Below are 56186 nucleotides of genomic sequence, written 5' to 3' on the forward strand. Positions count from 1 at the left end.
GCTGGATGCGCTGAGTGCTCTCGATGGACGGATCCGCAGCGCGCACTCGAGCGTGGACCGCGCCGATGCCGCCCGGGTGCGCGAGCTGCTGGCCAACGAACCCCAGGCAAGCCCCGAGAGCCCGCCAGACGAGGCCGTCGAGGCCGGCACACCCGAAGAGCCGGAATCGCGGCTGATGCTGGAGACAGCGGCGGAGCGGCCGCATTACATGCCGCTGTTCGTCGCGCCGCAACCGGTAGCGGCCAATGACTTCCGCGGCGCCGACACCAGCGAGGACGATGACGAAGCCGTCGACGTTGCCGACGACTCCGACGACGACGAGGACGAACAGGCCGATCGACCGGCCAACCGGCGACGTCGTCGTGGCCGTCGCGGTCGCGGTCGCGGGCGGGGCGAACAGGGCGGGGCCGACGGATCGTCCGACGCGGGCGAGGGCGGCGACGAGATCGACGCGAAGGGCGGTGACTCCGACGCCGAGGACGCCGAAGGGTCAGACTCCGACGATGCCGAAGACGCGGAAAACGGCGACGACGAGAACGGTTCGGCGGAGGCGGGCAGCCGACGCCGGCGCCGGCGCCGGCGTCGCAAGTCGGGGTCCGGTGACGACGGCGACGACGGCCCGGCACCCGACGACCCGCCGAACACGGTGGTGCACGAGCGGACGCCGCGGTCCGGCGGCAAGGCCGACGACAGCAACGGCTCGGCGGGCTCGGCGAGCAGCGAGATCAAGGGCATCGACGGCTCCACTCGGCTGGAGGCGAAGCGACAGCGCCGCCGCGACGGTCGTGACGCCGGACGGCGCCGCCCGCCGGTACTGACCGAGGCCGAGTTTCTGGCGCGGCGCGAAGCGGTCGAGCGGGTCATGGTGGTGCGCGATCGGGTTCGCACCGAGCCGCCGCATCCCGGCGCCCGGTACACCCAGATCGCGGTGCTCGAGGACGGCATCATGGTCGAGCATTTCGTGACGTCGGCGGCATCCGCTTCCTTGGTGGGCAACATCTACCTCGGCATCGTGCAGAATGTGCTGCCGTCGATGGAGGCGGCGTTCGTCGACATCGGCCGCGGGCGCAACGGCGTGCTGTACGCCGGTGAAGTCAATTGGGAGGCCGCTGGCCTGGGCGGTGCTGATCGAAAGATCGAACAGGCCCTCAAACCCGGCGACTACGTCGTGGTGCAGGTCAGCAAGGACCCGGTGGGGCACAAGGGCGCACGCCTGACCACGCAGGTGTCCCTGGCCGGCCGCTACCTGGTCTACGTCCCTGGCGCGTCATCGACCGGGATCAGCCGCAAGCTGCCCGACACCGAGCGCCAACGGCTCAAGGAGATCCTGCGTGAGGTAGTGCCGGCCGACGCCGGGGTGATCATCCGGACCGCGTCCGAGGGCGTCAAAGAGGAGGACATCCGGTCCGACGTCACGCGGCTGCAGGAGCGCTGGCAGCAGATCGAGGCCAAGGCGGCCGAGACCAAGGAAAAAGCCGCCGGTGCCGCGATCGCGTTGTACGAAGAACCCGACGTGCTGGTCAAGGTCATCCGTGACTTGTTCAACGAGGACTTCGCGGGCTTGATCGTTTCCGGTGACGAGGCGTGGAACACCATCAACCAGTATGTGAATTCTGTTGCGCCCGAACTTGTTTCGAAACTGACCAAATACGAGCCGGCCGAGTCTTCCGAGGGGCATCCCGGCCCTGACGTGTTCGCGGTGCACCGCATCGACGAGCAGCTGGCCAAGGCGATGGAGCGCAAGGTATGGCTGCCGTCGGGCGGCACCTTGGTGATCGACCGGACCGAGGCGATGACCGTCATCGACGTCAACACCGGCAAGTTCACCGGTTCCGGCGGGAACCTCGAGCAGACGGTGACCAAGAACAATCTCGAGGCGGCCGAGGAGATCGTGCGCCAACTGCGGCTGCGCGACATCGGCGGCATCGTGGTCATCGACTTCATCGACATGGTCCTCGAGTCCAACCGCGACCTGGTACTGCGTCGGCTGACCGAGGCGTTGGCCCGCGACCGTACCCGCCACCAGGTGTCGGAGGTGACTTCGCTGGGTTTGGTCCAACTGACCCGTAAGCGACTGGGAACCGGGCTCATCGAGGCGTTCTCGACCTCGTGCCCGAACTGCGGCGGCCGGGGGATTCTGCTGCATGGCGACCCGGTCGATTCGGCCGCGGCCGGCGGCCGCAAGTCCGACTCCGGCGGTCGGCGCGGCAGGCGGTCGAAGAAAGGCCGCGCTGACGAGACCTCCGACCAACCGGTTGTGGCCAAGGTGCCCGCTCACGCTCCCGGCGAGCATCCGATGTTCAAGGCGATGGCCGCCGGCTCATCCGGTGCTTTGGGGGCGAATCGTGGCGATGGGGAGTCCGGCGAGTCCGCACAGGCCGCGACAGCTGCGGCCGACGAGTCGACGCAAGTGCCGGTCCTGCAAGACACCGACCGGGAGGACTTCGACGACACCGACGAGCTGGACGTCGACGAAGACACCGACGACGAAGACACCGACGACGAAGACGACTCAGAGGACGAGGACGCCGAAGACGTCGACGAGCTCGACGACGAGGACGACGAGGAGGACCTCGGCGACGAGCTCGACGACGACGAAGACCTGGACCTCGACGACGATCTCGACTTGGAGGAATCGGATTCCGATTCGGACGAGGACTCCGACGCCGATCCGCCCGCTGTTGCCGCGGATTCCGCGTCCGTAGCCGAGCGTCCGCGCCGGCGGCGCGTGGCGGGCAGGCCGGCCGGACCGCCGATCCACGCGGATTAGCAAATCCCGGTAGCTCCCCATCCGCAACGGCAACCTCGCTGTTTCGCCCCATAAGCAGCCCACGCGTGAGACCATAGGCTGCGTTGCATCGGTACCGGCAAACGCCCACGCGGCTCGTTGGGCGCACACGTGAGGAGTGATGAATGAGGGGGGCGATGGCTTCGGCAGTCCGCGGCTTGGTAACGAAAAGCGCTCTGGCCGTAGCATTCATCGGGTTTGGAATAGCCGTGGCGGCTGCGAGCGGCCCGGCAAACGCGACGACCGGCTACGGAACGCGCGCTTTTCTCGACGACCCCGATCCCGGCCTCCCCACCGGGCCGGATGATCCCCGATGCGTGACGATGTCGTGGGCAGCCGAGTGTCAGGGCGGCCCCTACGCCGCTCCCGGTGGTCTCGGCAGTCCTGGTGGCCCCACCGGTCCGGCCGATCTCAAATGCATCTCTATGCCTGCCGACCCGGTGTGCGCCGGCGGCCCGTATGCTCCGCCACCGGCTGCTGCCCCTCCGATCGAGGCAGCCTCGCCCGCGGCGCCGCCGATCGAGGCGCCGCCGGCCGAACCGCCGCGAGACCCATTCGGCGGGATGCCTGACGAGCACATCGGAATACCTGACGAGCACATCGGTGGTCGCATCCCCGACGAGCACATCGGTGGTGGCATTCACGCTGGTGGCGGTATGCCGGGGCGCATATAACGGTCGCCTCGGCGGTTTGACCCTGTAGCCGCTGGTCACGTACCCTTGGACAGTTGTCGTCAGGCTGGGCGAATAGCGTTCAGGCCGGCGAGCGGGAGATACGGACCCGCCAAAAAGATCCACCCACGCGCACGGCCCGCTGGCCCGCGCGCGAGAGCTGAGCAGAGTTAAGGCAGGAGCAACGATGGCGACCTACGCAATCGTCAAGACTGGCGGCAAGCAGTACAAGGTCGCCGTCGGAGACGTGGTCAAGGTCGAAAAGCTGGAATCCGAACCGGGAGCCAAGGTGTCGCTGCCGGTCGCGCTCGTCGTCGACGGCGCCACCGTGACCACCGACGCCAAGGCGCTGGCCAAGGTCGCGGTCACTGGCGAGGTACTCGAGCACACCAAGGGCCCGAAGATCCGGATTCACAAGTTCAAGAACAAGACCGGCTACCACAAGCGGCAGGGACACCGTCAGCAGCTGACGGTCCTGAAGGTCACCGGCATCAAGTAGCGGAGGCGACAGATATGGCACACAAAAAGGGCGCATCCAGCTCCCGCAACGGTCGTGATTCCGCAGCTCAGCGGCTCGGTGTCAAGCGGTTCGGCGGTCAGGTCGTCAAGGCCGGCGAGATCCTGGTCCGGCAGCGCGGCACCAAGTTCCACCCGGGCGTCAACGTCGGTCGCGGCGGCGACGACACCTTGTTCGCCAAGGAGTCCGGAGCCGTCGAGTTCGCCGTCAAGCGCGGACGCAAGACCGTCAGCATCGTCGCGCCGGCCGACTGAAGCATCGCCGAGCGTGCAGCCACTGCGATAATTCGCGGCAAATCTCGCAGTAGCTGCACGTTCGGCGAGCGAGACGGGTTGTAAAAGAGGATCCCGATGCCCCGGTTTGTCGATCGCGTGGTCGTTCACGCGCGTGCGGGTTCGGGCGGCAACGGCTGCGCCTCCGTTCATCGCGAGAAGTTCAAACCGCTGGGTGGTCCGGACGGCGGCAACGGAGGCCGCGGCGGCAGCGTCGTGTTCGTGGTCGACCCGCAGGTGCACACCCTGCTCGACTTCCACTTTCGTCCGCACATCGTCGCGCCGTCGGGCAAACAGGGCATGGGCACCAACCGCGACGGCGCCGCGGGCGCGGACCTGGAAGTCAAAGTGCCCGACGGCACCGTCGTGCTGGACGAAAACGGCCGCATGCTGGCCGACCTGGTGGGCGCCGGCACCCGCTTCGTAGCCGCCGCCGGGGGGCGCGGCGGCCTGGGCAACGCCGCGCTGGCATCGCGCGCCCGCAAAGCCCCGGGCTTCGCGCTGCTCGGCGAGCCGGGCCAGTCCCGCGACCTCACCCTGGAACTCAAGACCGTCGCCGATGTCGGGCTGGTCGGGTTCCCGTCGGCCGGAAAGTCCTCGCTGGTGTCGGTGATCTCGGCGGCCAAGCCCAAGATCGCCGACTACCCGTTCACCACGTTGGTTCCCAACCTCGGGGTGGTATCCGCGGGTGAGCACGCATTCACCGTCGCCGACGTGCCCGGTTTGATCCCGGGCGCCGCGCAGGGCCGCGGCCTGGGCCTGGACTTCTTACGGCACATCGAGCGCTGCGCGGTGCTGGTGCATGTCGTGGATTGCGCCAGCGCGGAACCCGGTCGCGACCCGATCTCGGACATCGATGCGCTAGAAGCCGAGCTGGCTTCTTACACACCCACCTTGCAAGGGGACGCCACGCTGGGTGATCTGGCCGAGCGACCCCGGGCGGTCGTACTCAACAAGGTCGACGTACCGGAGGCCCGCGAGCTCGCCGAGTTCGTCCGCGACGACATCTCCGCACGCGGTTGGCCGGTGTTTCTGGTGTCGACGGCCACCCGAGAAGGCTTGCAGCCGTTGATTTTTGCGCTGTGGAAGATGATCTCGGACTACAACGCGCAACGTCCGCCCGTGGTGGCCCGACGACCGGTGCTGCGGCCGGTCCCGGTGGACGACAGCGGCTTCACCGTCGAGCCCGACGGCCACGGCGGTTTCGTGGTCAGCGGCACTCGGCCCGAGCGCTGGATCGGCCAGACCGATTTCGACAACGACGAAGCCGTCGGCTATCTCGCCGACCGCCTGGCCCGGCTGGGCGTTGAGGACGAGCTGCTGCGACTGGGCGCGCAACCGGGCTGCGCGGTGACCATCGGCGAGATGACCTTCGACTGGGAACCGCAGACGCCCGCAGGTGTCGATGTCGCGTTGTCCGGACGCGGCACGGACACCCGCCTGGAGAGCAGCGATCGTGTCGGCGCCGCCGAACGCAAGGAGGCCCGTCGCCGGCGCCGTGAGCGGCGCTCATGAACAGTCCTCACCGCGAAGCCATCCGGACCGCGCGCAGCGTCGTCGTCAAGGTCGGCACCACCGCGCTGACAACGCCGAACGGCATGTTCGACGCCCGCCGACTGGCCGGTCTGGTCGACGCGATCGAGCGACGCATGAAGGCGGGCTCCGACGTCGTCATCGTGTCCTCGGGCGCGATCGCGGCGGGCATCGAGCCGCTCGGATTATCAAAGCGCCCAACCGATTTGGCGACCAAGCAGGCAGCGGCCAGCGTCGGGCAGGTGGCGCTGGTGAATGCGTGGAGCGCGGCGTTCGCGCGCTATGGCCGCACGGTGGGACAGGTATTGCTGACGGCGCACGACATTTCGATGCGGGTGCAGCACAACAACGCTCAGCGCACCCTGGACCGGTTGCGGGCACTGCATGCGGTCGCGATCGTGAACGAGAACGACACGGTGGCCACCAACGAAATCCGGTTCGGCGACAATGACCGGCTTTCGGCGCTGGTGGCCCACCTGGTCGGCGCGGATGCGTTGGTGCTGCTGTCCGATATCGACGGCCTCTACGACGCCGATCCCCGAAAGTACAAGGAGGCCAGGTTCATTGACGAGGTGAGCGGACCGGCTGACCTGGCTGATGTGGTGGCCGGGCAGAGCAGCCATCTGGGCACGGGCGGGATGGCGTCGAAGGTGTCGTCGGCATTGCTGGCTGCCGATGCGGGCGTGCCGGTGCTGCTGGCCGCCGCGGCTGACGCCGGAACCGCGCTGGCCGACGCCTCGGTGGGCACGGTGTTCGCGGCGCGGTCCGACCGGATGTCGGCACGACGGTTCTGGGTGCGCTACGCGGCGGACGCCGCCGGCTGGCTGACGCTTGATGAAGGGGCGGTGCGCGCAGTGGTGCGGCAGCGCCGCTCGTTGCTGCCCGCGGGGATCACCGGGGTGTCGGGTGGGTTCTCGGCCGGCGATGTCGTCGAATTGCGCGGACCCGACGAGGCCATGGTCGCTCGGGGCGTGGTCGCCTACGACGCAACGGAGCTCGCATCGATGATGGGCCGGTCGAGCTTTGAACTGCCCGGCGAGCTGCGCCGCCCAGCGGTGCACGCCGACGACCTGGTGGCCGTCTAGCTCCAAGAATTCGTAGAGAATCCTTGCAGCGTCGTCCCCGACCCTTTTCTCAACAGCAAGCGAGAAAAGGAAGTCACCATGTGGGCACTCACGACATCCCACGGCCTGCGGGTCGACGGCATCCGCGTCGAGCAAGACGGCCGCGCCGCCGTGCAGATGCTGGGCTACTCCCAGCACATCGGGCCCTACTCCTGGCAGGTGACCGACAACCAGGGCCGGCGCTTCGTCGCCGAGCTGCGCAGGGCACGTTGACCTTTCGGCGTCATGACGCCGAAGCCGACTTCAGATACAGTCCGCCCCAAGCGATTTCGGTCAACGTACGCACTAGCTCGTCATCATAGTCGGGTGGCCGGTTAGGCAGGTTCTGCTGGCACGTCCGCTCGACCATCCAGACCAGGGCATCGGCCGTGGTGGCCGCGGGCAGTTCGGGACGGATCGATCCGTCGGCCTGGCCGGCTTTGATCACCTCGGCCATGCGTGCGGAAATCTCGGTCAGCAGATCGCGATAGGTCTGCGAGGTCAACGGGTCATACGCGGCCATTTCGTTGAGCGCGACGAGCACCGGTTGGTGACGGCGAAAGCTGGCGACGATCCCGGCCATCGCGGCACGCAGGTCGGCCGGATCGTGTCGTCCCGCAACGGTCCACCAGCGTTCTGCGCCGCTGGCCAACTCCGCGAACACTTCGCCGGCCAGCCGACGCAGCAGGTGGCCCTTGTCCTCGAAGTAGATGTAAAAGCTGGCGCGCGAAATGCCGGCTTCCGTCGACAGCCGATCCACGCTGAGTTCGGTAAAGCTGGTGCCGTCGCCCATCAGTCGTTCGGTCGCCTCCAGTAGGCGGCGTTCCATGTTTTCCCGGCGCTGCTGGCGGTTCGCCTGGGGCTTGCGGGTGACCGACGGCATTTGCTCAGCATAACCCGTGGATTTACATCTTGACTAGACACTATGTCTAGACATAAAGTCGCCTGCATGACCGAGGCGACAGGGCTGTCCGGCGACAGCCGCAGCTACGACCCGATAGGCCTTTCCGCGCGTGCGTTCTGGTCGACGACGGCCGCCGACCGCGAATGCGCGTTTGCCGTCTTGCGCGCCGAGCGCCCGGTGAGCTGGCATCCTCCGTTCGAAGACGCGATGCTGCCCGATCCGACCGACCGGGGTTATTGGGCCGTCACCCGTCGCTCCGACATCGTCACGGTGAGCCGCAACAATGAGGTGTTCATCTCCGGCAAGGGAGTGATGTTCGAGAACTATCCCGAGGAGTTGCTCGAGGCGTCGCAGTCATTTCTGGCGATGGACCCACCGCGGCACACCAAGCTGCGCAAGCTCGCCCACGCCGCGTTCACACCCAGGCAGGTGCGCCGCATCGGGGAATCGATCGCCCAGAACGCCAAGACCATCGTCGAGGAGCTGAGGGCAGCGGGCAGCGGCGCCGATTTCGTGGAACATTGCGCGAAACAGCTGCCGATGCGGACGCTGTCGGACATGGTGGGGATTCCGGCATCCGAGCGTGAACAGGTGGCACATGCGGCCGATGCGCTGGTGTCCTTCGAGGACCCTGACTTCCTGAACGGCCGCAATCCGCTCGAAGTCGCGTTCGAGAATCAGATTTACTTGCACCAAGTCGCCGGGTCGCTGGCCGCACAGCGTCGCGATCATCCCGGCGACGACCTGTTCAGCAGTTTGGTCAATGCGGAAGTCGACGGTGACCGGCTGACCGATGCGGAGGTGGCCGCGTTCTTCGTGTTACTTGCCGTGGCCGGAAACGACACCACGCGTCAGACCACCAGCCACGCGTTGAAAGCGCTGACCGACTTCGGTGACCAAAGGGCTTGGCTACGAGACGATTTTGACAACCGGATCGGAACCGCGGTCGAGGAATTCATTCGATGGGCCACCCCGGTGATGACCTTCCGCCGCACGGCCACAACGGATTTCGAGCTCGGCGGCCAAACCATCCGTCCCGGTGAGAAGGTAGTGATGTTCTACGCGTCCGGCAATCGCGACGACGAGGCGTTCGACCACCCGGAGCGCTTCGACCTGAGCCGCAGCCCCAACCCGCACGTGGGTTTCGGCGGTGGCGGAGTGCACTTCTGCCTGGGGGCTCATGTTGCCCGGGCGCAACTGCGTGCCATCTTCGGCGAGCTGTTGCGGCAGGTGCCCGATATCGAGGCGGGCGAGCCGACGTACGTCACCGGCAATTTCATCCACGCCATTCGTAGTATGCCCTGCATCTTCTAACCGTCCTGACAAAGCCGAGGCCGTCAACGTCGCGGGGGACATAACGCCAGCGATTCCGTGATACCACCGGCGCTATCGAATCGGAGACGGCAACATGGCCCACTTTTTGGTGGCCGGGATTAATACAGGACAGCGCCTGACAACTCGGAGGCGAGCAATGCCAACAACTCCGAGCAGCCACCGTCCACCTTGACCGTGGCCAAGTCATCGCCGCGAGTGCGGCCCCGGTTGACGATGGCGATCAACATGCCAAGGGCCGCCGCATGACGGACGAACCGGTAGCCGGAGAACACCGTCAACGACGAGCCCGCGACCAGCAGCGCCGAGGCTTGATCGATCAGCGAATAGGCCTGGGCCACACGGTCTTTGGGAACACTTTCGCCGAAGTACACGATATCGGGTTTGAGCGTGCCGCCGCAGGCGGGGCAGTCGAGATACCGAAACGAGCCGGTGTCGGCGACAACGGCATCGGCGTCGGGGGCCACCGCCAGCCCGCCGATGGATTCTGCACGCTCGGTGAAGCCCGGGTTGATTGCCTCGAGCTCTTCGGCGAGCGCGGCCCGGCTCATGGTGTGCCCGCAATCCAGGCAGATCACCCGTGCATAGCTGCCATGCAGATTGACGACGTTTCGGCTGCCCGCCTTGGTGTGCAGCAGGTCGACGTTCTGGGTGATCAAACCCGTCACCAGTCCGGCGCGCTCCAGCGTGGCCAGTGCCCGGTGACCGGCGTTGGGCTCGGTGTCGTCCATCCGTCGCCAGCCGACGTGGTTGCGCGCCCAGTACCGCTGCCGAAACAGCGGGTCGGAGGTGAACTGCTGGATCGTCATGGGATTGCTGGGCGGCGAATCGGGACCCCGATAGTCGGGAATGCCGGAGTCGGTCGATATCCCCGCGCCCGTCAGCACCGCGATCCGGCGACCGGCGAGCAGCGCCACCAACTCCGGCGATTCCGCGCAGCCAACCGTCACCTGATCGAGGCTATCCCAGGCAGTCTGCGGCCGTCGTGAGCTCGGCAGACATGTTCTGCTCCATCATCTTCAGCGCGGCTTTGCCCAGCTCAGGATCCAAGCGGGCGACCGCATCCGTCGGAACGACGACCTGGAAGTGGCGCACGTAAGCGTCCAGTGCGGAGTACAGGATGCACTGCTCGGTGACTTGTCCGGTCAGGATCACTCGCTTGGTGTCGAGACGGCCCAGCAGATACGCCAGCGACGTGGCATAGAACGCGCTGTGGCGAACCTTGGTGAGCAATCGGCTCCCTCCCGCCGGAACGATCGGCTTCACCAGGTCAGGGCGTGCGCCGTCGACCGCGGCACGGACGATGTCGGAGAACTCGGCGGTGAAATCGCCGTAGTTGTCGTTGACGTACACCAGGTCGACACGGTCGGACTTGCGCGCGCGTCCGACCAGATCGGCCAGCGGATCGATGATCTTGGCGACATTGGGTATCAGATCTTCGGCGTCGTCATGCTCATAGGTGTTGAGCATGTCGATGACCAGGACCGCGGTGTCGCTCATGGGAGTGTTCATACCCGACGACCCGGCGTTGACACCAGCCGGTGAGAATGGAGGGCCGATGGACTTCTACAACGCCTACAGCCAGGGTTTCGTCCGGGTCGCCGCCTGCACACACCACACCACGATCGGCGACCCGGCAGCGAACGCCGCCTCGGTGCTGCGGATGGCCGGCGAATGCCATGACGACCGCGTCGGGCTGGCCGTCTTCCCGGAGTTGACCTTGTCGGGCTACTCCATCGAGGACATCCTGCTGCAGGACTCGTTGCTCGATGCCGTCGAGCTGGCACTGCTGGACCTCGTCGCGGCCTCCACGGATTTGCTGCCGGTGCTGGTGGTGGGCGCGCCGCTGCGTCATCGCCATCGCATCTACAACACCGCGGTCGTCATTCACCGCGGCAGCGTGCTAGGCGTCGCGCCCAAGTCGTACTTGCCGACCTACCGGGAGTTCTACGAGCGTCGTCAAATCGCACCCGGGGACGACGAGCGCGGCACCATCCGAATCGGCGAGCTGCAGGCCCCGTTCGGTTCCGATCTGTTGTTCGCAGCATCCGACGTGCCCGGCTTCGTGCTGCATGTCGAGATCTGCGAGGACATGTTCGTGCCGGTGCCGCCCAGCGCCGAGGCCGCGCTGGCGGGTGCGACGGTGCTGGCCAACCTGTCCGGCAGCCCCATCACGATCGGCCGTGCCGAGGACCGCTGCCTGCTCGCCCGCTCGGCGTCGTCGCGCTGCCTGGCGGCCTACATTTATGCCGCGGCCGGAGCGGGCGAGTCGACGACCGACCTGGCCTGGGACGGCCAGACCATGGTGTGGGAAAACGGGGTGCTGCTCGCCGATTCCGAGCGTTTCCCCAAGGGCGAGCGCCGTTCGGTCGCCGACATCGATATCGAGCTGCTCCGATCCGAACGGCTGCGGATGGGGACCTTCGACGACAACCGGCGTCACCACCGCCTGTCGTCAGACTCGTTCCGGCCCGTCGAATTCCGGTTGGACCCGCCGGCCGGCGACATCGGACTGCTCCGGAAGGTCGAGCGGTTCCCGTTCGTCCCGGCCGATCCGCAACGGCTGGAACAGGATTGCTACGAGGCCTACAACATCCAGGTTGCCGGGCTCGAACAACGGTTGCGCGCGTTGGACTTTCCCAAGGTGGTCATCGGGATCTCCGGCGGGCTGGACTCGACGCACGCGCTGATCGTCGCGGCTCGCGCGATGGACCGAGAAGACCGGCCGCGCAGCGACATTCTCGCGTTCACGCTGCCGGGGTTCGCCACCGGCGATCGCACCAAACGCAATGCGATCGAACTGTGCCGCGCGCTGGGCGTCACGTTCAACGAGATCAACATCACCGAGACCGCGAAGCTGATGCTCAAGGAGATCGATCACCCCTTTGCGCACGGGGAGAAGGTCTACGACGTGACCTTCGAGAACGTCCAGGCCGGGTTGCGCACCGACTACCTGTTCCGGTTGGCCAACCAGCGCGGCGGAATAGTGCTGGGCACCGGTGATCTCTCCGAGTTGGCGCTGGGCTGGTCGACATACGGAGTCGGTGACCAGATGTCGCACTACAACGTCAACGGCGGCGTGCCCAAGACGCTGATCCAGCACCTGATTCGCTGGGTTATCTCCTCGGGCCAGTTCGAGTCGGAAGTGACCGACGTGCTGCAGTCGGTGCTGGACACCGAGATCACCCCGGAATTGGTGCCCAGCGGCGAAGAGGAGGAGTTGCAGAGCAGCGAGGCCAAGGTGGGACCGTTTGCGCTGCAAGATTTTTCGCTGTTCCAGGTGTTGCGCTTCGGGTTTCGCCCGTCGAAGATTGCGTTCTTGGCGTGGCATGCCTGGAGCGATCCGGATCGCGGTATCTGGCCGCCGGGATTCCCCGAGGACAAGCGGCCGTCATACTCGCTCAAAGAGATTCGGCACTGGCTACAAGTGTTCGTGCAACGGTTCTACTCGTTCAGCCAGTTCAAGCGCTCGGCACTGCCCAACGGTCCCAAGGTCTCGCACGGCGGGGCGCTGTCCCCGCGCGGCGATTGGCGCGCTCCGTCGGACATGTCCGCACGGATCTGGCTCGACGAGATCGAGCGCGAAGTGCCTGAGGAATAGGGCAGTCCGGTACCCCAGCTACCTCGATCGTCAATTCGGCACCCAAGAGCAATTCCAGGTGTTGACGAACGGGGCGACCACGTGGACGCAATGTGTGTGGCCGGCTGCGGTGAAGTTGAAGTCGCATTGCGCGCCACCACCCCACGGGGTGTACGCACCACCGCACGGGTCTGCCTGGGCCGGCGCGGCGAAGGCTGTCCCACCAGCCACGAGCGCGCCCATTGCCAGTGCGCCGAGTAATTTCTTCATGGTTTCTCCAAATTTCTTGGTTATTACGAATTTGATGGAAGTTACGCACGCGGAGTACGTTTCCGCGCACAATCGATCAACGGCCGATCCATTAACAGGCAGCACAAATTTGGGCAGAAGGGTCGAGCCGAATTTCACGCGCAATCTATGACGCGTTGCGAATCACTGCGGACAACGGGCATCACGCAATGTTGTTCAATTGCATACGATGTCGATCATCCGCATCATCTCCGGGTCGCGGGCCGGTCACGAGATGCTCACAGAATGGCATCGCGGGCCAACTATCGATATCAGCCGAACGTACGATCTGCAGCCGACTTATCCCGGGCGGTGGAAATCGGCTGGTGAAGAGATGCCATCGCGATTGATATATCGACGACATAATTAAACAAATGTTCAATGAGCGTGATTTTCACGCCGCTAAATACTAAATTGCCACATTAGTAACATTTGTCACATCCATCGTTGTTGAGCTTCTTCGCGGTAATGGGCAGGCGCGCGGGCCTGGTGTTTTCGGCTGCCGAGACCAGGCCAGGATGTCCGCAACGGTGTGCGGGGACGTCGTAGCAGCGCATAGAAGGGTCGACGAATCCGTTGCTGTCACCGTGATTAGGGTGCCGCCCTCTCGATCGCTTCGGCATCCGGCGCGCAATCACCGGCGCCGGGCACCAGTGTCGCCAGCGCGCCGGCGGCGCACGCGCGCTGCAGAGCCCGCCGCCGCTGCGCCGCGTCCGCGCTGCGCGGCCAGTGCGCGGCCAGGACTCCGGCGAACACGTCGCCTGCCCCGGTGGTGTCTACCGCCGCGACCGTGGGAGCCGATACCTCGAATTCGCCGTCGGCACCGACGTACTGGGCCCCGCGCGGACCGAGCGTAACTACGAAATGACGTGGCCGCCAAGGCCATTCGTCGGCCTCGGATTGGTTGACGACGACGACGTCGGCAACGGCCGCGAGTTCGGCCAGCGCGCTGGGATCTTGGCCCGCCGGGGAGGCATTGACCATGACGATCGCCCCGGCCGACCGGGCTTGCCGCGCCGCGGCGAGTGCGGCGGGGACCGGAATCTCGAGTTGGGTCAGCAACACATTGCACTTGGAGATCACCGCGCGCACATGGGCATTTTCCGGGCTGAGCCGGCCATTGGCGCCCGGCGCCACCACGATCGAGTTCTCACCGCTGGCATCCACCACGATGATCGCCGTCCCGCTGGGCCCGGACACGGCCACTGTCGCGTCCAACCCCACGCCGTTGGCCAACAGGTGAGCCCGCAAACGCTCAGCGGCGGCGTCGTCGCCAACCGCGCCGACGAACTGTACTGCTGCCCGGGCGCGCGCCGCCGCCACGGCCTGGTTGGCGCCCTTGCCCCCGGGAGAGTGGGTCAGCGACGACGCCAGCACCGTCTCACCCGGACGCGGCAGCGTTTCGACGTGCATCGTCACATCCATATTCACGCTGCCGACCACGCACACCCGCGGTGTCATTCCGTCGACGTTAGTGGTCGACGGGCGGGGCGATGAGTTTTGTCGTGCTTTGCGGTCTGTATGCCCGACCCCGCCATCATCCGCACTCGAGGAGACCATCATGACCGCCACCTACACCTTCGACGTCTTTTCCAGCCTCGACGGCTTCGGCGGTGTCAGCGGCGGCGACTGGGGCGGCTACTGGGGCAAGCAAGGCCCCGAACTGCTCGACCACCGCCTCGCCCTGTACGGCGAGAAGCAGCGAATGGTCTTCGGCGCCAACACCTATCGGCTGTTCGCCCAACTGCTGGCCGAGAGCACCGAGGAGTCCGAGGTGAACGACCCGTGGGTCACCCGGATGAGGCACCTGCCGGCGACGGTGGTGTCGACCACCTTGAACGGACCTCTCGACTGGCCTGACGCGACCGTCGTGAAGGGCGATGCCGTCGATGTCGTCGCCCGGCTCAAGGAGGAGTCAAAGGTGCCGCTGCGCTCGCACGGCAGCCTGTCGATGAACCGAGCGCTGATGGCCGCGGGCCTGGTCGACCGCGTCCAGGTGACGATTTTCCCCGTGATCACCGGTCAGACCGGTGCTGATCCGATCTTTCGGGGCGCGGCCGACTTCGACCTCGAGCTGATCGACACCCGAACGCTCGACGGCAATATCCAGGAGCTCACCTACCGGCCCAGCCTGCATGCCTGAGTCCATCCACATACCCGCTCCGGTAATCAATTGCGGTGTTCGATTCGAGAATGAACCGGTCAGTTTTGCGTAGGTAAGCGACGTAATCATGTTTGAGACTGCCGGAGATGGTTATGCCGATTCGAGCGCGGTTTCGCCTTTGGGTAACCGCTCGACCCACAGAATGAAGGAGCCCATAGTGAAACTCTCAACGACTACGGCCAAAACGGCCATCGCTGCCGCCGGAATAGCAGTGGTAAGCGCTTTCACGGCGCCAAGTGCCTCCGCCGCGCCCAACATCCAGGGATTCGGTACCCCTGAATCGCTGGTCGACGGGCCGATGACCACCACCTACACGGTGAGCAACCTGGTGCGCAGCAACGTTGCGATCCCCGGCTATACGCCCAAGGGAACGATTTACCAGGCAGACATCACCGCCAGGTCGGACAGCGGAACCGTCACTCCAATGGTCAGAGACTTCATGGCGCGTGGACCCAACGGGCAGAACTACAAATTGATCGACAAAGTCGAGGTCCCCAACGGCCTCAACCCGGCGCCCATCCCGCAAGGCAGCGAATCGACGGGCACCCTGTATTTCGACGTGACGGGTGCGCCGCCGAATGGTGTCGTCTACAACGACGGGCTGCAAGACATCCTGATTTGGACGTCGAATGTGCCGGCCGGGGCCTCGCCCAGTGCGTCGCCGACCGCGGGTCCGGCACCGGGTGCGCCGCCAGCCCCTGCTCCGGGCACCTAACCCGCTGATACCCGCCTCCCCGCACCACACCTACTGGTGCGGGGAGGTTTCGTTTGCGGGCGCCTGCCCATTAGGGCAGTTTGCCGCAATCGTGATTATCTTGCGGTCGGCTCGTTAGTCTGCGCGTTATCCGCCTGACGTAGAACAAGCAAAGGCCCGTGACGGAAAGGAAACGATTGACATCGGACGAGCCTGCAGTTCCTGAGGGCGAAACCACCGTCGCGGGCAAAATGCGCGCGCGTCGTCCTTTGCTGCGGAGGCGTTTCCGGTTCGGCATCCAGTCCAAGATCATGGTCGCGCTGTTGTTATCCAGCATCCTGTCGGTAGCGGCTATTGGCCTTATCGGAGGTTCATCGGGCCGCAACGCATTACGCGGAGTCGAGTACGACCGGCTGATCGAATTGCGCGAGTCGCAGAAGCGAGGAGTGGAGTCGCTTTTTCGCGAGGTGACGAATTCGCTGATCGTCTACAGCGGCGGATTCGGCATCAACGAGGCAACGACGGCGCTCACCGCAGCCTTCTCGCAATTGGCCAACGCGACGATCAGTCCCGCTCAGCAGCAGGCGCTGGTCACCTACTACGAAAACGAGATGATCAAACCGATCAGGCGGATAACCGGTGACGCGCTCGATCTCAACGCCATCCTGCCCGGTTCCAATGCACAGAAATACCTTCAGGCGCATTACACGGCCGCACCCAGGAGCGACTCGATGCCGGTCCAAGACGCCGGTGACGGTAGCGCCTGGTCGGCCGCCAATGCCCGGTTCGACTTCTACATACGCGGGATCACCAGCCGCTTCGACTATCGCGACGCCTTGCTGTTGGACATGCAGGGCAACGTCGTCTATTCCGTGCAGAAAGGCCCCGATCTCGGCACCAACATTCTCACCGGCCCGTATCGCGAATCCAAACTGCGGGAGGCGTATCAAAAAGCGTTGGCCTCCAACGACGTAGATTACGTCTGGATCACCGACTTCCAGCCTTACCAGCCGTTGCTCGATGCCCCCACGGCATGGGTGGTATCGCCGGTAGGCATGAACGGGAAGATCGACGGCGTCATGGCGCTGCCGGTGCCGATCGCGAAGATCAACAAGCTCATGACCGCCAACAAAAACTGGCAGGCCGCCGGCGTCGGGGCCGCTACCGAAACCTATCTGGCGGGTCCGGACAACCTGATGCGTTCCGACTCACGGCTTTTCCTTGAGGACCCGAAAGCATATCGGCGCGATGCGATTGCCGCCGGGACGCCGCCCGACGTGGTGGACCGAGCGCTCCGGTTGGGCGGGACGACGCTGGTACAGCCGGTGGCCGGCGCGGGTCTTCGTGCCGCCCAGCGCGGCGAGTCCGGAGTCGTCATCGCGACCGACTACACCGGCAACCGAGAGCTGGAAGCATATGCCCCCTTGGACGTGCCCAACTCGGACTTGCACTGGTCGATCCTGGCGACGCGGGACGATTCGGCTGCCTATGCGCGGCTGGGCAGCTTCAGCAAGAGGCTGGCAATCGCGGTCAGCGGAATGATTTTCGTCATCTGCGTGGCCTCGATGTTCGCCGCTCAACGAGCGGTACGGCCCATCCGGCGGCTCGAAGAGGGCACTCGAAAGATCAGCTCTGGCGACTACGACATCAACATTCCGGTAACACGACGAGACGAAATCAGTGATCTCACAGCGGCTTTCAACGAAATGAGCCGTAATTTGGCCATCAAGGAAGAGCTGCTCGAGGAGCAGCGCAGAGAAAACGACCGCCTATTGCTGTCGCTGATGCCGGAGTCGGTGGTCCAGCGATACCGCGAGGGTGAAACCACAATCGCGCAGCGGCACCAGGACGTCGCCATCATCTACGCCGACATCGTCGGTCTGGACGAGATGTCCAGTACTCTGCCGGAGAACGAATTGGTCGGCACCGTCGACGAACTCTTCCGGCAGTTCGACGCAGCAGCTGAAGCCCTTGGCGTGGAACGCATTCGGACCTTCCACAACGGATACCTGGCCAGCTGCGGGGTGGTCACCCCGCGACTCGACAGCATCCACCGAAGCGTCGATTTCGCCCTGCAGATCGACCACATCGTCGATCGGTTCAACAATCAAACCGGCCACCAGTTGGGTCTGCGGGTCGGCATCAACACCGGCGACGTGGTCAGCGGGCTGGTGGGCCGGTCAAACCTGGTCTACGACATGTGGGGTGGCGCGGTCAGTCTCGCATATCAAATGCACAGTGGCACACCACAACTCGGCATTTTCGTGACCTCGCAAGTGTACGAGACGCTGCGAGAGGCGCGGCAGTTCACGCCGGCCGGCCGGATTTCGGTCGGTGGCATTGAACAGTCGATCTACCGGTTGTCGGAGCGGTAATGAACATACTCAGCTCGTCGTGGTTCTACTGGGCGATCGGCATCGCGATCGGCTTGCCGATAGTCCTGATCGCACTGACCGAGTTGCATGATCTGCTGGCCCGCCGCAACCATCGCATGGCACGGCAGGTCAGCCTGTTGCGGAACTATGTCGTGCCACTGGGCGCGCTGCTCCTGCTGCTTGTCAAGGCCTCGGAGATCCCGGCACGCGAAGGCGTAGTGCGAACCCTGACCACAGTCTTCGGGTTTCTGGTGCTGGTTCTGTTGCTGTCCGGGCTCAACGCCACCGTGTTCGAGGGCGCGCCGGAAGACAGCTGGCGCAAGAAATTGCCCGCCATCTTCGTCGACGTTGCCCGCTTCGCCCTGATCGGCGTCGGCCTGGCGGTGATCCTGTCCTACGTCTGGGGTGTTCGGGTCGGCGGCGTGTTCACCGCGCTGGGCGTCACCTCGGTCGTCATCGGCCTGATGCTGCAGAACTCCGTCGGCCAGATCGTGTCCGGCCTGTTCATGCTGTTGGAGCAGCCATTCCGGATGAATGAGTGGCTGGACACCGGGACTGCGCGGGGCCGCGTCGTCGAGGTGAACTGGCGGGCCGTGCACATTGACACCGGCAGCGGAATCCGGGTCACCCCCAACTCAATGCTGGCCAGCACCGCGTTCACCAACCTCAGTCGCCCACTGGGCACGCACAAGTTGGCCATCACCACCACCTTTTCGGCCGTCGACCCGCCCGATCGAGTGTGTGCCACCTTGTCGCGTGTGGCCCGCACGCTTCCGCAGCTCAAGGCGGGCAGCGTGGCGGAGTCGGTGTCGCTCGGTGGCGCCGAGTATCGCACGACGATCGGGCTGGATTCGCCCGCGGACGAAGGCGCGGCGCGGGCCACCTTCCTGCGCTGGATCTGGTACGCCGCGCGGCGGGAGGGCTTGCGCCTCGACGACGCCGACGACGAGTATTCGACGACCCAGCGGGTGGAGAGTGCGGTGCGGACGGTGGTAGCGCCGGCGTTGCGGCTCAGCCTGGACGAACAGCGGTCGCTTCTTTCGTGCGCGCGGCTGGTCCGCTATGGCGCCGGCGAAGTCGTAGAGGCGGTTGATCAGGTGCCCGACGGCATGACGTTCCTGGTCGAGGGCCGCGTCCAGCTGACGGCACGCGCCGACGACGGGTCGATCGCGCCGATCAGCACGCTGGAAGCCGGCTCGTTTCTGGGACTGACCGCACTGACCAGGCAACCGAACCTGGCGACCGCGTACGCGCTGGAGGAAGTCGCCGCGCTGGTGATCGATCGTGAACGCCTCGAGCACCTGGTGACACGTGAACCGATGCTCATGCAGAGCTTCGGTCACATTCTCGACGAACGGCGAAGCAAAGTGCGGCAGGTGGCCAAGCGCGAACCGGTGGGGTGAGACGCCACCCTCCGGTTAACGCCGATACCCTGAATAAATGAGTCTGCAAGCCCCATCCCAGCGCGGGACGGCCCAGCAGCGTGACCTGCGCCAGGAAGTCCACGACGCCGCACGCCGGGCCCGGGTCGCTTCGCGTGCCCTCGCGCTGTTGCCGACGGTCGCCAAGGATCACGCGCTGAAGGCCGCGGCTGAGGCGATCGTGGCGCACGCGGAGCAAATCCTCTCGGCCAACGCCGAAGATCTGGATGCCGCCCGCGCCGCCGGCACGCCGGCCGCGATGCTGGACCGGTTGGCCCTGAACCGGCAACGTATCGACGGGATCGCCGACGGGCTGCGCCAGGTCGCGGGGCTACCGGATCCGGTCGGTGAGGTGCTACGCGGCTATACCCTGCCCAACGGATTGCAGCTCCGCCAGCAGCGCGTTCCGCTCGGAGTGGTCGGCATGATCTACGAGGGACGGCCCAACGTCACGGTCGACGCGTTCGGATTGGCGCTCAAGTCGGGAAATGCGGTGCTGCTGCGCGGCAGCTCGTCGGCGGCGAAGTCCAACCACGCGCTAGTCGAGGTGCTGCGCGCCGCGCTGGCCGGCGAGGATCTGCCCGCCGATGCCGTCCAGCTGCTCTCGGCGCAGGACCGGACCACCGTCACCCATTTGATCCAGGCTCGCGGCCTGGTCGACGTGGTGATCCCACGGGGCGGAGCCAGCTTGATCGACGCGGTGGTCCGCGAGGCCCAGGTGCCCACCATCGAGACCGGTGTGGGCAACTGTCACGTCTATGTCCACGAATGCGCCGATCTCGACGTGGCCGAGCGAATCCTGTTGAACTCCAAGACCCGACGACCCAGTGTCTGCAACGCCGCCGAGACGCTGCTGGTCGACGCCGCGATCGCCGATCAGGCCATGCCCCGACTGCTGGGGGCCCTGCAGGAGGCCGGGGTGACGGTGCATCTGGATCCCGACGAGGACGCGCTGCGCCGCGAATACCTGTCAATGGACATCGCCGTGCAGGTGGTCGAGGACGTCGACGCCGCGATCGCGCACATCAACGAGTACGGCACCGGACACACCGAGGCCATTGTCACCACGAATATGGCTGCGGCACAACGGTTTACCGACGGCGTCGATGCGGCCGCGGTGATGGTGAACGCGTCGACGGCCTTTACCGACGGCGAGCAGTTCGGCTTCGGCGCCGAAATCGGCATCTCCACACAGAAATTGCATGCGCGCGGTCCGATGGGATTGCCGGAATTGACCTCGACCAAGTGGATCGCGTGGGGAGACGGCCAGATTCGTCCGGCCTGACGCCCGTACCTAGGAGAATTCGATTGTGAGTGTGCCCGCACGGCCGGCGCCGCTGTTCGCCGACATCGACGACGTCTCGCGACGGCTGGCCCAAACCGGCTATCTGCCGGACACCGCCACCGCGACGGCGGTGTTCTTGGCCGATCGGCTCGGTAAGCCGCTGCTGGTGGAAGGACCCGCCGGCGTCGGCAAGACGGAGTTGGCGCGCGCCGTCGCGCAGGCCACCGGGTCGGGTCTGGTCCGGCTGCAGTGCTACGAGGGTGTCGACGAGGCCCGTGCGCTGTACGAGTGGAACCACGCCAAGCAAATTTTGCGCATCCAGGCCGGGTCCGGAGACTGGGAGGCGACCAAAACCGACGTGTTCAGCGAGGAGTTTCTGCTGTCCCGTCCGCTGTTGACCGCGATCCGTCGCACCGAGCCGACGGTGCTGCTCATCGACGAGACCGACAAGGCCGACATCGAGATCGAAGGCCTGCTGCTGGAGGTGCTGTCCGACTTCGCGGTGACCGTCCCAGAACTGGGCACGCTCACCGCCGAGCGCGCGCCGTTTGTTCTGTTGACCTCCAACGCCACCCGGGAATTGTCCGAGGCGCTCAAGCGGCGCTGCCTGTTCCTGCACATCGACTTTCCCAGCCCCGAGCTGGAACGCCGCATTCTGTTGTCCCGGGTTCCCGAGCTGCCCGAGCACCTCGCCGAGGAGCTGGTGCGCATCATCGGGGTGCTGCGCGGGATGCAGCTCAAAAAGTTGCCGTCCATCGCCGAGACGATCGACTGGGGTCGCACGGTGCTCGCGCTCGGGCTGGACACGATTGACGACGCGGTGGTGGCCGCGACGCTCGGTGTGGTCCTCAAGCACCAGTCCGACCAGCAGCGCGCGGCCGGGGAATTGAGACTGAACTAATGGCCACCCGCCGTATCCGTCCGACCCGGCCGTTGGCCCCGCACGGGCTGACCGGTCATCTGGTCGGGTTCGTGGAAGCGCTTCGGGCGGCAGGGATTTCGGTGGGCCCGTCCGAGACGGTCGATGCCGGACGCGTGATGGCCGCCCTCGGGCTGGGCGATCGTGAGGTGCTGCGTGAGGGCATCGCCTGTGCGGTGCTGCGCCGGCGCGATCATCGCGAGACCTACGACGCCATGTTCGACCTGTGGTTCCCCGCGGCCCTTGGTGCGCGGGCGGTGGTGTTGGACGAGGAGACGGGCTCGGGCGAATCGGACGGCTTGCCGCCCGACGACGTCGAGGCCATGCGCCAGATGCTGCTCGATCTGCTCACCGAGAACCCTGAACTTGCCGACATGGATGAGCGACTGGTCGCGATGATCGCCCGGATCGTGGAGGCGTACGGCAAATACAACTCCAGCCGAGGGCCGTCGTTCTCGTCGTATCAGGCGCTCAAGGCCATGGCGCTGGACGAACTGGAGGGCAAGCTGCTGGCGGGGCTGCTGGCCCCGTACGGTGACGAACCCACGCCGACGCAGGAGCAGATCGCCAAAGCCCTTGCCGCGCAGCGAATCACGCAGCTGCGCAAGATGGTCGACGCGGAAACCAAACGGCGCACCGCCGAGCAACTCGGCCGCGACCACGTCCAGATGTACGGCATCCCACAGCTTTCCGAGAATGTCGAGTTCCTGCGCGCCTCGGGTGAGCAACTGCGGCAGATGCAACGGGTGGTGGCACCCCTGGCGCGCACCCTTGCCACCCGCCTGGCGGCCCGGCGGCGGCGCAGCCGTGCGGGAGTGATCGACTTGCGCAAGACGTTGCGCAAGTCGATGTCCACCGGCGGAGTGCCGATCGACGTGGTGCTGGCCAAACCGCGCCCGGCGCGGCCGGAGTTGGTGGTGCTGTGCGACGTGTCCGGCTCGGTAGCGGGGTTCAGCCACTTCACCCTGCTGCTGGTACATGCTCTGCGCCAACAGTTTTCGCGGGTACGCGTATTCGCCTTCATCGACACCACCGACGAGGTGACCCACATGTTCGGCCCGGAGGCCGACCTGGCGGTGGCGATTCAGCGGATCACCCGGGAAGCCGGTGTCTACAGCCGCGACGGACATTCCGACTACGGCAATGCCTTCGCGTCGTTCGTGCAGGCGTTTCCGAACGTGCTGTCACCGCGCAGCTCGCTGCTGGTGCTCGGGGACGGTCGCACCAACTACCGCAACCCCGAAACCGAGCTGCTGGCCCACATGGTGACCGCCAGCCGGCACGCGCACTGGCTCAACCCCGAGCCCAAACACCTTTGGGGCAGCGGGGATTCGGCGGTGCCGCGCTACCAAGAAGTGATCACCATGCACGAATGCCGGTCCGCCAGCCAGTTGGCCACGGTCATCGACCAGCTGCTTCCGGTCTGACGGCGGGGAGCCGGGTCACACGAGTCACATCAGCCACGCCAGCCCCTGTCAGACTTGGCACAACCGACCTTGGAATCCGATATCACCGGCGCTATCGAAGTGCATACTGCAACATGCCCCGCGTTCTGGTACTGAAGTGGCAGGTGTGACGAGCGAGCCCGGTTGGACATTGCCGTCGTCGCTGCTCCAGTAAGCTGGCACACCATGCAAAAGCAGCTGCGCAGGCTGGGCGTCATGGGCGGGACGTTCGATCCCATCCATTACGGCCACCTGGTTGCTGCCAGCGAGGTGGCGCACCTGTTCAAGCTCGACGAAGTGGTGTTCGTCCCCAGCGGTCAGCCCTGGCAGAAGGGTCGCCGCCGGGTTTCGGCGGCCGAGGACAGGTACCTGATGACGGTGATCGCCACCGCCTCGAATCCGCGGTTCTCGGTGAGTCGGGTCGACATCGACCGCGACGGCCCCACCTACACCAGGGACACCCTGCGCGACCTGCACGCGCTCAACCCGGATTCCGAGCTGTACTTCATCACCGGCGCCGACGCGCTGGCCACCATCCTGTCCTGGCAGGGCTGGGAGGAGCTGTTCGATTTGGCGCGGTTCATCGGGGTCAGCCGCCCCGGCTACGAATTGCGCCACGACCACATCACCGGCGTCTTGGACGAGTTGGCTGAGGACGCGTTGACCCTGGTCGAGATTCCGGCCCTGGCCATCTCGTCGACGGACTGCCGTCATCGGGCCGAACAGCGCCGGCCATTGTGGTACCTGATGCCCGACGGCGTCGTGCAGTACGTCTCGAAACGGCGGCTGTACCGCAAACCGGAGGGGCACATCAGTCCGGCGCCGCTGGCCGCGGGGAACAACACATGACGGCCACCCAGGAAGCCATCGACATGGCAACGGTTGCCGCCGGGGCGGCGGCGTCCAAGCTGGCCGACGATGTCGTCGTCATCGACGTCTCCGATCAGCTGGTCATCACCGACTGCTTCGTCATCGCCTCGGCATCCAACGAGCGGCAGGTCAACGCCATCGTCGACGAAGTCGAAGAGAAGATGCGCCGGGCCGGTTACAAGCCGGCGCCTCGCGAGGGTGCTCGCGAGGGCCGGTGGACGCTGCTGGACTACCGCGACATCGTCGTACACATCCAGCATCAGGACGAACGCAATTTCTATGCGCTGGACCGGCTTTGGCGTGACTGCCCAATGATCCAGGTGGATTTGGGCCCCGACAACGCGGCGAGTGCCCAATGAGGATCCGTCGTCTGGTGATGCTGCGGCACGGGCAAACCGACTTCAACGCGGCTAGCCGCATGCAGGGGCAGCTGGACAGCGCGCTCACCGACTTGGGTCGCGCCCAGGCGGTCGCTGCTGCCGAGGTGTTGGGCAAGCTGCAACCGTTGCTGATTGTCTCCTCAGACTTGCATCGCGCCTCCGACACCGCGTTCATGCTGGGGGAGCGGACCGGGTTGCAGGTCTGGGTTGACCAGCGGTTGCGAGAAACCCACCTCGGCGACTGGCAAGGCATGACTCACACTCAGATCGACGCGGAAGCACCCGGTGCCCGGCTAGCCTGGCGCGAAGATGCGACGTGGGCACCGCACGGTGGAGAAAGCAGGGTTGACGTGGCAGCCCGCAGTGTGCCGGTGGTTGCCGAAATCGTCTCTCGCGAGCCCGAATGGGGCCTGAACAGCGGGGCGGCCGTACCCGCGCGGCCGGTGGTGCTGGTGGCCCACGGCGGACTGATCGCAGCGCTGTCGGCCGCGTTGCTGAAGCTGCCGGTCGCCAACTGGCCGGTGCTCGGTGGGATGGGCAATGCCAGCTGGGTGCAGCTGAGCGGGCATTCCGACGATGCAGCAGACTTCGACGCTATCCGCTGGCGTCTCGATGTGTGGAACGCTTCGGCACAGGTATCCAACGATGTTCTCTGACGCTCGCCCGACACTGCTGGTTTTCGCCGACTCGCTGGCCTACTACGGGCCTACCGGCGGCCTACCCGCCGACGATCCTCGGATCTGGCCCAATATCGTTGCCGCGCAACTGGATTGGGATGTGGAGCTGATCGGCCGTATCGGCTGGACCTGCCGCGATGTCTGGTGGGCGGCAACGCAGGACCCGCGGTCCTGGGCGGCACTGCCCAGAGCCGGCGCGGTAATCTTCGCCACCGGCGGGATGGACTCGCTGCCATCGGTGTTGCCGACGGCGTTGCGCGAACTGATCCGCTACGTGCGGCCGCCGCTGCTGCGGCGCTGGGTCCGCGACGGTTATGCATGGGTGCAGCCGCGGCTGTCGCCGATCGCCAGGTCGGCATTGCCGCCGCACTTGACCGCGGATTATCTCGAACAGACCCGTGCCGCAATTGATTTCAACAGGCCGGGGATTCCGATTGTGGCGTCACTGCCGTCGGTGCACATCGCCGAGACGTACGGCAAGGCGCACCACGGCCGCGCTGGTACGGCGGCCGCAATCACCGACTGGGCGCAGCGTCACGACATCCCGTTGGTGGATCTGAAAGCGGCTGTGGGCGAACACATTATGAGTGGACGGGGTAACCCCGACGGCATCCATTGGAACTTCGAAGCGCACCAAGCCGTGGCGGAACTGATGCTCAAGGCGCTGGCCGAAGCCGGTGTGCCGAACCAGAAATCGCACGACTGAACCATGGCAGTCATCGTCATCACCGACTCGTCATCGCGACTGCCGGCCGATGTGTGCGAGAAGTTGGCGATACGGGTGGTCCCGCTGCACATCTTGCTCGACGGCAGTGACCTGCGCGACGGGGTGGACGAGATCCCGGACGACATCCACCAGCGGCACGCCACCACCGCGGCGGCCACCCCGGCCGAACTTCGCGCCGCCTACCAGCAGGCGCTGGCCGACAGCGACGGCGATGGCGTTGTGGCGGTACATATTTCGTCGGCGCTGTCCGGAACCTGCGGTGCGGGGGAACGGATCGCAGCCGAAATCGGCCAACGGGTTCGGGTGATCGACTCCAGGTCGGCTGCGATGGGTACCGGCTTCATCGTGCTGGCCGCCGCCCGGGCGGCTGCCGACGGCGGCGACCTGGACACCGTCGCGGCTGCGGCCAGTTCGGCGGCCAAGCGCAGTCAGGCGTTCATGGTGGTGCACCGGCTGGACAATTTGCGTCGCAGTGGGCGGATCGGCGGGGCCCAGGCATGGTTGGGCACCGCGCTGGCGCTGCGCCCGTTGTTGCGCATCGACGGCGGCAAACTCGTTCTGGCTCAACGGATACGCACTGTCAAGCATGCGACGTCGGTGATGATCGAGCGGGTCTGCGAGCTGGTCGGGGATGGTCCGGCGGTTCTTGCGGTGCACCATGTCGCCAACCCGGACGGCGGCAATGAAGTGGCGGCCGAGTTGGCCCGGCGGCTACCGGCGTGCGAGCCGCCGACGGTTACCCCGCTGGGTCCGGTGTTGGCGGTGCACGTCGGCGACGGCGCCGTCGCGGTCTGCCTGGACGTCGGTAGTCGCGGTTGACGCGGATTCGGGCCTGGCCTTACGTCGTGGCGGGCACACCCTGACGCGGAGCCGTGGCGACTTTCGGACGCGCATTGTCCCCCCGCGGATGCACCACCTGCGGCCACCAGAACCAGCGGCCCAGCAGTGTGGCGATCGACGGCATCAGCAGCGTGCGCACGATCAGTGTGTCCAGCAGCAGGCCGATGCAGACGGTCGATCCGAACTGCCCCAGCACCCGTAGCTCGCTGCCCAGCATCGCGGCCATGGTGAACGCGAACACCAGGCCCGCCGCGGTCACCACGCCACCGGTCCCGGCCATCGACCGAATGGTGCCGGTCTTCAGTCCGGCGTGGATCTCTTCCCTGAACCGGGAGACCAGCAGCAGGTTGTAGTCGGAGCCGACGGCCAACAGGATGATCACCGAAAGCGCCATCACGATCCAGTGAATCCTGATGCCGAAGAGGTCCTGCCAGATCAGCACGGAAAGGCCGAAGGACGCGGCGATGGAGCTCGCCGCGGTGCCGACGATGACCAGCGCCGCAACCACGCTTCGGGTGAGTAGCAGCATGATCATGAAGATCAAAGTGAGCGCCGATACCACCGCAATCATGAGGTCGTATTTGGCGCCGTCATGCATGTCCTTGAACGTCGCGGCGGTGCCGCCGAGGAAGACCTTGGCGTCCGACAGGGAGGACTGCTTCAGTCCCTCCTGCGCGGCGGTCCGCTCCGAGTCGACGCGGGAGATTCCTTCCGGCGTCATCGGATCGCCCTGGTGGGTGATGAAGAACCGCGCCGACTTGCCGTCGGGTGACAGGAACATTCGCAAACCCGTTTGAAAGTCCGGATTTTGGAAGGCTTCCGGCGGGAGGTAGAAGAAGTCGTCGTTCTGCGAAGTGTCGAAGCTTTGGCCCATAACGATCGCCGTGTTGCTCATAGCCTCCATCTGGTCGATCATCGCCTTGAAGGTCTGATAGAGCGTCAGCGTGATGCCTTTGGTGGACTTCAGCGTCGCAATCATCGTCGGAACCAAGTCCAGCATCTCGTGGGTGGCCACGGCGGTGCGCTTGATGTCAGCCGTCAGTTTGTGGAACTGCTCGGCAAGCTGGTCGAACCCGTCTAGCGAGTCGAAGAGCGACCGCAACGACCAGCAGATCGGAATGTCGAAACAGTGCTTCTCCCAGTAGAAGTAGGACCTGATCGGCCGCCAGAAATCGTCGAAATCCGCGATATGGTCGCGCAATCTGTCGGTGATTTCCGAAGTTTCCGCCGTCGTCGCCGCGCTGTCGTCAGCGGCGTTGGAAAGATCACGGGTGACCGCGTACAAGCGCTCTGTGTAGTCGATCTGGTCCTGCAGCAAGTCGGCCATTCTGAGGATGTCGGCCATGCGGTCCTTCAAGAAGGCCATGTTCTGCATGGTCGTCTGGCTCTGCATGCTGTTCTGAAACGGTATGGAGCTGTGCTGAATTGGAATGCCCAGCGGCCGGGTGATGTCCTGGACCATGGCGATACCGACCACTCGGATGACGTTCTTGGCGACTCGGTCCAGCACCAGCATGTCGGCCGTATTACGCATGTCGTGGTCGGCCTCGATCATCAGCATGTCGGGGTTCATCCGGGCCTGGGAGAAATGCCGGTCCGCGGCCGCTTGACCTAAGTTCGACGGTGCGCTGGTGGGCAGGTAGTAGCGGTCGTTGTAGCTCGTCTTGAAGCTCGGCAGCGCGACCATGCCGACCAGGACCACCGCGGCGCTGACGGCCAAAACCGGTGCGGGCCAACGCACTACAGCGGTGCCGACCCGCCCCCATAGCCGGCCTCTGCTGGCTGCGACCCGGGATTCGAAAAGGCCGAGCTTGCTGCCCAAGAAGACGATGGCCGGACCCAGCGTCACCCCGGCCAACACCACCACCAGCATGCCGATCGCCACCGGCTCGCCCATCGTGTGGAACCACGGCAGCCTTGCGAAGCTCAGGCAGTAAGTGGCCCCGGCAATGGTCAGACCCGAGCCCAGCACCACCGGCGCCACCCCGCGAAAGGTGGTGTAGTAGGCCGTTTCTGGGTCCTCGCCGGAGCGCCGGGCCTCTTGATATCGGCCGACGAGGAAGATCCCGTAGTCGGTGGCCGCCGCGATCGCCAACATGGTGAGGATGTTCGCGGCGAACGTGGTGAGCCCGAATGCGTCGTGGTACGCCAGAACGGCGACGACGCCACGCGCGCACGCCAACGCGACGAAGGTCATGAACAGCTGGATCAGCGTCGTCACGATGGAGCGGTAGACCAGCAACAGCATGATCGCGATCGCACCCAGGGTGAACAGGGTGATCTTGGCCAGGCTGGCGTTGCCGATGACGTGCATGTCGTCGCTGAGCGCGGCCGGACCGGTGACATACACCTTAAGACCGGCCGGTGGCGGGTTCTTGTCGATGACCTTGCGGACCGCCTCGACCGACTCGTTGGCCTGGGTGGTGCCCTGGTTGCCGGCAAGGTTCAGCATCACGTAGGCACCCTTGCTGTCGGCGCTTTGGGCGCCCGCCGCCGTCAGCCGGTCCCCCCAGAAGTCCTGGATGTGCTGGATGTGGTTGTGATCCTGGCGCAGTTGACGAATCAGGTTGTCGTAGTAGTGATGTGCGTCGTCACCCAGCGGTCCCTGACTCTCCAGGACGATCATGATCGTGCTGTTGGAGTCGAACTCCTTGAAGTTGTGTCCGAGGCGCATCATCGCCTGCATCGACGGCGCATCCATGGGTGCCATGGGCGCCGAGTGCGCCTCACCGACGACCTCCAGTCGAGGGACGATGACGTTCACCAGGACGGTGACGAACAACCAGATCAGAACGATCGGCACCGCGAAGATGCGGATCATGTGCGGGATGTAGGGCCGGTGCGGGTGGCCCGGGCCAGCCGCGCTGCCGGTGTTGATGGGCCCGGTGTCCTCGTTGTCTTCGGTCCGCAGGTGGCTCCTGCTGTTCAGGTCGCTCATGCCGACTTCACCAGGCAGAAGATCTGCGGGTTGACGCCGTCGGCGTTTTGCTCTTCCCGTACCACGCCGTCGACGGTGATGCGGCAGCCGATCCGACTGCCGTCACCTTGCACCATGATGTTCGCGCTCACCGACGGCAGCGTGGTGGAGACGGTGACGGACCAGGGCAGCGCGGCGGCATCGATCTGGTGGGTGTTGGCGTTCTCGTCCCAATAGTTGATGTTGGCAGTCGACCCGACGGGGCCGAAGACGTCGTAACGGACCACTTTGGGGTTGAACTGCACGATCTTGATCCCCCCGCCGGCGTTCGCATTGAGATCCTCCGAGCCGAACAACCGGTGCAGCCGGGACACGACCAGTCCCGAGACGGCGAGGACGACCACCAAGACCAGGGGTATCCAAGCTCGCTTGGCCAAGCGGCCAATGCGACCGGTAATCGGACCAGCCATCTCACCGCCTTCCGCTTGCGATCCTGGTGTCTAACGCGCCACCTCAGACTTTGCTTCCCGGGTCAGGCGCACCGGTGCTCGGCAGAATCTTTGTTTGGCTAAGAATCCTAAACCTTAGTGGACGAGAGCGTTCCTCCGGGGTGCCGTCGTGTGGCCAACGACACGCGTTAAAGCGCCACTCGCCCGGTGATTGGCGGAAGGTCCGCGAGCGTCACGATCCCAGGTGCGGCGGCCACCACCGCCGGGACGGCGTTGGTGACCGGCATGGCGGTGTAGATCATGCCCAAGCCCATGAACCCGGGCTCATCCCAGTCCTTGGGGGGTAGGCAATGCAGCACGGTACGCATGTTGGGCAATCCGAACACCTGTATGACGTGGCCGTGCTCAAGCGGTTTGGGCGGCTCCACGTGCTCACCCATGATCCAGTTGAATCCGACACTGACGACGTTGCGATCGCCCGCCCAGCCGCGGTGGTAGCCGTAGACGCCGCCGACGGTTCCCGCCGGGATCTTCATGAAGCCCAGGTCGGAGTCGGCGGTGGCGGCGGTGAAGGTGACGTCGAAGGTCATCTTGTCCAGCTTGGCCCCGATCGCGTCGGCCATCATCGCCGCCGATTCGGCGAAAACCTCGCTTTCGCGTCGCACGCTCCCGGCCAGGCCCGGGGTAGCGGGGTCTTGCGAAAACCCCATGGCGGTCTGGGTTTCCGCCGATTCGTAGGTCGAGCAGTCGACCGACTCGGTGATCCGGATCTCGTCGACGCGCTCGCAGGAGGCGCTGAGCACCATGCCGACCATGTTCGTCATGCCCGGGTGCGCGCCGCTGCCGAACATCGTCGAGCCGCCGCGCCGGCAGGCATCCGCAATTCGCTGGCGGTCCTGCGGCGTCTGTTTGCCGCCGGTGATCCAGGCGGCGCTGGAGCACACGTTGACTCCGCATTCCAGCAAGCGCACCAGCTCATCGATGTTGGGCCACAACGGGTTATAACAACACGCGTCGGGGCGCAGCGCGAGCAGCGCGTCGATGTCGTTGGTGGCTTTTACCCCGGTCGGTTGGGGCCAGCCCGCCAGTTCGGCGGCGTCGACGCCGACCTTGTCCGGCCCGTGCGCGTAGACCCCGACGAGTTCCATGTCAGGCCTGCCGATGATGGCGTGCAGGGAGCGCCGCCCGATGTTGCCGGTGGTCCACTGGATCACCCGTATCGGTTGGTCTGTGCCGGCTGCTGAGATCGACGGCGTCATCCACTGCTCCTATCTCAGGTCGGCTACGCGCGGCCGATGACCGGAAACGCAATCTGCGTTCCGCTTCGGCCCTTGATCTCCACTTGCTCGGGTGGGCCCCAGACGTATTTGGTTTCGGCGGCGGCATGCACGGTGGCGGTGGTCATCACGGGTTGGCGCCCGCCGCGTCCGGCGATGCCCGCCAGCCGGAATGCGACGTTGGTCGCGTCGCCGATCACCGCTTCGACCGTGCGGGTCATCGCCGCGAGCGCGGCCCTACCCTGCACCACCGCCCAGCCCATCCGGATCGGCGAGCCGTTCGGCTCACGAAGCGGGAGTCCGGGCGCGAGTTCTTCGACCTTTTGGTTGGCGGCGAGCGCGAAGTCGATGGCCAGCTCGTTGGCATTGGGCAGCGCCCGCAGTCCCCACACCGCGTACAGCGCGTCGCCGGCGTAGTGGTTCAGGGTGCCGCGATGGGCGCGCAGTACCCGGCCCAGCTCGGTCCACAGGTAGTTCAGGCTCTCGGCGATCACCTTGCTGTCGGTGACTTCGGAGATCGTCGAGTAGTTGGTGATATCGCCGACCACCATCACCATGATCTCCTCGGTGATCCGGGTCATGGTGTACTCTCCGGTGTTCTCCCGGATGGTGTTGAACCGGTCCGACCGGAATCTCAGCGTGACGTCGCCGATCCGGATCTGGTCGTTGGGCCGCAGGGGAACCGGTACGGCGCGTTCGAGCCGCTCGCCGTTGAGCAGCGTGCCGTTGGTGCTGGTGTCGATGATGAAGGCCTGGTCGGTTGCGGGGTCCAAGCGGATCTCGAGGTGGTTGCGGGAGATGCCGGGATCGTTGATCACCAGTCGGCGGTGTTCGGCGATTCCGGGGCAGACCCGGCCGACGAAGAGCTGGTCGAAGATGGGCACGATGCGCGCGCCGTCCTCCGCGCGCATGATCAGGTCGGCCAGGGGCTCCTCGCGTGACCTGTTGCCGTCCACGGCTTACAACCTAGCCCGCCGACGATGCGCGCCGTGAAGCGGCGGGAGGAGCTCAACGAACCAGCGAGGGCTGTGCGTCCAGCGCCGCCCGGGTTGCGGCCCGGCCGGCTTCCAGTGCGGCGTCAAGCTTCTTGAAGTCCATCGGGCCGATCGCCGTGACGTCCGGCTCGATGACGGCGGCGATCTGCGGGTTGAGCAAGTTCACGGCCGAGCCCGCGAGGTCGACGGTGCGCAGCAACGTCTCCTGAAGTGGCGGCAAGGCCTCATCCGAACCGGTCAGCAGCCGCCGCACCAACCCGGGCAGCGGAACGATCGGCGGCAACAACCCAAACCCCTTGGACGGCACGAACTTTTGGCGTAGGTCGACGCAGATGACTTGGCCGTCCGGGTCGGCACACATCACGTCGGCGGGTAGTTGGTTCAACAGACCGCCGTCGACGAGCATCTGTTCGCCCTGCAGCACCGGCGGCATCAGACCGGGGATGGAGATCGAGGCGCGCACGGCGAGCGCCAGCGGCCCGCGCCGGTGCACGATCTGGTCGCCGGTGATCATGTCGGCCGACACCGAGAAGAAGTCGTGCGGCAGATGCTCGATCAGGGTGCTGCCGACAAAGTTTTCCAGCAGGCGATCGATGCGTTGACCTCTCGTGAAGGCCACCGCTGGGATCGTGTAGTCGCCGAGGGGGTTGCCCTGTCCCAGATACCTGCGCGCCGCCGCTATCGCCTCCTGGGCGTCCATTCCCACGGCGAAGGCCGCAGCCGCGATGGCGCCGGCACTGGTGCCGCCGAACCGATCGATGACCACCCCGGCCCGGGTGAGCTCTTCGTAGACGCCGAAATGTGAGAGCCCGCGAGCGCCGCCGCCCGCCAGCACCAGACCCAGGGATCGGCCGGCGATTCGGCGGGCCAGAGCGCCGATGCCGTCGTCGTCGGCGCGGTGGTGCGAAATCGGATTCAGCACGTCCCACCAACTCGGGTCCGGTTCGTGACCGCAGGCCAGCAGGTGGACTGGCCGTGCGTGGGTGACCAGCGAATCCAGGCCCCCCGACGGATGTTTCTGACCCAGCAGGAATACCAGTCGGTCGCTTTGCGCGGCGACATATCGTCGCCAGAGGTGGCCTGAGCCGCGTTCGGCCACCACCAGCACCCAATCGTTGCTTCGTTCGGCCCGGTCGAGGGGTTCGCTGAACGCCTCTACCAGGTCGCCGTAGTCATGGACCTCGGCGGTGGTGTCGACGGGTGGAGCCAGCACGGCGGTCTTACCGTGGGCGCCTAGCAGTTTCGCGATCTTGTCGACGATCGGGCGGGCGGCGGCGTCACCCGTCGACAGCATGCCGATGACCCGGGGACGCTGAGAAATCTCCGCCGCCCGTGACTTTTGCAGCATCCCCGCCATCGCTCGCAGCATCACCGATTGCAGTTGCGGAGTTGTCGCCAGCACCTCGGTGAAGGTGTCAGCGGCGATTCGCCACACCTCGCCGTCGCGAACGGCCCGGACGCCGGCCGAGCGAGGAGCGCCCGCGATCACGCCCAGATCCCCGATGGAGTCGCCGGATCCCATCTCGCGAAACACCTGGCCGTCCACACCGACGACGGCGAACCGCCCGGAGGCAACGATGTAGATGGCGTCCGACGGGTCTCCCAGCCGAAACAGCCACTCGTCGGCGAAGATGTGATGGCGACTGACGGCGCCGGAGAGTTCATCGAGTTGTTCGTCGTCGAGGTCAGCGAGAAGCGAAACCCTGCGCAGCGCGGCTCGTTTGTCGGCCGCACGCAGGGGGGCCCGGCGGCGTTTAGCGCTCAATCTGCTGCTCCTTTGGTCGCTGATGCTCAGTCGCTGATGTCGAACCCGGTGATGACCTTTACCGGACGGACCCGGACCGCCACTTCGCCGGGGACGGCGTTGCGACGGCCGAACTCCTCGGCGCGGTCGGCGCCCATGTAGCGGGCACCCGTCCGGGTCGCGATGTCGAGCACGTCGGCCGGATCGTCGGTCATCGTCGCCACACCTTGCACCTGCACAAAGGAATACGGGGGATGCGGATCGTCCACGCAGATCGCAACTCGCGGATCACGCTGCAGCGCACGCCCTTTCGGCGTACCACGCGCGGTGGTGAACACCAGCTGGCCTTCATCGACGACGAACCACACCGGGGTCACCAGCGGCCGCCCGTCCGACGCGACGAAGCCCAGCATCCCGGTTCGCGTGCCGGCCGAAAGGAATTCGACGACTCTCTCCGTCAGCTCGGCCACTAGAGCCGGGCCAGGTCGTAGTCACCGATGTGGTCGATCAGGGCGTGCAGGTGATCCTGCGAGGAGCCCAGCGTGTGCTCGATCGCGGTGAGCCTGGCCGCGTAATGGCCGACCGGATACTCCGCGGTCATGCCGATGCCGCCGTGCAGCTGGATCGACTCCTGCGCGATATGCCGCCCCGACCTGCCGATCTGCAGTTTGGCGCGCGAGGCGATCAGCGGGTCGAGGTTGCCGTCGGCGATCGACATTGCCGCGTAAAGGTTCATGCTGCGGGCCATTTCCAGCGAGACGTACATGTCCGCGGAACGCTGGGTCAGCGTCTGGAACTTGTTGAGGGTGACGCCGAATTGCTTGCGGGTTTTGAGGTAATCGGTGGTCAGTCGCAGCGCTTCCTCCATCGCCCCGACGGCTTCGGAGCACAATGCCGATTGGACACGAATGATGGCGTGCTCGATGGCATTTGACGCGTCTTGTGTCTCGCCGAGCGGCTCGGCGGGCGTGCCGTTGAGGTCAATCTGCGCGCCGCGCTGTCCGTCGAAGGTCGGGTACGGGTGGCGGGTGACGGTTTCAGCGTCGGGGTCGACCAGGAACAGCCCGGCGCCGCCGTCCGGTAACGCGGCGCTGACCACCAGCGTGTCGGCGCAGCCACCGGCCGGCACCGGGTTCTTCCGACCAGTCAACACCCACGAATCACCTTGTCGCTCAGCGGTAGTGGTGAGCTTCGAAGTGCCTTTGCGGTTCCCGGGTTCCAGGTGCGCGAAGGCCAGCAGCCGCTGTCCGGCGGCAACCTCGTCCAGCAGTTCCTTTTGCGCCTGGCTGCCGTGTTCGGCGATCAGCGAACCCGGCCCCAGCGCGGCGTGTACGACGGGTTCGGGCGCCAGCCGCCGGCCGATTTCGGTGAGCACGACCATGATCTCGATCTGGCCCGACTCGTCCGGGTCGAATCCGAGACCCAAAATGCCGATGTCGGCCAGCTGGCTCCACACCTCGCGGCTCCACCCGAGCTCGGTGTCGATGACCTTGTTGCGGCTCTCCGGATCGTAGCTGCGCGCCAGCAGGTCCCGGGTGGTGTCGCGAAGCAGGGCCTGCTCGTCGCTCAACTGAAAGTCCATGACTGCCTCACAATCCCAAAATTTTCATAGGCCCAGAATGGTGGATGCGATGATGTTGCGCTGTACTTCGTTGCTGCCGCCGTAGATCGACGTCTTGCGGTAATTGAGGTAGCGTGGCGCGCTCGTCTGGGCCCAAGGGGGAGAGGCGATTTCGTCACCGTCCACCGGCAGCGCGTCGGGTCCGGCCACCTCGACCAGCAATTCGGTGGCCACCTGCTGCAGTTGGCTGCCGCGCAGCTTCAGCACTGACGACACCGGGTTGGGTTTACCGTCCGACGAGCTCGATACCACCCGGGCCTGGGTGAGTTCCAGTGCCAACAACTCGTTTTCGGCCTCTGCCAGGCGCGCCGCGAACAGTGGATCCGCGAGCAGGCCCGTCTCTGCGGCGTGCTTCTTCACTTCGGCCAGACGCACTTTGGTGCGGCCTACCCCGGCGATCCCGGTGCGCTCGTTGCCCAGCAGGAACTTCGCGTACGTCCAGCCCTGGTTCTCTTCTCCGACAAGCTGGTCGGCGGGTACGCGCACGTCGGAGAAGAACACCTCGTTGACTTCGTGGCCACCGTCGATCGTCTTGATGGGCCGCAGCGTGATGCCCGGCGTCTTCATGTCCATGAGCAGGAACGAGATGCCGGCCTGGCGCTTGGGCGCCTGCGGATCGGTGCGCACCAAGCAGAAAATCCAGTCCGCATACTGGCCGAGCGTGGTCCAGGTCTTCTGCCCGTTGACGACGTATGTGTCGCCGTCACGGATCGCGGTAGTGCGCAGCGACGCGAGGTCGGAACCGGCCTCGGGTTCGGAAAACCCTTGGCACCACCAGATGTCCATGTTGGCGGTCGGCGGCAGGAAACGTTCCTTGATCTCCTGAGACCCGAATTCGGCAATCACCGGGCCGACCATCTTGACGTTGAAGTTCAACGGCTCCGGGACGCAGGCCAATTGCATCTCGTCCAACCAGATCTGATGCTGTGTGGGCGTCCAGTCCTTACCGCCCCATTCGACCGGCCAGTTCGGCACCGCGAGACCGTGGTCGTTGAGGATCTTGTGGCTGGTGACCATCTGCTCGCGGCTCAGCGGTGAGCCCTGACGTACCAGCTCACGCAGTTCCTCGGGGATCTGCGTGGTGTAAAAGGTGCGAAGATCGTCGCGGAAGGCGGCTTCCTCGGCTGTGAGCGCCAGTTTCATCGCAGCTCCCTGTTCTTTGGTGCAGGGCCGTGCACTCGGGGTTCCATCTTGACCGTTACTGGTGAAGTTAACCATTGTGCGCATCGCTGCCGGGCTAACGGTTGGCGGGGCGAGTGGCTGCGTTCTTGCGGTTCAATGCTGGCATGTGGCGTTCGACAACCAGGCGCCCGGTCTACATATTGTCTACACTTGCTCCATGGCTTCCGCAGACACCACAACCATCCGAGTTCGCCGACTGGACTCCGAACGCCTCCAATCGCTCGCTCGGGACCATCACACCACCGTGGTCGAAGTGCTGGGTTCCGCGATCGATGCCTTGGAACGTCAGGATTTCTTGCGCGGACTTAACCAGGATTACCAGCAGTTGCGCGAAAATCCGCAAGCGTGGCAGCAGTACCTCGCCGAGCGCCAGGAGTGGGACGCCTTGGCTTGATTTGGCGCGGAGAGGTCTACAACGTCAACCTCGGCCAACCGATCGGACACGAGCCTGGCTTCGTTCGGCCTGCCATTGTGGTTTCGGTCGACCTCCTCAACAATGGACCCGGCGGGCTCGTTGTTGTGGTTCCCGTCACCTCCGTGGCCTACGGGTTGCGCAGCCACATCGAGGTCGAGCCGGGCAGTAGCGGATTGGGCCATACGTCATATGCGCGCTGCGACCAGCTCCGGGTCATTTCCATCGAACGTTTGGCCTCTCGGCTCGGCGTAATCGGGCTCGACCAGCTTCGATCCATCGACCAGGCATTACGATTCGTGCTCGACTTGTGAAGGTGTCCGGTCGTTTGATCCGTTACTGAGCCGCGGACGTCGTGACGCGCGTGTGCTCGCTAGCGGTGGCCGAGACGAAATTTACCTAGGGGGCGGATGCTTTTCACAGCCTCGGTTTAATCCACAACCGCATTCGTTGGGGGCCTCGGTCGGAGCCTTCGTATCGGTGGCCGCACCTACGGTCGGCGCATGCAAACAGAATTGCCCGCCCAGCGGCTACAGCGGCGATTAGGCGCCGATCCGGACGCCGACTCAGCCACCGGTGACGCTCATGAACCGGAAGAGGACCAGAACTCGTTGCTGCCACGCTGGCTTCCCGACGCGTCCGATGGCGGAGGCTGGCTGGCCAAGGTGCGCGCCGATCCTGGCCGCGCGGGTGCCATCGCCTTGGCTGTAGTGGCCGCGGTTGCGGTGCTGGTCACGGTGTTCACCGTGATGCGAGACCGGCCCGCCCCGGTGATGTCGGCGAAACTTCCTCCGGTGCAGCCTCTTTCATCGGCGAGCCCTCGTTCGTCGGCCAGTCCGAGCGCCGGCGCGGACCGGCCCGTCGTGGTCAGCGTGGTCGGCCTGGTGCACAAGCCAGGACTGGTGACCCTGACGCCCGGGGCGCGGATCGCCGATGCGCTGCAGGCCGCGGGCGGAGCAGTCGACGGCGCCGACACGATCGGGTTGAACATGGCCCGTCCGCTGGGCGATGGCGAGCAGATCGTGGTCGGGCTGGCCCCGCTGTCGGGGCAGCCGAAGGCGCTCGGGAGCACAGTGAGCCCGGGCACGGCCGCTGCACCGGCGTCCGGCCAGACTGAACCTTCGAAGGCTTCAACCAAGCCGAAGAGCGGTGAGGTGCTCGACCTCAACACCGCGACTGCAGAACAGCTGGACGCGCTGCCCGGGGTCGGGCCCGTCACCGCCGCCGCCATCGTGGCGTGGCGGCAGTCTCACGGAAAGTTCACCAGCGTCGACCAGCTAGCCGAAGTCGACGGCATCGGGCCGGCGCGGCTGGAGAAACTGCGTGCCCTGGTCCGTGTCTGACGTCGGTGTCTTACCGCGGCGAGCCGGGATCGGCGCGACTCGATGTGCGCCTGGTGCCCGCCGCGCTCACGAGCTGGATGGTGACTGCCGCCGGGATCGTGTGGCCGGTGGGCCGGGTGCTCGCGTGGTGCTGCTTGCTGCTGGCCATCGCGTCGGTTTTGGTGTGGTGGCGCGCGGTGCGTGGGGCGCGGATTGCGGCCATCGGCGCTGGCTTGGCGGCGGTTGGTGTCGTGGGCGCCGGGTTCGGGCTCGCGATCTCGTTGCGTGCCGATGCGGTCGCTCGCCACCCGATCACGGCCGCGTTTGGCGCTGCCGTTCCGGTGACCGTGACTCCCAGTGAGACCGCGGTGTCCCTGGGCTCTGGTCGTCTAATGTTTCGCGCGACGTTGCAGCGCCTACGCGACGACGAAATGTCCGGACGCATAGTGGTTTTCGCCCGTGTCTCGGAACTCGGCGACGTCATGGTCGGTCAACCGATTCGATTCACCGCGCGCATCAGCCGTCCTAAGCGGCATGATCTGACGGTCGCGGTCCTCAATGCGACCGGGCGGCCGACCGCAGGCGAGGCCAGTGCTGTTCAGCGCGCCGCCCATGCCGTTCGCGGCCGGTTCGCGGGGGCTGTCCGACAGGTGTTGCCCGCCGACGAGGCTGCGATGCTCCCCGCCCTGGTACTCGGTGACACCTCGGCGGTCACGGTCACGACCAGCCGCGACTTCAAGGCGGCGGGCATGACGCACTTGACGGCGGTGTCGGGCGCCAACGTGACGATTGTGTGCGGTGCGGTGCTGTTCTCGTCGCGGCTGATCGGCCCACGCTTTGCCGTACCGCTCGCCGCGCTGGCGCTGGTGGGGTTCGTCATTGTCGTGCAGCCGACGGCCAGTGTGTTACGGGCCGCAGTGATGGGCGCGATCGCCCTGGCTGCCGTGCTGTCTTCCCGTCGGCGCCAGGCAATTCCGGCGTTGTGCGCCACGGTGCTGTTGTTGATGGCGGTTGCGCCGCAGCTGGCGGTCGACGTCGGTTTCGCGCTGTCCGTTGTGGCGACCGGCGCGCTGGTGGTCATCGCGCCCGTCTGGTCACGCCGCCTGGTGAGGCGCGGCTGTCCCAAACCGCTGGCGGATGCCCTGGCCGTCGCGCTGGCGGCGCAGGTGGTGACCGCGCCGTTGGTAGCGGCGATCTCCGGCCGGTTCAGTGTCGTGGCGGTGTTGGCCAACCTTGCGGTCGCGGCCCTCATACCGCCGATCACCGTGCTCGGTACCGCCGCCGCCGTGTTGTGCGGGCTGTGGCCCGCCGCTGCCCAGCTATTGATCCGGTTCACCGGTCCCGAGCTGTGGTGGGTGCTAGGTGTTGCGCACTGGGCGGCCGGCATGCCGGGCGCGACGGTGCCCGTTCCAAAGGGCGTCCCGGGAGTACTGGTCGTCGGCGGCGTCACCGTGCTGGTGGTGGCTCTGTGGCGGTGGCGGTGGTTTCGGGTGGCGGCGGGTGCGGCAGCCGCGACGGCTGCCGTATGCCTGGTGGCCTGGTGGCTGTCGGGCTAGCAGACCGCGAAAGGGCAGATTAAAAGCGCTAGCATGATATCTTTTGGCGTGGCGCAGATACTCATACGGAAACTCGACGACGACACTAAAGCAAAGCTGCAGCGGCTGGCTCGCCAGCACGGACGCAGCACTGAAGAGGAAGTCCGGGATATTCTGCGGAACGCTGTCCGGAATGTCGACGATCCACCTCAGCGGCTGGGGTCCCAAATCGCGTCGCGCTTCAGCCGGGTGGGACTGAGTGGCGAGATTCCAGAGGTGCGCGGACAGTCCGCGCAACCGGCGCAATTCGAGTCATGATCCTGCTGGATACCAACGTGCTCTCCGCACTGATGCGGACCACACCGGATCCTGTCGTGCTCGACTGGCTCGACAACCAGCCAGTCGAATCGATCTGGACTACGTCCATAGCGGTCTTTGAGATCCGTGCTGGCATAGAGCTTTTGGAGCGCGGACGGCGTCGAAAGCAGCTCGAGCAGGCCTTTACCAAGCTGTTGACCGACGATCTCAGCGGGCGGGTTCAAACCTTCGATCAGGCGGCTGCCGTCGCAGCCGCGAGCATAGCGGCCAGCCGCCAACGCGCAGGTCGAGTAGCGGAGTTTCGTGATGTTCAGATCGCCGGCATCGCAGTTGCTCGTCATGCGACTTTGGCGACTCGCAACCCCCGTCACTTCGAAGGCACGGGCGTCGACCTGATCGACCCGTGGAATTGACCCGTTAGAGGCCACTTCAGCCATCAGGGCGGGCGCGGCTTTCCTCTAACGGGGCGCACCATTCCGATGGCTATCAGCACCGGGCCGACCACGAGAAAGAGCACCCCAACCTTCAACAGGATGTGGAGCCCAAACAGGAGTCCGGCGACGAGAAGAATGATGCCCAGGAGGACCAGAACCGCCCCGTCTGCTTAAAGGTCGCGGTTACCGTTTCGGCCGGTATGTCACACGAAGCGCCGGTGACTCGCACCGGCGTCTTCGCCGTTTCGGTGTACTCACCGCCCCACTGGCTCAGCTCGACGGTTGCCGGCGCGCCATACGTCACATTCCAGTCCCCGACGATCGGGTCGGAATTTGGCGCCGCTGAGACGTTGGCGCCGCTCGCAGAGATCACAGCACACGCGGCCGCCGCGACGAGGCTCTTCAGTGAATTACGGCGGTTCACAGCAGCCTCCAAGCAACCTCATATCTGAGTCAAACCTGCAGGAACACACGATAAGTCCGGCACAGGCCGGTTTGCGCCGAGGTCGTGGAAATTTGTTGCACCCTATCGGCGTCAACCACCAGCGCGTCACACCCACATGACACGATCGTGGGATGAGCGAACCGTCGCCGTTGCACCTGGTCCTGGGAGACGAGGAACTGCTGGTCGAGCGGGCGGTGGGGGAACTGCTGAAATCGGCGCGGCAGCACGCCGGGACCGACGACGTACCCGTCAATCGCATGCGCGCCGGTGATGTGACCACCCACGAGCTGGCCGAACTGCTCAGCCCGTCGCTGTTCGCCGACGAACGGATCGTCGTGCTGGAGGCCGCCGGGGACGCCGGCAAGGACGCGACCGCCATCATCACGTCCGCGGCGGCCGACATCCCGTCGGGCACCGTGCTGGTGGTGGTTCACTCAGGTGCCGGACGAGCGAAAGCCCTGGCCGGCGAGCTGCAAAAACTCGGCGCCACCGTGCACCCCTGCGCGAAGATCACCAAGCTCAGCGAGCGCATCGACTTCCTCCGCAACGAGTTCCGCTCCGTAGGCGTCAAGGTTGACGACGAGACCGTCACCGCCCTGCTCGACGCCGTCGGCTCGGACGTTCGGGAACTCGCGGCGGCGTGTTCCCAACTGGTCGCCGACACCGCGGGCAACGTCGACCCAGACGCGGTCCGGCGCTATCACAGCGGCAAAGCCGACGTGAAGGGCTTCGACATCGCGGATAAGGCCGTGTCCGGCGACGTAGCGGGAGCCGCCGAGGCGCTGCGGTGGGCGATGATGCGCGGCGAACCGCTGGTGGTCTTGGCCGACGCGCTGGCCGAAGCAATCCACACGATCGGCCGGGTGGGTCCGCTCTCCGGTGATCCCTACCGGCTGGCCGCCCAAGTCGGGATGCCGCCGTGGCGGGTGCAGAAGGCCCAGAAACAGGCCCGGCGCTGGTCGCGCGACAAGGTGGCAACCGCGATGAAAGTGGTGGCGGAGCTCAACGCCAATGTCAAGGGAGCCGTCGCGGACGCCGACTACGCCCTGGAATCCGCGGTCAGAAAGGTCGCTGAGCTGGCCCGGAGTTGACGGCTCAGCCGAGCTTGTTCAGGGTGCGCGCCAGCGCCGACTTCTTGTTGGCCGCCTGGTTCTTGTGGATGACACCCTTGCTGGCGGCCTTGTCCAGCTTGCGGTTGGTCGACACCAGTAGTTCGGCGGCCTTGTCTTTGTCGCCGGTGTTGGCGGCTTCGCGGAAGGCGCGGACAGCGGTACGCAGCGAGGACTTCACCGACTTGTTGCGCATCCGCGCGCGCTCGTTCGTGCGGTTGCGCTTCTGCTGCGACTTGATGTTGGCCACGCGTCTGTGTTCCTGTCTGTCCCTGCGTTGATTCGGCGACTTGACCGGGCGCTCAATGCCCCGTTCGCGACTGCCCAGGTTATCAGTCGGTTACGTTTTCTCCCAAAAAGGGAACTCGTCGCCTGCCACGACGCCGATCTGAGGCAGCATCTGAAAAGTGAGTCTTCCGAACCAGCTGGAGGAGACCAAGCAAGGGTCGCGCCGCCGCACACGCGCGCGTTCGGAACGCATCTTCGATGGATACAACACGTCGGACTCCTACTCCAACGCGTTCGATGAGATGTTCGATGCCCAGGGCAATGTCCGTGGCCCTTACAAAGGCATCTACGCCGAACTCGCCCCCGCCGACGCCTCCGATCTGAAGGCCCGGGCCGACGCCCTGGGCCGCGCCTTCATCGACCAGGGCATCACGTTCTCGCTGTCTGGCCAGGAACGGCCTTTCCCGCTGGATCTGGTACCCAGGGTGATCTCGGCATCGGAGTGGACCCGGCTGGAGCGCGGCATCACCCAACGCGTCAAGGCCCTCGAGATGTACCTCGACGACATCTACGGCGACCAGGAAATCCTGCGCGACGGCGTGATACCGCGGCGGCTGGTGACCTCCTGTGAGCACTTTTATCGCGAGGCCATGGGAATCGTGCCACCCAACGGCGTGCGAATCCACGTCGCCGGCATCGACCTGATCCGCGACGAACGCGGCGACTTCCGGGTGCTGGAGGACAATCTGCGTTCTCCGTCGGGCGTGTCCTACGTCATGGAGAACCGGCGCACCATGGCGCGGGTCTTCCCGAACCTGTTCGCCACCCATCGGGTTCGTACCGTCGACGATTACTCGTCGCACCTGCTGCGGGCATTGCGCAATTCGGCGGCCACCAACGAGGCCGACCCCACGGTCGTGGTGCTGACCCCGGGTGTCTACAACTCGGCCTATTTCGAGCACTCGCTGCTCGCCCGGCAGATGGGCGTCGAGCTGGTCGAAGGCCGCGACCTGTTCTGCCGTGACAACCAGGTGTACATGCGCACCACCGAGGGCGAGCGTCAGGTCGACGTCATCTACCGGCGCATCGACGACGCTTTCCTGGACCCACTGCAGTTCCGGCCCGACTCCGTGCTCGGGGTGGCCGGCCTGGTCAACGCGGCGCGGGCGGGCAATGTGGTGATCTCCTCCGCGATCGGCAACGGTGTCGGCGACGACAAGCTCGTCTACACCTATGTGCCGACGATGATCGAGTACTACCTCGGCGAGAAGCCGGTGCTGGCCAACGTGGAAACGTTCCGGTGCTGGCTGGACGACGAACGCGAAGAGGTGCTGGACCGCATCCGCGAATTGGTGCTCAAGCCGGTCGAGGGATCCGGCGGCTACGGCATCGTGTTCGGTCCGGAAGCCTCGGACAAAGAGCTGGCGGCCGTCAGCAAGAAGGTCCGCGACGATCCGCGCAGCTGGATCGCCCAGCCGATGATGGAACTTTCGACGGTGCCGACCCGTATCGAGGGGTCGTTGGCGCCGCGCTACGTCGACCTGAGGCCGTTCGCGGTCAACGACGGCAACGACGTGTGGGTGCTGCCCGGCGGGCTGACGCGGGTGGCCCTGGTGGAGGGCTCGCGGGTGGTCAACTCCAGTCAGGGTGGCGGCTCCAAGGACACCTGGGTGCTGGCGCCGCGCACGTCGGCCGCCGAGCGTGAGCTGGGCGCCGCCAAGGTGGTGCGCTCGCTGCCGCGGCCCCTGCCCGCGCAGCAGCCGGATGGTTCGCAGGCCGCCCAGCAGCCGGGGGCGGGACAACCCGAACAGCAGCAACAGCAGAAAGCGATCGACTGATGCTTGCTCGCAACGCCGAAGCGATGTACTGGATCGGCCGCTACGTCGAACGCGCCGACGACACCGCCCGCATCCTCGACGTCGCCGTACACCAACTGCTCGAGGATTCCAGCGTCGACCCGGATCATGCGTCCCGGCTGCTGCTGCGGGTCTTGGGCATCGAGCCTCCGGACGAGCCGCTGGACGTGTGGTCGTTGACCGACCTGGTCGCCTTCAACCCGAACACCCAGGGCGGCTGCTCGATCGTCGACGCGATCTCGGCGGCGCGGGAAAACGCAAGGTCGGCAAGAGAAGTCACGTCCAGCGAAACCTGGGAGTGCATCAACACCACCTACCACGCGCTGCCGGAACGCGAACGTGCCGCCAAACGCCTTGGGCCGCATGAGTTTTTGTCGTTCATCGAAAGTCGGGCGGCGATGTTCGCGGGCCTGGCCGACTCCACCCTCTCCCGCGATGACGGATACCGCTTCATGGTGCTGGGCCGCGCGATCGAGCGAGTGGACATGACCGTGCGGCTGCTGCTGTCCCGGGTGGGCGACAGCGCATCTTCGCCGGCATGGGTGACGCTGCTGCGCTCCGCGGGTGCGCATGACACATACCTGCGCACCTATCGCGGGGTGCTGGACGCTGGGCGGGTGGTCGAGTTCATGATGCTTGACCGGCTGTTCCCGCGGTCGGTCTTCTTCTCGTTGCGGCTGGCCGAACACAACCTCGAGGAGCTGCTGCACAACCCGCAGAGCCGGATCGGGGCCACCACTGAAGCGCAGCGGCTGCTCGGTCAGGCCCGCAGTGAGCTGGAATTCGTCCAGCCCGGCGTGTTGCTGGAATCGCTGGAAAACCGCTTGGCCGCCCTGCAGAGAACCTGCCGCGACGTCGGAGATGCGGTGGCGCTGCAGTACTTCCACGCCGCGCCTTGGGTCGCTTGGTCGGACGCCGGCCAGCGCGGGCAACTGCTGACCAGGCAAGGAGAGTCCTGATGTGGCGGATACGCGTGGTGCACACCACCGGATACGCCTACCAGGCGCCGGTGACGGCCTCCTACAACGAAGCTCGGCTGACACCGATCTCCAACACCCGGCAGAACGTCATCCTCAACCGGATAGAAACCGTCCCCGCCACCCGGTCCTACCGCTATACCGACTATTGGGGCACTGCCGTAACGGCTTTCGACCTGCACGCGCCGCACACCGAACTGACCGTGACGTCCTCGTCGGTCGTCGAAACGGAACGTCCGGAGCCGCCGACGGCCAAGACCAGCTGGGAAGAGCTGCAGTCGATGGCCGTGATCGACCGGTTCGACGAAGTGCTGCGGCCCACCGCATACACCCCGACAAGCAAACGCGTTGCCGCGGTGGGTAAACGGATCATGAAGTACCACGACCCCAGGGAAGCCGTCGTCGCCGCGGCCCGATGGGCCCGCAACGAGTTGGAGTATCTTTCGGGGACCACCGGTGTGCACTCGTCCGGGCTCGACGCGCTGGAGCAGGGCAAGGGCGTCTGCCAGGACTTCGCACACCTGACTCTGATTCTCTTGCGCAGCATGGGAATTCCGGGACGCTACGTGTCAGGATATCTGCACCCCAAACGCGACGCCGTCGTCGGCAAGACCGTTGACGGCCGCAGCCACGCCTGGATCCAAGCCTGGACCGGTAGTTGGTGGAACTACGACCCGACCAATGACACCGAAATCACCGAGCAGTATGTGAATGTCGGTGTCGGCCGCGACTACGCGGACGTGTCGCCGCTGAAGGGCATCTACTCGGGGCAGGGAGCGACGGACCTGGACGTAGTCGTGGAGACGACGCGGCTGGCCTGAATCATGGACCAGGCGCGCTCGCGGCCGATCGGCAACCCGCTGGTGGCGCTTTCGGTCGCGGGTATCGGGTTGCTATTCGGTGGGCTTGCTGCCGGGGTGGCGCTCGGCGGCGTGATGCCGTTGCCTTATGGGCCGCTGGCGCCGATCCAGGAGTACGTGCATCATCACCCGGGCGCAGTGCGGGTCATCGCCGTGGCGATGTTCACGTCGGCGGTGCCGTTGGCGGGCTATGCCGCCGTGGCCAGTGCCCGGCTGCGGCAGCTCGGCCTGACCGGGCCCCGACCGACGGTCGTGCTGACCGGGGGCATCCTGGCGGCCGGCTTCCTGGCACTTGCCGGCTTGGTGGGTTGGACGCTTACCCGCGCAGAAGTCAGCGCGGACGCCGGACTTGTCCGGGCGCTTTACGTCCTGGTGTTTCTGATCGGCGGTCCCGGGCACATCGTCGCGCTGGGTGTGCTGGTCGGCGGGCTGGCGGCTGGCCTCGGCCTACTTCCGAAACCGGTCGCGTGGATCGGCGTGGCGATTGCGGCGCTGGCCGGATCGGCGACGGCGGTGCTGGTCTGGACGCAGCTGGGCCCGATTCTTCCGATTGCTCGCGTGTTGACGCTGGCTTGGCTGGTGGTGGCCGGTGCGCTACTGCCGCGCCCGGATCTCGACGCGATGTAGGTCGTCACCGAGCTCGATCCGCCCGCTGAACTCCGCTGCGGCCAGCGCCCGCCACTGCTCTTCTTGGCCCGGCGCGATGCCCGGCACATAGTGCGTCATGACCAGGGTGCCCACCCCCGCGCGGGCGGCCGTCGCGGCCGCTTCCTGCACCGACGAGTGATAGTCGCAAACGTCCTTGATCCGCTGCTGGGGAGCATGGGTGAGAAGGTCTTTGCGAATCACCGTGTGCACCAACGCGTCTGCCCCGGCGGACAGTTCGTCCAGGGTGGCGCAGGGCACGGTGTCGCCGGCCAGCACCACTGACGCGCCGTCGGCTTGGACCCGAAACCCGATGGTGGGTGCCACCGGTCGGTGATCGGTGGGAGCCACCCGGATCGTCACGCCGTCGGCGGCCCACACCGGGCCCTCGGTATGTTCGCGGACGTCGACCGGCGGCGGCGCGGTCAAGTCGGCATGGTGGGCGATGCGGTAGCCGATGTCGCGGCCGAACGCGTGCAGCGTGGCGTCGACGGTTTCGGCGGTGCCCGGCGGCCCGATGATCTGCAGCGGTGCAGGATCGGCCGCGAAGTTGGTGACCCAGCGCGTGATCAGCACGTCGCCGAGATCGGCGATGTGGTCGCTGTGCAAATGCGTGAGCAGCAGGGCCGACAGCCCGGCGGCTCCCACCCCGACGGCCGCCGCGCGCTGCAACACACCACGCCCACAGTCCACCAAAAACACCTGCCCGCCGGCCCGTACCAGGGTCGACGGTCCGGCGCGGTTCGGGTCGGGGATGGGACTGCCGGTTCCCAGCAGGGTGATTTCGATCATGGCACCTATCCTTGCCCTTTCAGGCCCCGTCTGGCCTGCACCGACGGTCACAATTGGCGATGTGTTCTTTCGTGTCGGGTGAGTTAGCCGTAGCCTGGTGTGAAGCAGATCACCGGCGGCTGGAGGCCTTAATGCGGATCGCGGACGTCTTGCGGAACAAAGGCGCGGCGGTGACCACGATCAACCCTGACGCGACGGTCCGCGAACTGCTCGCCGGCCTGGCCGAGCAGAACATCGGCGCCATGGTGGTAATGGGCCCGGAAGGCGTCGTCGGCATCGTCTCGGAACGAGACGTGGTGCGGGAGTTGCATACCCACGGCGCCAGCGTGCTGTCGCGCCCGGTGTCCAAGATCATGACCACCGAGGTCGCCACTTGCACCAAATCCGACACGGTGGACAGCCTCAGCGTGCTGATGACCACGAACCGGGTGCGCCATGTGCCGGTGATGGACGGCAAGAAACTCATCGGCATCGTCAGCATCGGCGACGTCGTCAAGACGCGGATGCAGGAACTCGAGGCCGAACAGCAACAGCTGCAGTCCTATATCACTCAGGGCTGATCCTCGCCGAACGTGCTCTCAGGGCGAGAATTCGGCAATTTTCCCGCCGTGATTGCACGTTCGGCGAAACCCGACTCTCAACGCCAGGAGTAGTCGGCGCGCAGCCGTGCGGCGACCACATCGAAGACCTCGCGGTCCAAAATCGCGCCCTCCCGACGAATGCTCTCCTCGGGCACATCGAGCACCCGATCCAGCCGCACCCAGCTCTCCCTGCCCTCGTAATCCCAACTGCCACTACCGATTTTGACCCAGTCGCGGTCGCCGTCATGGCGCTCCTGACTGGACACCATCAGCCCCAGCAGGACGCTGCGGTCACGACCCACGACGAGCACCGGCCGGTCCTTGCCGCGGGTCGGGTCCTCCTCGTAGACCACCCAGGTCCAGACGATCTCGCCGGGATCGGCCCGCCCGTCCAGATTGGGGGCGTACACCAGTTTGCGGGCCCGCTGCGCGGTGGGAAAGCTGGTTTTGCTCACCGGCCGCCCCGCGGTGATTTCGGTCTGCGGTTGCGGTGTGACGGCGGAGATGACGTTGACGGTGACCTTGACGACCTGCTGAAGTTCACGCAGGACGGCCTGCGAATTCTGCAGTTGGCGGGCAAGCTTGGGAGCCCTGTTGGACACCAGGTTCTCAGCGAACTGCTGCAGCGTCTTCCACTGTGACTTGCGAGCGGACGACATATTCGCAGCATAGACGTGAGCGGTTCGATGCGGCCGTGTCCCAGATAGGCTGGACGGGCCGCACGCATCGTCAGCCCAGGAGATTCCCATCAGCAGTTTCGCCGACAAGACCTTCACCGCGCCGGCGCAGATTCGGAACTTCTGCATCATCGCTCATATCGATCACGGCAAGTCCACGCTGGCCGATCGGATGCTGCAGTTGACCGGCGTCGTCGACGAGCGGTCGATGCGGGCCCAGTACCTGGATCGGATGGACATCGAGCGCGAGCGCGGCATCACCATCAAGGCCCAGAACGTGCGGCTGCCTTGGCGCGTTGACGAAACCGATTACGTCTTGCACCTGATCGACACCCCCGGCCACGTCGACTTCACGTACGAAGTGTCGCGGGCGCTGGAGGCCTGCGAAGGGGCGGTGCTGCTGGTCGACGCCGCCCAGGGCATCGAGGCGCAAACCCTGGCCAACCTCTACCTCGCGCTGGACCGCGACCTGCACATCATCCCGGTGCTCAACAAGATCGACCTGCCCGCTGCCGATCCGGACCGCTACGCCGGTGAGATCGCACACATCATCGGCTGCGAGCCCCACGACGTATTGCGGGTGTCCGGCAAGACCGGGGAGGGTGTGGCCGACCTGCTCGACCATGTAGTACGCGAGGTGCCGCCGCCGCGGGGCGACGCCGACGCGCCCACTCGCGCCATGATCTTCGACTCCGTCTACGACATCTACCGCGGCGTGGTGACCTATGTGCGCGTGGTCGACGGCAAGATCAGCCCTCGCGAGCGCATCGCGATGATGTCCACCGGTGCGACCCACGAACTGCTCGAGGTCGGCATCGTCTCGCCCGAACCCAAGCCCAGCGAGGGCCTCGGTGTCGGGGAGGTCGGCTATCTGATCACCGGCGTCAAAGACGTCCGCCAGTCCAAGGTCGGCGACACCGTGACGACGGCCCGCCACGGTGCCAAGGAGGCGCTGACCGGTTACCGCGAACCCAAGCCGATGGTCTATTCGGGGTTGTATCCCGTCGACGGCTCCGAGTACCCCAACCTGCGCGACGCACTGGACAAGCTGCAACTCAACGACGCGGCGCTGACCTATGAGCCGGAAACCTCGGTGGCGCTGGGCTTCGGGTTCCGCTGCGGCTTCCTTGGACTGCTGCACATGGAGATCACGCGCGAGCGCCTGGAGCGCGAGTTCGACCTGGACTTGATCTCGACCTCGCCGAACGTGGTGTATCGCGTAACGAAGGAAGACGGCACCGAGATACTCGTGACCAACCCGTCGGACTGGCCTGAAGGCAAAATCCGCACGGTCTACGAGCCGGTCGTCAAGACGACAATCATCGCGCCCAGCGAATTCATCGGCACCATCATGGAACTGTGCCAGTCGCGGCGCGGCGAACTCGGCGGCATGGACTACCTGTCGCCCGAGCGGGTGGAACTGCGCTACACCATGCCGCTGGGCGAGATCATCTTCGACTTCTTCGACTCGCTGAAATCGCGGACCCGTGGCTACGCCAGCCTCGACTACGAAGAGGCCGGCGAGCAGGAGGCACAACTGGTCAAGGTCGACATACTGCTGCAGGGCGAGGCCGTCGACGCGTTCAGTGCGATCGTGCATAAGGATTCGGCGTTCGCCTATGGCAACAAGATGACCACCAAGCTCAAGGAGCTGATTCCGCGCCAGCAGTTCGAGGTGCCGGTGCAGGCGGCCATCGGGTCGAAAATCATTGCGCGCGAGAATATTCGGGCGATTCGCAAAGATGTGCTGTCCAAGTGCTATGGCGGTGACATCACCCGCAAACGCAAACTTCTGGAAAAGCAGAAGGAAGGCAAGAAGCGGATGAAGACCATCGGGCGCGTCGAGGTGCCGCAGGAAGCGTTCGTCGCCGCGCTGTCTACCGACGCCGGGGGCGAAAAGGGCAAGAAATAGCGAGCACTGGCCTACGATAGGCCGACAGAAGGGACAACGAATTGGGCAACGGTGAGGTTCGTCCGCGGCCGCGAATCGATGTATGGTTGCCGGTCCTCTTGTTGAGCGTGGCGGCGCTGGGCTGGTGGTGGTCAGCGGTCACCTCCGGTGACATGAGTGATCACGGCATGTCCATGGAAGCCATGCCTCCCATGCCTTTTGACGCGTTCCTCGTCGGCTGGGTGGTCATGCTGGCGGCGATGATGCTTCCCGCGATCCTGCCGGTTGTCCGCCAGTATGCCCGCACCGCCATCGGCAGCACCGCGTCGGTGATCGTCTTCATCGCCGGGTACCTTGCGCTGTGGAGCGCCGCGGGCATTCCCGCTTTTCTGGCCTGGAGCGGCCTCAATCACCCAGTGGCACAGGCGCATCCGTGGGCTGGACGGGTGGCCGGCGCCGTCGCTGTGGCCGCCGGCCTATATCAGCTCACACCGCTGAAGGCGATGTGCCTGCGAGACTGCCGTTCGCCGATCTCCGAATCCGTGCGTGCCGGAAGGCGACCCGACCGTCCGGTGGGGGCACTCCTGGCCGGCGGCCGCTACGGCATGGTTTGTCTCGGCTCCTGCTGGATGCTGATGACGCTGCTGATCGCCTTCGGCACAATGCAATTGGCGTGGATGGTGGCGATCGCGGTGCTCATCTGGTTGGAGAAAGTCTCCGATTTGGGCGATCGGCTCCGGGGCGTGACGGCGGCGATCCTCATACTTCTCGGGGTCGTATTGCTGGTCCACCCCGCGTTGGTCAGCCACCTCGCCTGATGGCGACAAGTATGGCCGAGCCTCGCCTGCCTACACCGGGGCGTTGGCGGGCTGGAAGGTGCCGGAACTGTCGGCTTCCTCCTCCGCCCGGATCACGTGCACGACCGCGTTGATCAACGCCAGGTGGGTGAACGCCTGCGGGAAGTTGCCCAGATGCCGGCCGGTTCGCGGCTCGATCTCCTCGGCGTAGAGGTGCAGTGGGCTGGCGTACGCCAGTAACCGTTCGCACAGCCGCTTGGCTCGGGTCACCTCACCGATCTCGACCAGCGCCGACACCAGCCAGAACGAGCAGATGGTGAAGGTGCCTTCCTCACCGGACAGCCCGTCGTCGGTTTCCTCGACCCGGTACCGCAGCACCAGACCTTCCTCGGTGAGTTCGTCGGCGATGGCCAGCACCGTATTGCGCACCCGCGGGTCGTCGGGCGGCAGGAACCGCGTCAGCACCACCAGCAGCAGCGAGGCGTCCAGCGCGTCGTCGCCGTAGCGCTGGGTCAACACACCGCGGGAATCCACCCCGTGCTTGAGGATGTCGGCTTTGATTTCCTCGGCGATCTTCCGCCATTGCTGCGCATAGCTGACCTCGCCCTGACGCTCGGCCAGCTTCGCGCCGCGGTCCAGCGCCACCCAGCACATCACCTTCGACGACGTGAAGTGCTGCGGCTCTCCGCGCACCTCCCAGATTCCGCGGTCGGGCTCGCGCCAGTGCTTAATCGCCTCTTCGACCTGCTTCTTCAGCACCGGCCACAGCGTCTCCGGGACTTGTTCGCGCGACTTTGCGTGCAGGTAGAAGGAGTCCAGGACCGAACCCCAGATGTCGTGCTGGTCTTGGTTGTAGGCGCCGTTGCCGATCCGCACCGGACGCGCGTGGTCGTAGCCCGACAGATGATGCAACTCCTCTTCGACCAGGCTGCGCTCGCCACCGACGCCGTACATCACCTGCAGCGGGTGGCGTTCGCCGTTGTTGGCGCCGGACACGTCGGCGATGAACGCGAAGAAGTCGTCGGCCTCGCGGTCCAGTCCCAACGTGTAGAGCCCCCACAGCGCGAAGGTCGAATCGCGAATCCACGCGTAGCGGTAATCCCAATTGCGTACTCCGCGAGGCGTTTCCGGAAGCGAGGTGGTGCTGGCCGCCAGTAGCGCGCCGGTGGGCGAGTAGGTCAGCCCCTTCAGCGTGAGCGCGCTGCGCTGCAGATAGGCCCGCCACGGGTGATCGGGGAAGTTGCCGATGTTGATCCATTGCCGCCAGCACTCGGTGGTCTGCCACATCTTGTCGGCGGCCTCTTCGTAGGTCTGCGGCGGCGGATGTTTGGTCCAGCTCAGCGCGACGAAGATGTCGTCGCCCTCTTTCATCCGGGTCCGAGCGCGCGCTTCCCGTCCTTCCAGGCCGATGCGCAGGTTGGTGGTCAGCCGCAGCGTCGGGTGCTCGTCCGGTTGCTTGCTCGCGCGGGCTACGGCCTCGCCGTAGGCGTTGGCCGAGTATTCCCAGGTGGCGCCGATGCGGTGGTAGTCGAAAGCCGGCTCGCAGCTCATCATCAGCTCGACGGTGCCGCTGACGCAGCGCACCGTGCGCAGCAGGATGTGCTCGGCGTCCCAGTCCATCGGGGTGCGACGGTGCGTTCTCGATCGCCGGTCGATGTCGTGCCACTTGCCCATCACCAGCGCGTCGCGCACGATCAGCCACCCGGTGTGGGTCTGCCAGGTGGTCTCCATGATCAGGCTGCCAGGCAGGTAGCGCCGCGCCGACGGCACCGAGACGCCGTAGGGGCCCAACCGGAAATGGCCGGCGCTGCGGTCCAGGATCGCACCGAACACACTCGGCGAGTCCGGACGGGGCACGCACAGCCATTCCACCGATCCGGCCGGCGATATCAGGCAGGTGGTTTCCCAGTCCGACAGGAAGGCGTAGTCGGCGATCGGCGGAAACGGGTTACGCAGCGTCGAACTCGAGGTGTAGGGCGTGGGCAAGCTGAAGTCGACGGCCCGGGCAGCGGTCGCTTGAAGCGCTTCGGCCTCATGGACCTCGACTGCGGGGGCCGTTGAGTTGGCAGGCTGGTCGGCGGGTTCGGCTTGCAGCACCATCCCGACATCATCATCTGTCGACGCGCCCGCCGTCCATCATTTGCCGCGAGTAGTGCTGGCCGGGCGCCTGGCGTACCGAGGCGCGTGCTCGGACAGCGGACCGATGGCCACCATGTAGCCGACGGACCGTCGCAACACCGGCGACCGTGCGACCGTCCGCACTGCTCGTGGCGGCGGCCGGTCTCTGCCGTCCACCGCAACGGCGACCACGTTCGCATGGATCGCGCGCTGTGCCGCCTGCAGAATCGCGGTCGGGATCCAGCGGCGCGCCTGCACCCGGGCCAGCTGCCGCGTGGACACCCGCCCGGCCCGCAGCGGCCCGGCCAGCATCCGCGCGGCGGCGACCGCGTCGGCCACCGCCAGGTTGATGCCGACGCCGCCGACTGGCGACATGGCATGCGCGGCATCGCCGATACAGAGCAGCCCGTTGCAGTACCAACGACGAAGCCGATTCAGTTGCACATCAAGCAATTTCACGTCGTCGAAGGACTTCAACGTGTCGACTCGGTCAGCCAGCCAGGGCACCATGCCGACCAGGGCGCGGTGTAACGCCTCGATACCCTCAGACCGCAGCTCCGCGTCGGTTCCCTTCGGGATGATGTAGGCGATCTGGTAATACTCGCCCCGGTCGATCAGGATGGTCGCGTGCCCGGCGCTGAATGTGCCGGCGAGTCCCACCGGATCGTCGGGGCGGCGGGGTAACCGGAACCACCACACATCCATCGGGGCGCCGAAGGTTCGCGGCGCGAGACCGACCGCCGAGCGCACGGTCGACGAGCGTCCGTCGCAGGCCACCGTCAGGTCGGCGTGCATCTGCTTGACTGCGGCTTCGGTGCCGCCATGGGCGCGATCACGATAGGTGACGCCGACGATCCGATTGCCGTCGCGAATCACGCCCGTGACTTCGGTGCTGCGCATCAACCGGAAGCTCGGCTCCGCTTCCGCGGCGGCGGCCAGCAGCTCTAAGAAATCCCACTGAGGCACCAGGGCGATGTGCTGATGAGCGCCCGGCAACCGGGTCAGGTCGAGGTCTACGGCCTGACCTTGCAGCCGCATTCGGGCGGTGCCGATCAGGCGGTGTGGAATTTCGGCGAACCGTGCTCCCAGGCCGAGCTCGTCAAGGAGGCGCAAGGTGCTCGCGTGCACGGTGTCGCCGCGGAAATCGCGCAGGAAATCCGCGTGCTTTTCCATCACCGTGACTTTTACTCCGGCGCGAGCCAGCAGCAGGCCAAGCATCATGCCCGCCGGTCCGCCGCCGACGACGAGACATGTCGTGTGGTCCGAGGGCGGCATTGGCCGATCTTGGCACAGCGAAGTTCCGCCGACGGGGTTTCTGGTGCCGGAAGTACCAGCAGGTTTAGGGTGAGGCCAGTGAACGGGTTCCTGAGTTGGTGGGACGGGATCGAGCTGTGGCTGTCCGGTCTCGCCTTCGTGCTGCAGGCTCTTTTGGTCATGCCCGTCGTGCTTTTGCTGGCCTACATCCTGGCCACGGTGCTGGACCGCATGCTCGGCAAAGGCATCCAGTTGATGCGCCGGGCACGCCACGCCGACGAGGCACTCGGGTAGCCGGCATGCCGCGGTCACACGTGACGCTGGTTCTCGTCACGCTGGTGGTCCTGGTGGTCGTCGCGTGGTTGTTGACGCACTGAGCCGCCCAGCGAATTCTGTTAGGCTTCCCGCCATGCACGTAGCACCGGGCGCTGTGCGCTCCCTTGCTGACGCGCTTGGCCACCGACGCGGTGCCGAGCGCGTTCGCGCCGTGTGCGACCTGCACTGTTGTCGCTGACCGCATTGCCCGTGCACGGTACGGCATGGACTTCGTGAGTTCTTTCAACAGTTCCAGGAGCCTTCCGTAGCAACGGGGACAGCCGTTCGAAGGTCCCGCACTGGAAGGTCGTCAATGCCGCTGACGTTCAACACCGGAAGTTCACTGCGCCGGCGGCGTGCTTCTGAGTTTGCGGTCGTGCTCGCGCTGATAGTCGGTGTCGTCGCTGCGTGCAGCGGCGGTGCCAGCGACGTCGTCGGCGGTGGCGGACCGGCCGGGGCAACCAGTATCACGTTGGTCGCCTATTCGGCTCCGGAACCCGGATGGAGCAAGGTAATCCCCGCCTTCAACGCCTCCGAAGAGGGCAAAGGTGTCCAGGTGATCACCTCGTATGGGGCTTCCGGCGACCAATCCCGAGGCGTCGTCGACGGCAAGCCGGCCGACCTGGTCAACTTCTCCGTGGAACCGGATG

General features: G+C 65.7%; 54 protein-coding genes and 1 pseudogene (2 of these 55 cut by a window edge). 37 read left to right on the forward strand and 18 right to left on the reverse strand.

The features are described from left to right. From rne to AC5Y2L_RS06915, 7 genes are all read left to right on the forward strand, one after another. Nucleotides 1–2770: the 3' portion of a ribonuclease E gene (rne, locus tag AC5Y2L_RS06885; RefSeq protein WP_499934059.1), read on the forward strand. 119 nt of this gene lie to the left of the window's left edge; the window shows 2770 of its 2889 coding nt (coding positions 120–2889); the start codon falls outside the window, past its left edge; the stop codon is at nucleotides 2768–2770. A gap of 155 nt (nucleotides 2771–2925) precedes the next feature. Then, nucleotides 2926–3462 carry a hypothetical protein gene (locus AC5Y2L_RS06890; protein WP_499934061.1) on the forward strand — a complete coding sequence of 179 codons (537 nt, stop codon included), beginning with the start codon at nucleotides 2926–2928 and terminating at the stop codon, nucleotides 3460–3462. Nucleotides 3463–3646: 184 nt separating this feature from the next. Then, nucleotides 3647–3958, forward strand: a complete 312-nt coding sequence (gene rplU, locus AC5Y2L_RS06895) for a 50S ribosomal protein L21 (protein WP_499934063.1) — start codon at nucleotides 3647–3649, stop codon at nucleotides 3956–3958. Nucleotides 3959–3972: 14 nt separating this feature from the next. After that, entirely contained in the window at nucleotides 3973–4230 is a 258-nt protein-coding gene (gene rpmA / locus AC5Y2L_RS06900; RefSeq protein ID WP_499934064.1) for a 50S ribosomal protein L27, read from the forward strand. A 96-nt stretch (nucleotides 4231–4326) separates the two neighbouring features. Beyond that, nucleotides 4327–5763 carry a GTPase ObgE gene (obgE, locus tag AC5Y2L_RS06905; RefSeq protein ID WP_499934065.1) on the forward strand — a complete coding sequence of 479 codons (1437 nt, stop codon included), beginning with the start codon at nucleotides 4327–4329 and terminating at the stop codon, nucleotides 5761–5763. Next, nucleotides 5760–6866, forward strand: a complete 1107-nt coding sequence (proB, locus tag AC5Y2L_RS06910) for a glutamate 5-kinase (protein ID WP_499934067.1) — start codon at nucleotides 5760–5762, stop codon at nucleotides 6864–6866. Before obgE ends, proB begins: the two co-directional genes overlap by 4 nt. Before the next feature lie 78 nt (nucleotides 6867–6944). Next, a complete protein-coding gene (locus tag AC5Y2L_RS06915; RefSeq protein WP_499934068.1) occupies nucleotides 6945–7118 on the forward strand; it encodes a hypothetical protein in 174 nt (57 codons plus the stop codon). A gap of 10 nt (nucleotides 7119–7128) precedes the next feature. Here AC5Y2L_RS06915 and AC5Y2L_RS06920 read toward each other — a convergent pair whose 3' ends face one another. After that, the gene (locus AC5Y2L_RS06920) at nucleotides 7129–7767 is read right to left on the reverse strand and encodes a TetR/AcrR family transcriptional regulator (protein WP_499934070.1); all 639 of its coding nucleotides are present in this window, start codon (nucleotides 7765–7767) and stop codon (nucleotides 7129–7131) included. Between the two features lie 66 nt (nucleotides 7768–7833). On the opposite strand from AC5Y2L_RS06920, the gene AC5Y2L_RS06925 reads away from it, so the two are divergent. After that, nucleotides 7834–9102 (forward strand): cytochrome P450, encoded by a 1269-nt coding sequence (locus AC5Y2L_RS06925; RefSeq protein WP_499934071.1) that lies wholly within the window; start codon nucleotides 7834–7836, stop codon nucleotides 9100–9102. A gap of 119 nt (nucleotides 9103–9221) precedes the next feature. Here AC5Y2L_RS06925 and AC5Y2L_RS06930 read toward each other — a convergent pair whose 3' ends face one another. Together AC5Y2L_RS06930 and AC5Y2L_RS06935 are read right to left on the reverse strand one after the other, a co-directional pair. Beyond that, nucleotides 9222–10070 (reverse strand): NAD-dependent protein deacetylase, encoded by an 849-nt coding sequence (locus AC5Y2L_RS06930; protein ID WP_499934073.1) that lies wholly within the window; start codon nucleotides 10068–10070, stop codon nucleotides 9222–9224. A 10-nt stretch (nucleotides 10071–10080) separates the two neighbouring features. Beyond that, nucleotides 10081–10620: a cysteine hydrolase family protein gene (locus AC5Y2L_RS06935; RefSeq protein ID WP_499934075.1), complete on the reverse strand. Its 540-nt coding sequence runs from the start codon at nucleotides 10618–10620 to the stop codon at nucleotides 10081–10083. Between the two features lie 58 nt (nucleotides 10621–10678). On the opposite strand from AC5Y2L_RS06935, the gene AC5Y2L_RS06940 reads away from it, so the two are divergent. Continuing rightward, complete coding sequence (locus tag AC5Y2L_RS06940; RefSeq protein WP_499934291.1) at nucleotides 10679–12721, forward strand: NAD(+) synthase; 2043 nt, start codon at nucleotides 10679–10681, stop codon at nucleotides 12719–12721. 30 nt (nucleotides 12722–12751) lie between these two features. Here the strand turns inward: AC5Y2L_RS06940 and AC5Y2L_RS06945 are convergent, their stop codons facing one another. Both AC5Y2L_RS06945 and AC5Y2L_RS06950 read right to left on the reverse strand, forming a co-directional pair. Continuing rightward, a complete protein-coding gene (locus AC5Y2L_RS06945; RefSeq protein ID WP_499934077.1) occupies nucleotides 12752–13108 on the reverse strand; it encodes a hypothetical protein in 357 nt (118 codons plus the stop codon). A gap of 471 nt (nucleotides 13109–13579) precedes the next feature. Next, nucleotides 13580–14449 (reverse strand): ribokinase, encoded by an 870-nt coding sequence (locus tag AC5Y2L_RS06950; protein ID WP_499934078.1) that lies wholly within the window; start codon nucleotides 14447–14449, stop codon nucleotides 13580–13582. A 100-nt stretch (nucleotides 14450–14549) separates the two neighbouring features. Between AC5Y2L_RS06950 and AC5Y2L_RS06955 the strand changes: the two genes are divergently transcribed. The 12 genes from AC5Y2L_RS06955 (at nucleotide 14550) to AC5Y2L_RS07010 (ending at nucleotide 26764) form a co-directional block, all read left to right on the forward strand. Further along, on the forward strand, nucleotides 14550–15131 hold the full coding sequence (locus AC5Y2L_RS06955) for a dihydrofolate reductase family protein (RefSeq protein WP_499934079.1): 582 nt from the start codon (nucleotides 14550–14552) through the stop codon (nucleotides 15129–15131). A gap of 163 nt (nucleotides 15132–15294) precedes the next feature. Beyond that, nucleotides 15295–15867 (forward strand): MPT63 family protein, encoded by a 573-nt coding sequence (locus AC5Y2L_RS06960; protein ID WP_499934080.1) that lies wholly within the window; start codon nucleotides 15295–15297, stop codon nucleotides 15865–15867. Nucleotides 15868–16097: 230 nt separating this feature from the next. After that, a complete protein-coding gene (locus AC5Y2L_RS06965; RefSeq protein WP_499934293.1) occupies nucleotides 16098–18221 on the forward strand; it encodes an adenylate/guanylate cyclase domain-containing protein in 2124 nt (707 codons plus the stop codon). After that, the gene (locus AC5Y2L_RS06970; RefSeq protein ID WP_499934082.1) at nucleotides 18221–19624 is read left to right on the forward strand and encodes a mechanosensitive ion channel family protein; all 1404 of its coding nucleotides are present in this window, start codon (nucleotides 18221–18223) and stop codon (nucleotides 19622–19624) included. The genes AC5Y2L_RS06965 and AC5Y2L_RS06970 overlap by 1 nt, the downstream gene beginning before the upstream one ends. A 37-nt stretch (nucleotides 19625–19661) precedes the next feature. Next, nucleotides 19662–20927, forward strand: coding sequence for a glutamate-5-semialdehyde dehydrogenase (locus AC5Y2L_RS06975; RefSeq protein WP_499934083.1), 1266 nt, complete (start codon nucleotides 19662–19664; stop codon nucleotides 20925–20927). Between the two features lie 25 nt (nucleotides 20928–20952). Beyond that, nucleotides 20953–21828, forward strand: a complete 876-nt coding sequence (locus tag AC5Y2L_RS06980) for an AAA family ATPase (RefSeq protein ID WP_499934084.1) — start codon at nucleotides 20953–20955, stop codon at nucleotides 21826–21828. Then, on the forward strand, nucleotides 21828–23273 hold the full coding sequence (locus tag AC5Y2L_RS06985) for a vWA domain-containing protein (RefSeq protein ID WP_499934086.1): 1446 nt from the start codon (nucleotides 21828–21830) through the stop codon (nucleotides 23271–23273). The genes AC5Y2L_RS06980 and AC5Y2L_RS06985 overlap by 1 nt, the downstream gene beginning before the upstream one ends. Before the next feature lie 204 nt (nucleotides 23274–23477). After that, complete coding sequence (gene nadD / locus AC5Y2L_RS06990; RefSeq protein WP_499934087.1) at nucleotides 23478–24140, forward strand: nicotinate-nucleotide adenylyltransferase; 663 nt, start codon at nucleotides 23478–23480, stop codon at nucleotides 24138–24140. Beyond that, complete coding sequence (gene rsfS, locus AC5Y2L_RS06995) at nucleotides 24137–24520, forward strand: ribosome silencing factor (protein WP_499934088.1); 384 nt, start codon at nucleotides 24137–24139, stop codon at nucleotides 24518–24520. The genes nadD and rsfS overlap by 4 nt, the downstream gene beginning before the upstream one ends. Then, complete coding sequence (gene gpgP / locus AC5Y2L_RS07000) at nucleotides 24517–25197, forward strand: glucosyl-3-phosphoglycerate phosphatase (RefSeq protein ID WP_499934090.1); 681 nt, start codon at nucleotides 24517–24519, stop codon at nucleotides 25195–25197. Before rsfS ends, gpgP begins: the two co-directional genes overlap by 4 nt. After that, complete coding sequence (octT, locus tag AC5Y2L_RS07005; RefSeq protein WP_499934091.1) at nucleotides 25187–25924, forward strand: diglucosylglycerate octanoyltransferase; 738 nt, start codon at nucleotides 25187–25189, stop codon at nucleotides 25922–25924. Before gpgP ends, octT begins: the two co-directional genes overlap by 11 nt. A gap of 3 nt (nucleotides 25925–25927) precedes the next feature. Continuing rightward, nucleotides 25928–26764, forward strand: a complete 837-nt coding sequence (locus AC5Y2L_RS07010) for a DegV family protein (protein WP_499934093.1) — start codon at nucleotides 25928–25930, stop codon at nucleotides 26762–26764. Nucleotides 26765–26783: 19 nt separating this feature from the next. Here the strand turns inward: AC5Y2L_RS07010 and AC5Y2L_RS07015 are convergent, their stop codons facing one another. From AC5Y2L_RS07015 to AC5Y2L_RS07050, 8 genes are all read right to left on the reverse strand, one after another. Beyond that, a complete protein-coding gene (locus AC5Y2L_RS07015; protein WP_499934094.1) occupies nucleotides 26784–29723 on the reverse strand; it encodes an MMPL/RND family transporter in 2940 nt (979 codons plus the stop codon). Beyond that, nucleotides 29720–30172: an MmpS family transport accessory protein gene (locus AC5Y2L_RS07020; RefSeq protein ID WP_499934095.1), complete on the reverse strand. Its 453-nt coding sequence runs from the start codon at nucleotides 30170–30172 to the stop codon at nucleotides 29720–29722. The genes AC5Y2L_RS07015 and AC5Y2L_RS07020 overlap by 4 nt, the downstream gene beginning before the upstream one ends. A gap of 167 nt (nucleotides 30173–30339) precedes the next feature. After that, nucleotides 30340–31410 carry an NAD(P)H-dependent amine dehydrogenase family protein gene (locus AC5Y2L_RS07025; protein ID WP_499934096.1) on the reverse strand — a complete coding sequence of 357 codons (1071 nt, stop codon included), beginning with the start codon at nucleotides 31408–31410 and terminating at the stop codon, nucleotides 30340–30342. Nucleotides 31411–31433: 23 nt separating this feature from the next. Continuing rightward, entirely contained in the window at nucleotides 31434–32384 is a 951-nt protein-coding gene (locus AC5Y2L_RS07030) for an FHA domain-containing protein (protein ID WP_499934098.1), read from the reverse strand. A gap of 52 nt (nucleotides 32385–32436) precedes the next feature. Beyond that, a complete protein-coding gene (locus tag AC5Y2L_RS07035; protein ID WP_499934099.1) occupies nucleotides 32437–34188 on the reverse strand; it encodes a cyclic nucleotide-binding and patatin-like phospholipase domain-containing protein in 1752 nt (583 codons plus the stop codon). Nucleotides 34189–34214: 26 nt separating this feature from the next. Next, nucleotides 34215–34637, reverse strand: a complete 423-nt coding sequence (locus AC5Y2L_RS07040; protein WP_499934100.1) for a PPOX class F420-dependent oxidoreductase — start codon at nucleotides 34635–34637, stop codon at nucleotides 34215–34217. Then, nucleotides 34637–35749, reverse strand: coding sequence for an acyl-CoA dehydrogenase family protein (locus tag AC5Y2L_RS07045; RefSeq protein ID WP_499934102.1), 1113 nt, complete (start codon nucleotides 35747–35749; stop codon nucleotides 34637–34639). Before AC5Y2L_RS07045 ends, AC5Y2L_RS07040 begins: the two co-directional genes overlap by 1 nt. A gap of 24 nt (nucleotides 35750–35773) precedes the next feature. Beyond that, on the reverse strand, nucleotides 35774–36931 hold the full coding sequence (locus AC5Y2L_RS07050) for an acyl-CoA dehydrogenase family protein (RefSeq protein ID WP_499934103.1): 1158 nt from the start codon (nucleotides 36929–36931) through the stop codon (nucleotides 35774–35776). A gap of 196 nt (nucleotides 36932–37127) precedes the next feature. Here AC5Y2L_RS07050 and AC5Y2L_RS07055 point away from each other — a divergent pair, with 196 nt between their 5' ends. The 7 genes from AC5Y2L_RS07055 (at nucleotide 37128) to holA (ending at nucleotide 42527) form a co-directional block, all read left to right on the forward strand. Further along, entirely contained in the window at nucleotides 37128–37364 is a 237-nt protein-coding gene (locus AC5Y2L_RS07055; protein ID WP_499934105.1) for a hypothetical protein, read from the forward strand. Further along, a complete protein-coding gene (locus AC5Y2L_RS07060; RefSeq protein WP_499934106.1) occupies nucleotides 37361–37696 on the forward strand; it encodes a type II toxin-antitoxin system PemK/MazF family toxin in 336 nt (111 codons plus the stop codon). The genes AC5Y2L_RS07055 and AC5Y2L_RS07060 overlap by 4 nt, the downstream gene beginning before the upstream one ends. Nucleotides 37697–37885: 189 nt before the next feature. Further along, nucleotides 37886–38725 (forward strand): helix-hairpin-helix domain-containing protein, encoded by an 840-nt coding sequence (locus AC5Y2L_RS07065; protein WP_499934107.1) that lies wholly within the window; start codon nucleotides 37886–37888, stop codon nucleotides 38723–38725. A gap of 77 nt (nucleotides 38726–38802) precedes the next feature. After that, nucleotides 38803–40260 (forward strand): ComEC/Rec2 family competence protein, encoded by a 1458-nt coding sequence (locus AC5Y2L_RS07070; protein ID WP_499934294.1) that lies wholly within the window; start codon nucleotides 38803–38805, stop codon nucleotides 40258–40260. A gap of 33 nt (nucleotides 40261–40293) precedes the next feature. Then, nucleotides 40294–40557: a FitA-like ribbon-helix-helix domain-containing protein gene (locus AC5Y2L_RS07075; RefSeq protein ID WP_499934109.1), complete on the forward strand. Its 264-nt coding sequence runs from the start codon at nucleotides 40294–40296 to the stop codon at nucleotides 40555–40557. Further along, nucleotides 40554–40970: a type II toxin-antitoxin system VapC family toxin gene (locus AC5Y2L_RS07080; RefSeq protein ID WP_499934110.1), complete on the forward strand. Its 417-nt coding sequence runs from the start codon at nucleotides 40554–40556 to the stop codon at nucleotides 40968–40970. Before AC5Y2L_RS07075 ends, AC5Y2L_RS07080 begins: the two co-directional genes overlap by 4 nt. 597 nt (nucleotides 40971–41567) lie before the next feature. After that, the gene (gene holA / locus AC5Y2L_RS07085) at nucleotides 41568–42527 is read left to right on the forward strand and encodes a DNA polymerase III subunit delta (protein WP_499934111.1); all 960 of its coding nucleotides are present in this window, start codon (nucleotides 41568–41570) and stop codon (nucleotides 42525–42527) included. Between the two features lie 4 nt (nucleotides 42528–42531). Here the strand turns inward: holA and rpsT are convergent, their stop codons facing one another. Continuing rightward, on the reverse strand, nucleotides 42532–42795 hold the full coding sequence (rpsT, locus tag AC5Y2L_RS07090) for a 30S ribosomal protein S20 (RefSeq protein ID WP_499934113.1): 264 nt from the start codon (nucleotides 42793–42795) through the stop codon (nucleotides 42532–42534). A 157-nt stretch (nucleotides 42796–42952) separates the two neighbouring features. Here rpsT and AC5Y2L_RS07095 point away from each other — a divergent pair, with 157 nt between their 5' ends. From AC5Y2L_RS07095 to AC5Y2L_RS07110, 4 genes are read left to right on the forward strand one after another with little or no spacing between them, the layout of a single operon-like run. Further along, entirely contained in the window at nucleotides 42953–44611 is a 1659-nt protein-coding gene (locus AC5Y2L_RS07095) for a circularly permuted type 2 ATP-grasp protein (RefSeq protein WP_499934114.1), read from the forward strand. Continuing rightward, nucleotides 44611–45588 (forward strand): alpha-E domain-containing protein, encoded by a 978-nt coding sequence (locus AC5Y2L_RS07100; RefSeq protein ID WP_499934116.1) that lies wholly within the window; start codon nucleotides 44611–44613, stop codon nucleotides 45586–45588. Before AC5Y2L_RS07095 ends, AC5Y2L_RS07100 begins: the two co-directional genes overlap by 1 nt. Beyond that, a complete protein-coding gene (locus AC5Y2L_RS07105) occupies nucleotides 45588–46427 on the forward strand; it encodes a transglutaminase family protein (RefSeq protein WP_499934117.1) in 840 nt (279 codons plus the stop codon). Before AC5Y2L_RS07100 ends, AC5Y2L_RS07105 begins: the two co-directional genes overlap by 1 nt. A 3-nt stretch (nucleotides 46428–46430) precedes the next feature. After that, nucleotides 46431–47093 (forward strand): hypothetical protein, encoded by a 663-nt coding sequence (locus tag AC5Y2L_RS07110; RefSeq protein ID WP_499934119.1) that lies wholly within the window; start codon nucleotides 46431–46433, stop codon nucleotides 47091–47093. Here the strand turns inward: AC5Y2L_RS07110 and AC5Y2L_RS07115 are convergent. Beyond that, complete coding sequence (locus AC5Y2L_RS07115; protein WP_499934120.1) at nucleotides 47061–47903, reverse strand: ribonuclease Z; 843 nt, start codon at nucleotides 47901–47903, stop codon at nucleotides 47061–47063. The two genes, AC5Y2L_RS07110 and AC5Y2L_RS07115, sit on opposite strands and share 33 nt — an antisense overlap. A 131-nt stretch (nucleotides 47904–48034) precedes the next feature. On the opposite strand from AC5Y2L_RS07115, the gene AC5Y2L_RS07120 reads away from it, so the two are divergent. Then, entirely contained in the window at nucleotides 48035–48463 is a 429-nt protein-coding gene (locus tag AC5Y2L_RS07120) for a CBS domain-containing protein (RefSeq protein ID WP_499934122.1), read from the forward strand. Nucleotides 48464–48540: 77 nt separating this feature from the next. Here AC5Y2L_RS07120 and AC5Y2L_RS07125 read toward each other — a convergent pair whose 3' ends face one another. Further along, entirely contained in the window at nucleotides 48541–49143 is a 603-nt protein-coding gene (locus tag AC5Y2L_RS07125; RefSeq protein ID WP_499934123.1) for a type II toxin-antitoxin system PemK/MazF family toxin, read from the reverse strand. On the opposite strand from AC5Y2L_RS07125, the pseudogene lepA reads away from it, so the two are divergent. Continuing rightward, nucleotides 49122–51073 (forward strand): annotated as a pseudogene (gene lepA, locus AC5Y2L_RS07130) (translation elongation factor 4). The gene AC5Y2L_RS07125 and the pseudogene lepA overlap by 22 nt on opposite strands. An 86-nt stretch (nucleotides 51074–51159) precedes the next feature. Next, nucleotides 51160–51870, forward strand: a complete 711-nt coding sequence (locus AC5Y2L_RS07135) for a DUF2182 domain-containing protein (RefSeq protein WP_499934124.1) — start codon at nucleotides 51160–51162, stop codon at nucleotides 51868–51870. Between the two features lie 30 nt (nucleotides 51871–51900). On the opposite strand, the gene AC5Y2L_RS07140 is transcribed toward AC5Y2L_RS07135, so the two are convergent. Both AC5Y2L_RS07140 and AC5Y2L_RS07145 read right to left on the reverse strand, forming a co-directional pair. Next, nucleotides 51901–53949, reverse strand: coding sequence for a glycoside hydrolase family 15 protein (locus tag AC5Y2L_RS07140; RefSeq protein WP_499934126.1), 2049 nt, complete (start codon nucleotides 53947–53949; stop codon nucleotides 51901–51903). A gap of 36 nt (nucleotides 53950–53985) precedes the next feature. Beyond that, nucleotides 53986–55242: an FAD-dependent oxidoreductase gene (locus AC5Y2L_RS07145; RefSeq protein ID WP_499934127.1), complete on the reverse strand. Its 1257-nt coding sequence runs from the start codon at nucleotides 55240–55242 to the stop codon at nucleotides 53986–53988. A 69-nt stretch (nucleotides 55243–55311) separates the two neighbouring features. Between AC5Y2L_RS07145 and AC5Y2L_RS07150 the strand changes: the two genes are divergently transcribed. Both AC5Y2L_RS07150 and AC5Y2L_RS07155 read left to right on the forward strand, forming a co-directional pair. Continuing rightward, nucleotides 55312–55515: a hypothetical protein gene (locus AC5Y2L_RS07150; protein WP_499934129.1), complete on the forward strand. Its 204-nt coding sequence runs from the start codon at nucleotides 55312–55314 to the stop codon at nucleotides 55513–55515. A gap of 334 nt (nucleotides 55516–55849) precedes the next feature. Then, nucleotides 55850–56186, forward strand: partial view of a sulfate ABC transporter substrate-binding protein gene (locus AC5Y2L_RS07155; RefSeq protein WP_499934130.1) — the 5' portion only. The gene runs 716 nt beyond the window's last position; only the first 337 of its 1053 coding nucleotides appear in the window; its start codon is at nucleotides 55850–55852; its stop codon lies beyond the right edge, outside the window.

Source organism: Mycobacterium sp. NGS66 (assembly GCF_059812225.1).

What these genes read in the sequence shown, in the direction of transcription:
- AC5Y2L_RS06890 (WP_499934061.1), top strand. Translation starts at nt 2,926, where the DNA reads ATGGCTTCGGCAGTCCGCGGCTTGGTAACGAAAAGCGCTCTGGCCGTA.
- rplU (WP_499934063.1), top strand. Translation starts at nt 3,647, where the DNA reads ATGGCGACCTACGCAATCGTCAAGACTGGCGGCAAGCAGTACAAGGTC.
- rpmA (WP_499934064.1), top strand. Translation starts at nt 3,973, where the DNA reads ATGGCACACAAAAAGGGCGCATCCAGCTCCCGCAACGGTCGTGATTCC.
- obgE (WP_499934065.1), top strand. Translation starts at nt 4,327, where the DNA reads ATGCCCCGGTTTGTCGATCGCGTGGTCGTTCACGCGCGTGCGGGTTCG.
- proB (WP_499934067.1), top strand. Translation starts at nt 5,760, where the DNA reads ATGAACAGTCCTCACCGCGAAGCCATCCGGACCGCGCGCAGCGTCGTC.
- AC5Y2L_RS06915 (WP_499934068.1), top strand. Translation starts at nt 6,945, where the DNA reads ATGTGGGCACTCACGACATCCCACGGCCTGCGGGTCGACGGCATCCGC.
- AC5Y2L_RS06920 (WP_499934070.1), bottom strand. Translation starts at nt 7,767, where the DNA reads ATGCCGTCGGTCACCCGCAAGCCCCAGGCGAACCGCCAGCAGCGCCGG.
- AC5Y2L_RS06925 (WP_499934071.1), top strand. Translation starts at nt 7,834, where the DNA reads ATGACCGAGGCGACAGGGCTGTCCGGCGACAGCCGCAGCTACGACCCG.
- AC5Y2L_RS06935 (WP_499934075.1), bottom strand. Translation starts at nt 10,620, where the DNA reads ATGAGCGACACCGCGGTCCTGGTCATCGACATGCTCAACACCTATGAG.
- AC5Y2L_RS06940 (WP_499934291.1), top strand. Translation starts at nt 10,679, where the DNA reads ATGGACTTCTACAACGCCTACAGCCAGGGTTTCGTCCGGGTCGCCGCC.
- AC5Y2L_RS06950 (WP_499934078.1), bottom strand. Translation starts at nt 14,449, where the DNA reads ATGACACCGCGGGTGTGCGTGGTCGGCAGCGTGAATATGGATGTGACG.
- AC5Y2L_RS06955 (WP_499934079.1), top strand. Translation starts at nt 14,550, where the DNA reads ATGACCGCCACCTACACCTTCGACGTCTTTTCCAGCCTCGACGGCTTC.
- AC5Y2L_RS06960 (WP_499934080.1), top strand. Translation starts at nt 15,295, where the DNA reads ATGAAGGAGCCCATAGTGAAACTCTCAACGACTACGGCCAAAACGGCC.
- AC5Y2L_RS06965 (WP_499934293.1), top strand. Translation starts at nt 16,098, where the DNA reads ATGCGCGCGCGTCGTCCTTTGCTGCGGAGGCGTTTCCGGTTCGGCATC.
- AC5Y2L_RS06970 (WP_499934082.1), top strand. Translation starts at nt 18,221, where the DNA reads ATGAACATACTCAGCTCGTCGTGGTTCTACTGGGCGATCGGCATCGCG.
- AC5Y2L_RS06975 (WP_499934083.1), top strand. Translation starts at nt 19,662, where the DNA reads ATGAGTCTGCAAGCCCCATCCCAGCGCGGGACGGCCCAGCAGCGTGAC.
- AC5Y2L_RS06985 (WP_499934086.1), top strand. Translation starts at nt 21,828, where the DNA reads ATGGCCACCCGCCGTATCCGTCCGACCCGGCCGTTGGCCCCGCACGGG.
- nadD (WP_499934087.1), top strand. Translation starts at nt 23,478, where the DNA reads ATGCAAAAGCAGCTGCGCAGGCTGGGCGTCATGGGCGGGACGTTCGAT.
- rsfS (WP_499934088.1), top strand. Translation starts at nt 24,137, where the DNA reads ATGACGGCCACCCAGGAAGCCATCGACATGGCAACGGTTGCCGCCGGG.
- gpgP (WP_499934090.1), top strand. Translation starts at nt 24,517, where the DNA reads ATGAGGATCCGTCGTCTGGTGATGCTGCGGCACGGGCAAACCGACTTC.
- octT (WP_499934091.1), top strand. Translation starts at nt 25,187, where the DNA reads ATGTTCTCTGACGCTCGCCCGACACTGCTGGTTTTCGCCGACTCGCTG.
- AC5Y2L_RS07010 (WP_499934093.1), top strand. Translation starts at nt 25,928, where the DNA reads ATGGCAGTCATCGTCATCACCGACTCGTCATCGCGACTGCCGGCCGAT.
- AC5Y2L_RS07015 (WP_499934094.1), bottom strand. Translation starts at nt 29,723, where the DNA reads ATGAGCGACCTGAACAGCAGGAGCCACCTGCGGACCGAAGACAACGAG.
- AC5Y2L_RS07020 (WP_499934095.1), bottom strand. Translation starts at nt 30,172, where the DNA reads ATGGCTGGTCCGATTACCGGTCGCATTGGCCGCTTGGCCAAGCGAGCT.
- AC5Y2L_RS07025 (WP_499934096.1), bottom strand. Translation starts at nt 31,410, where the DNA reads ATGACGCCGTCGATCTCAGCAGCCGGCACAGACCAACCGATACGGGTG.
- AC5Y2L_RS07045 (WP_499934102.1), bottom strand. Translation starts at nt 35,749, where the DNA reads ATGGACTTTCAGTTGAGCGACGAGCAGGCCCTGCTTCGCGACACCACC.
- AC5Y2L_RS07050 (WP_499934103.1), bottom strand. Translation starts at nt 36,931, where the DNA reads ATGAAACTGGCGCTCACAGCCGAGGAAGCCGCCTTCCGCGACGATCTT.
- AC5Y2L_RS07055 (WP_499934105.1), top strand. Translation starts at nt 37,128, where the DNA reads ATGGCTTCCGCAGACACCACAACCATCCGAGTTCGCCGACTGGACTCC.
- AC5Y2L_RS07065 (WP_499934107.1), top strand. Translation starts at nt 37,886, where the DNA reads ATGCAAACAGAATTGCCCGCCCAGCGGCTACAGCGGCGATTAGGCGCC.
- AC5Y2L_RS07070 (WP_499934294.1), top strand. Translation starts at nt 38,803, where the DNA reads ATGGTGACTGCCGCCGGGATCGTGTGGCCGGTGGGCCGGGTGCTCGCG.
- AC5Y2L_RS07075 (WP_499934109.1), top strand. Translation starts at nt 40,294, where the DNA reads ATGATATCTTTTGGCGTGGCGCAGATACTCATACGGAAACTCGACGAC.
- AC5Y2L_RS07080 (WP_499934110.1), top strand. Translation starts at nt 40,554, where the DNA reads ATGATCCTGCTGGATACCAACGTGCTCTCCGCACTGATGCGGACCACA.
- holA (WP_499934111.1), top strand. Translation starts at nt 41,568, where the DNA reads ATGAGCGAACCGTCGCCGTTGCACCTGGTCCTGGGAGACGAGGAACTG.
- AC5Y2L_RS07100 (WP_499934116.1), top strand. Translation starts at nt 44,611, where the DNA reads ATGCTTGCTCGCAACGCCGAAGCGATGTACTGGATCGGCCGCTACGTC.
- AC5Y2L_RS07105 (WP_499934117.1), top strand. Translation starts at nt 45,588, where the DNA reads ATGTGGCGGATACGCGTGGTGCACACCACCGGATACGCCTACCAGGCG.
- AC5Y2L_RS07110 (WP_499934119.1), top strand. Translation starts at nt 46,431, where the DNA reads ATGGACCAGGCGCGCTCGCGGCCGATCGGCAACCCGCTGGTGGCGCTT.
- AC5Y2L_RS07115 (WP_499934120.1), bottom strand. Translation starts at nt 47,903, where the DNA reads ATGATCGAAATCACCCTGCTGGGAACCGGCAGTCCCATCCCCGACCCG.
- AC5Y2L_RS07120 (WP_499934122.1), top strand. Translation starts at nt 48,035, where the DNA reads ATGCGGATCGCGGACGTCTTGCGGAACAAAGGCGCGGCGGTGACCACG.
- AC5Y2L_RS07125 (WP_499934123.1), bottom strand. Translation starts at nt 49,143, where the DNA reads ATGTCGTCCGCTCGCAAGTCACAGTGGAAGACGCTGCAGCAGTTCGCT.
- AC5Y2L_RS07140 (WP_499934126.1), bottom strand. Translation starts at nt 53,949, where the DNA reads ATGGTGCTGCAAGCCGAACCCGCCGACCAGCCTGCCAACTCAACGGCC.
- AC5Y2L_RS07145 (WP_499934127.1), bottom strand. Translation starts at nt 55,242, where the DNA reads ATGCCGCCCTCGGACCACACGACATGTCTCGTCGTCGGCGGCGGACCG.